The following is a 55650-nucleotide window of genomic DNA, read 5'->3' on the forward strand; positions in this document are numbered from 1 at the left end:
CCCACCACCCCCGCGCCCGCGTCCGCTGCTGGTCTGCCGGCCGTACGCAGCCACGCCGCGCTCTTGGCAGGCCGCGCCGCCGCCGGCCAAGGCCTGCCGCCCACGGCCAACCCGTACGCGACGGCCAGCCGCGCCGGCGGCGACCAGCTCACGCTGTCGCGGCTGTTCCTGTTCGGCTACTGGCAGGCCGCCGGCCTGCCCACCAGTGAGAGGTGAAACCTGTTGTTCGAAGTTCACGGATACGTCAATGGTGTCGCTTACGCCGTCACCGTCGGCCACCCGCGCCCCGAGGCGCTGGCCACGCACGGCGTCGTGTCCGGCTCCCCCGTCGCCGTCTCCCTCATCGAAGCGCGCGAAGGGCAGACGGTGACGCGGCCGCGCATGATGCCCGTCGTCGTGAACGCCGAAGACGCCGCGAGCGTCCTCGTCGCGTTGCGCGCCTGGACGGACGTGACGAAGGTCGTCGGCGACATCCCCGTGCCCGACGCCGAAGCGTCATCGCCGGCGTGAACCACGGCCGGCGGCCGCGACATGCCTGAACGCGGGACGGGCGCGCACGCAGCTGACACAATCACGGCATGGCCTCGCTGGACGACATCGACCGCGCCCGGGCAGAGTTCTGCTCGCCGGAGCTGAAAGAGCTCATGGACGCGCATGACCAGATGCTGAAGTTCGCCCACCGGTGCGCGGTGCTCGCGGCCGACGCGGACGCGGCCAAGCTGCCCGTGGCCGACGGCTACGTGGACGCGGTCGCCGAGCTCGACGCCGCGTTGGCAGCTCGCCCCGTCGTCATCTCTAACCTACGCAAGGCCGCCCAGCGGTTCAGCAGCATGTTCGATCCCACCGCCCCCAGCGAGGGCTTCGGCGAAAACGAGGACCCCCTTCTCTGGACCGTGGAAGTTCTTCGCGAAACGCTCACCGCGGTGGAAGAAGCCCGCGCAAAGAACAACCCGTCGGCGAACTGACCCATGGCCACGAGCGAGACATCCGGCCCGTTCAACAGCGACGCCGACACCTACTCCACGCCGGTCTTCCAAGAGTGGCGAGAGCTGATCAGATCAAGCCAGGTCAAGTCCGGTGACCCCGATGGCCTTGCCCACGAGGTGAAGCAACGCCACATGCTGGAGGCATGCAAGCAGGCTGGCGTCGAGCTGGGAGCTCTCGACCGATCCGTGATTGCGTGGCTGGCGAACTACGAGGCGACCACCTCGGCGGTCATCGTCGGCATCATCAGCCGCGCCCACGCTGCCGGCCGTGCTGCCAGCGCGAGCGACACAGCCTGACTCCGTAGCCAAGCCCCGCCCCTTGCTGACCAGCTCCGAGCCCGAGCACTGCACCAACCTTGCGCAGCGGAGGGGCGTTGAGCTGCTCATCCAAGGAAGGACATGCCGTCTCACACCCAGATCGTCACTGATAGATTCTCACCAGAATTAATGCCCCACGAATGTCACCCCGGCGGCACTATTTCGGTGTTTGTGCAGTTCACCGGCTTTCCAAGACCTTAACGGGAGAAAATGCTAGCTTCCGCGCCGTGACTGAACATGATCTCGCTTTTCAGATTGAGGCAGCCCGCCGTTACAGCACCGGCGCCTCTCTCAAATCCATCGCCACGCACTTCCGCGTCGGGACTGCCAAGGTTATCGCCGCGGTGACAGCGCAGGGCGCTACCATCCGTTCCGTCCCCGGGAGAGGGCAAAGTCGCGAGCGTATCGACCAGATGGCGCGCCTGTATGAGGCTGGCTACACCCTGGCCGAGGTCAGCGCCGTTGTGGGCCTCACGCGCGAAGGCGTCCGGCTCAAGCTGATCGAAGCCGGGGTGCAGATCCGATCTCGAGGCTCAGGAAAGCCGCGGATCAACAACGCCAAGCGGCAGGCCATTCTCGCCGTGTGGGCCAAGGGCGAGATGATCAAAGCGGAGATGATCCGAGAGGCTCGCACCTCCACCAAGACGTTCAACGCGGTACTGGCGGCTGCCGGGATCAACCCCAACGCTAAGAACGAGTCGGTTCGCGCCCACGCCCAACAACTCCGAGCGGCGGGCCAGTCCCTGTCGCAGATCGCCGCCCAGACCGGTAAGAGCGTGACAGCCGTCCGCAACATGACCAAGGACTGGCCCGCCTTCGACTGCCCTCGGGAGTTCACCCCCGAACAGGCGGTACGTCTTCACCGTGACGGCGCGACAATCGAACAGCTCCAACACTGGTTCCGCGTTAACCGCAGACGAATCCGAGAGGTGTTAGAAGAAGCCGGGGTGGATATGACGGTTCGAAAGCATCAGCGGGGGGCGAGCCCGGAGCGTGAGGCCCTGCGGGCGGATGTGACGCGCCGGTACGTCGAGGGCGAGTCGGTGCGGGAGCTGGCGCTTTCGACGGGCCGCTCGTACGGGACCGTGCATCGGCTGCTGCAGGAGGCGGGCGTTGAGCTGCGGCCGCGCGGCGGTCGGCCGAGGCCTGCCGCTGTCCACCAATCTGTTCGCTGTGGCCCGTGGCGGCGGCGATGAGGCGCTGACCGAGACAGGACGGCCCGGTAGCGAGCGCCGATCTCGGCTCCGGCTCGCTGGCAGTAGGTCGCCGCTGCTCATGGTGCGGCCGTCGGCGCCATCATCTCGCTCATCTCCGCCACCCCACGTGCGCGCGGATTCGGCGCTCGGCATGAAGAAGCGGCGCCCCTCGTGACGAGGGACGCCGCTCCAGGCTTTCGTCAGGTGATCAGGCTGATAGCCACCGTATGCGGCGGCTACTCGTTGAGGTCGATGATGTAGGCGCGGTCCGTCTCGTAGGCGTCCGCGACCGTGTCAGCGTCCACAGCCCACATGCTGTCGGTGAGCTCTCCGCCGCTCTCCTTGATGACCTTCAGCATGTCGGTGCGGATGGCGTTGCTGGTCTCGTCGTCGTTGCCCTCGATCACGGCAACGAACACGGTAACGGGCATGAGGGATTCCCTATCTCTTATCGGGCCATGAAGAGGATCTGCAGCGGACAGCACCAGGCTTCCCTCGTATCCCCTATACGCTTAAAATATAGTATAGGATAGTTATTTAAGCAAGGAGGGCTGCAGTGTCGCGGGTAGGCATGCGTGTGCCTCGGCGGCGATGCGCCACCTAGGCCGGCAAAGAAAATAACGGTCCTGTAGTAGAATGATGGGGTCCAGGGGTGAAGGTGTCGTTGGCGGGCTGATCGCACGGCCCAGCAGCAAGACCACCGGACCCGCCACTTCCCCCGATCCTGCGAGGATGAACAGCATGTCGAGCACCGACGCCATCTACAACGCGATCCGCGACCAGTGGATCATTGACCACCCGGGCGTAGACCCGGACGACGACCCCGACTTCCTCCGCGCCGTACGCACCGCCGAAGGGCAGGACCCCGAAACGGGCATCCCCCTCGACGAGTAACGGCGCAGGCGGCCCAGCTCTCCGACCAAGCCAGGAGCCGCACCAAGAGGGCGGCAACCCCCATGACCACGGGGTTGCCGCCCTCTTTCATGTCTCCTTGCCTTGACGCGACCTAAGCCGGCCAATTCGTCACCATCCCCCGGGCGAGCGGCCCACACCGCGACGGCCGCTCCGGACCAGCCGGGGGGACACGTTGGGCCTGATCCAGTGGGAGCGCTTCGGCGTCCGCTTCACCGCAGACGGCATCCTCGACGTCAAAGCGACCGCGACCCGGACACTGGCTCGGGCACCTGGCGGCGCCTGGCAGCCGCGCGACTGGCGAGGCCGCTGGATCTGGATGGGCGAACGCGTTCAGCTACGCGGCCGGAACCGATACGGCACCGTCGTCGGCGCCGACGAACGCCGCGGCGTCACCATCGACTGGGACGACGGACACACCAGTACCATCGCCCCTCACCTGCTGCGGGTCGATACGCCAGTACGACCCCGCACTCCTCGCGGCCGGCGAGCGCCGCACGGCGACGCCCTCTTCGAGCTCAGCCCGCCCCCCGCGACCACCAGCCCAGCGGCGGTCCGGAGCCCGGCAGCCCGCGCCCGGATCTCCGCCGGCGCCTGGGCGCCCGCACCAGACGGCACCGCGCCCGACCGGGCCGCCATTCGTTACCTGGCCAGCGGGAACACCCGCGCCTGGCTGACCGAAACGAACGGGCGCCCCGTCGCCTACCTCGACCAGGACGGCAACGTCCGTCGCTACGCCGACATCGCCCAGTGGGAAGCCGACGTCAACCGGCTGGGCCTGGCTGAAACTGATCCCCCGCGTGGGCCCGCCGACGGAGTCCCGGACCCCGACGCCCGCCCCGTCAGCGACGCAATCACGCACGTCACGTCTCCAGACGGTGTCGTGCACGCCTGGATGGTCCGCACGACGGGCGGAGTCGTCGGGTACGTCCGCGGACGCGACGGCCAGACACGGCGGTTCGCTGGCGCGGGCCGGTGGCGCCTCGCCGCGCAGTCCGAAGGCGTCAGCGTGACGGCGCGCCGCAGCACTCCGAGGCGGCGGCCCGCAGCCAGCCCGGCCTTCAAGCAGACGCCCATCCCGGACCTGTTCGGCCCCGCGCCCGTAGACGCCGCTGACAAACCCGACGTCGCTCCCACCCCTGACCTTCTGCCCGAGCCCGAGCCCGCCGCGCCGAGCATCAACGTCGCCGACCTCGTCCCCGGCCTGCCCGGCTACGACGAAGACGAAGCCATCGGCCAGCTCCGGAAGCTCATCGACGGTGCCTCGTTCGGCGGTCTCACCCTCCGGTTCGTCAGGGCCAACGTCACCGACGGGCGGGACGGCTCCGGCAAGATCAGCTGGCGAGCCGACATGTACGACGCCCGCGGCCGCCGCGTCGGCTCCACCGACCGCGTCTGGCATCGCGAAACCGACGGCACCCTGTGGGCGCACAACGACTTCATGTCGCTGCGCCGCGACGCCCGCGGCAACGGCTTTGCCGCCCCGTACAGCCTGTGGCTCGAACGCCACTACTGGAAGGCCGGATTCACCCACGTGTCCGTGGACGCCGGCCTCGACGACGGCGGCTACGTCTGGGCGTCCGCCGGCTTCGACTTCGCCGACGAGTGGGACGCGGCCCGCCGCCTGGAGAAGCTGCAGGAACTTGTCGCCGCAGGTGACGGCACCCGCGACGAGCTCACCGCCGCCCAGGTGCTCCTGGCCCGCGCCAGCCAGCACGCGTTCGGCGAGCCCGGGTTCCCATCCGCGCGAGAAATCTCCCAGGTGGGCCGCACCCCCGGGCAGAACTGGCGCGAACAGTCCTGGATCGGCTCACGCGCCATGCGCGGCTCAGCGTGGAACGGCATCAAGCGCAACCCGGTGCTCGCCACCAGCCACTCCACCGCGGCGAAGGACAGCGGCGAGCCCGAGCGCGCCACCACGCCGGCACCCTCCACGCCGGCACCCTCCGCGCCTGCCCGCCGCTCTGACCGACCATTGGCCGTCGCGAACGGGAACGCCACCGCGAGCACCCCGGCGGCGGCCAGCACGCCGGCGAGGACCGCGGCGACCCTCCGCCGCGGCGACCGCCTCCGCAGCGCCCGAGGCCCCCAGGAAATCACCGATGTCGAACACATCGACCTGCCGTTCACGCAGGAAGTCGTCGTCACCACCGCCGACGGGCAAGGCCACCTCTACCACCCGGACGCCGACGTCACCGCCGACGTCGCCCCCAAGCCGCCCCCCGCCGCCGACGACCTGGCCACCCTCATCCCCGAGACCGCCACGTTCGACGCCGCCCACATCCGCGAACGCCTCCGCACCCTCGTCGAAGGCCACCGGTTCGGCCCGTACACCGTCGAGGTCGTCGGTGCTAAACCCACGTTCAACGCCGACGACGGCACCGGAACCCTGTGGTGGCGAGCCGACATCCTCGACAGCGACGGCCGCACCGTCGGACACGCCATCCGCTCATGGAGACGCCATCCCGACGGCACCGTGACCGAGCACAACGACGCCCTGCACCTCGACCGCGACGCGCGCGGCAGCGGCTTCGCCTCAGCGTGGGGCGCCCACCTCGAACGCGCCTACTGGGCATCCGGCTTCGACCACTCCACCGTGCACGCAGCCATGGACGACGGCGGCTACGTGTGGGCGTCCGCGGGCTACAACTTCGACAACGCCACCGACGCCGAAGGCATCCTCGGCAAACTCCGGCTTCTCGTCGCCTCCGACACACCGCCGCTCGACGCCGCCACCCGCGCCGCCGCGAACAAGATCCTCGAACGCGCCACCCTCCACACCTTCGGGCAACCCGGTTACCCGTCCGCGCGGGAAATCTCCCAGCTCGGCCGCCGCCCAGGGCAGAGGCTGCGCGAACACGTCTGGCTCGGGTCAGCCGTCATGCGCGGATCCGCCTGGCACGGCATCAAACACAACCCAGACCGGCCTCACCGGATCACTCCCGTGGACCGCAGCCCCTACCGGGCGCGCGACCTTCAACCGGGCCAGCAGCTCACCGTCAGCGGGAACGTCAACACGATCGCCGCCGTAGCACCGAGCACCACGCGTCCAGGCATGATCGACGTGACGTTCACCAACGACCGCACCGTGCAGTTCTACCCAGAGTTCGACCTGGGCTCCATGCTGACGCGCCGCACCACCAGCGCGGCCGCCACCCCGACACCAGCGCCTACCAGGCGGCCACGCCGTCAAGGGCCGCCGATCACCACGCTGCGACCGGGCCAGCGCATCCGCAACGGCCGCTACGGGCCCATCGCCGACATCGCCGAAGTGCGCCCGAACGGGCGCGGCGCCACCGTGGTGTTCACCGACGGCTCCACCCGCGTGCTCCGCGGCCCGAACATCCCCATCTCGTTCGTCGTCCCCGACGACACCCCAGCCGCCGCTCCCCCGCCGACGCCGCCGCGACGACCGGCCGCCGCCGCGGCGGCCGATCCCGGCATCCCTGACCCGGACGCCCGCCCCGAACAGGCGACCCTGTACTACAGCAGCCCGGACGGCCCCGGCGAAGCCTGGATGAGCAACGACGGCCGCATCGCCACCTTCCACGTACGAGGCCGCGACGGCATCGTCCGCCGCTACACCAACACCATCGCCTGGGCAGCCGCCCGCGACGCTGCCGGCGCAACCGAAACCATGCCGGCACCCACGCCCGCCGCGCATTCAACCTCGCACCTTCCCGACCCGCCCCCCGGATGGCTCGCCAGCGACGTCATCCCCAGCCACGGCAACTACGACCCCGACGTCATCAAACAGCAGATGGACGCCCTCGTCGCCGACCGCTCCTTCAACGGGTTCACCGTGAAGGTCACCGACGTGCACGCCGACTACTGGCGCAGCTCCGGATCTCTCACGTTCAGCGCCGACATTTTCGACGCCAACGGCCAGCGCGTCGGCCGCACCCAACGCCGCTGGAAACGGGAGTCCGACGGCACCATGTGGGCCTACAACGCACTCCTCGCACTGGACGAGCACGCCCGAGGCGGAGGATTCGCCCCCGCATGGGGCGCCTACCTCGAGCAGCTCTACTGGGAATCCGGCTTCGACCACATCGAAGTGACCGCCTCCCTCGAAGACGGCGGATACGTGTGGGCGTCGGCCGGTTTCGACTTCAAGTCCCCATTCGACGCCCGCGACATGCTCAACCGGCTACGCCGCCTGCTCGAAGAGAACAACCCGCCGATCCCGGCCGCAGCCAGATCCGCCGCCGAAGCCCTGCAGGCCCGCGCTGAACGGCACCGGTTCGGCGAACCCGGCTACCCGTCAGCGCGTGAGTTGTCCCAGCTCGGCCGCCAGCCGGGCCAGAACATCCGCGAACACTCGTGGCTGGGCATGCTCCTCATGCGGGGACGGACATGGGGCGGCATCAAGCGCAGGCCCGAGCGGGCCGACGTGTAAGGGGAGCCACCTCTTCCCCCCTCTCCTGTTCTCCGGCGCGACGTAAGCCGCCCCACCAGCCACCATCCGCGGTCGTGATCAGAAGCAGACAGCTGTGGCCGCTCGGGCTCGCCATCGGCGTCCTGGCCGGACTCGCTGGAGCGATCGCCCTGTGGTGGACGCTCCTGCGGGCCGACGACCTCGACATCCCCGCGCCTCCGCCCCAGCCGCTGCTTCAAGCAGCCAGGAAGGGGCCTGCGATGACTTTGTACGCGGAGAACGGCGCACAACTGACCAAGGCGGCAGCTCAGGCCAAGACGGCCGCGGTGCCCGTCACTGACCCGCTGATCAGGGTGGCGGAGAACCTGTACGTCGGCCACAGGGCCGACGGGACCACCTTCCCCGGCAGCGGACGGAAGCTGAAGTTCGCCAAGGACACGATCATCCCGCGGTCGAAGCTCGACGCGTGCTTTCCTGCGGCGATCGTCACCACGATCAGCCCCGCGAACGGTCCGGCCGCAGGCGGCACCCAGGTCACCATCAAGGGCGCCAACTTCACACCCGGCAGCACCGTCACGTTCGGCGGCACCGCCGCCACCGGCGTCACCGTCGTGGACGAGAGCACGATCCGCTGCACCACCCCGGCAGAGGACGCGGGTGCCGCCGACGTCGCCGTCACCACGGACGCCGACACCGTCACCAAGACCGGCGCGTTCACCTACGCCTGACCCACGCAGCTCCCGATGCTGATCGAGTGGCGCCGGGCAGGCGTCCAGTTCACGGCAACCTCGCCTGGTGCCGGCACGAAGGCGTTCCGGCCCCTCCGGCAGCGGGCCACGGCTGGTACGCGTTCTCCTGGAGGAGCCTGGCAGGCGCGCGGGTGGCGGGGGCGCTGGATCCGCATGGGCGACCGCGTCCAGATCACCAGCCACGGCCGCCGCGGCACCGCGCAATCCTCCGACACCCGCGGCAACGTGACCGTCCGCTGGGACGACGGCGCGACGACAGCGGTGCCCGGGAGCATGCTGCAACGCCTCGCCGGACCCGCGACCGCCCCATTGCCGCCCGCACGCACCCGAGCCCCGCACACCGCATCAGCCGCGCCCGCCGCGGCGTCCGCTTCCGCGCCGATCGTTGACGCGCCGCACCTGGCCGATCTCATCCCCCGCCACGGCGGCCAGCCGCAGGAAGGCCACGCACGAGCGGCGGCCCGCGCCGGGCTCGCCCGCCTCCTCGAAGGGCGCACGTACGGCGACGGCTACACCGTCACCGTCGACGACGTCGCCACCGGCACCCACACCCCGGCCAGCGGAGGCGGCCACTACGTGCGCTTCACCGTCACCATCCGCGCCGCGGACGGCAGCACCGCGGGCAAGTCCACACGCAAACTCGTCCGCGAACCCGACGGCACCCTGTGGGCCGACCACGAATACCAGGTGCTCGACCTCGCCCATCGAGGCCGCGGCTTCGGCTCGTCGTGGAACCACCACCTCGAGCGGCTCTACCGGCAAGACGGATTCGACCGCATCGAACTGTTCGCCAGCGAAGACGACGGCGGCTACATGTGGGCTGCCGCCGGCTACGACTTCGCCAACGAGTGGAGCGCCGCCGCCGTCATCGACAACCTGAAGCGCGAACTGGCCGACCTGGAGTGGGCGCGCGACTCCTGGCCGGGCACATCCGGTGACCCAGCGCTGCAGCAGATCCTCGACGACATCGCCATGCTCGACGAGGTTCTCGCCGACGCGCGAGCGGGATACGGCCGGCCTGGCTTCCCGGCCGCGCACCGCATCTCCCAACTCGGTCGTCGCCCTGGGATGAAGTATCGTCGCGACGAATGGCTCGGCTCCCGAGTCATGGCCGGAACCGAATGGGAAGGAGTGCTTCCGCTGTGACCAACACTGACCAGGCGCGGGCGCTGTCGCGGCTGATGTTCCAGTGGCGGGAAGCACATCCGGACGGGCCCGACGACCCCAACGACGATCCCGCCTTTCTCCAGGCCACGCGGGAACTCCAGGGACTGGATCCGGACACGGGCCGGCGCGCGGGCCCGCAGAACGGTCCCGCGCTCACCTGATCAGCCCTCCAGCGCATGCTGGCGAACAGGTGGCGCCGTAGCTTGTGCTGCGACGGTGTCCAGCCCAGCCAGGAGCTCAACTGGGTTGCGAACCAGCCCAGGGTTACGCGCCATGAACGCCAGCTCCCTGGGCGTCAGGTCACGAACAGCGAGCACTCCGTCTACCTTCAAGATCATGATGGAGCCGAGCATAACGACGGCAGTCTGATGCGGCTCCAGCGCGGTGATCAGCGAGGCAACCGCCGCACTCTTCTTCTCGTCCACTTCAGCGATCGGCTGCTGCAAAAGACGCAGCCGTGCTGCGTGCTCCAACTCGGCGAGCAGCGCCTTGGCATCTTCCGAGCCTGCCCAGGCGCGCATCGACAGCCGTAGCCGCAAGATGCGACGTAAGCCCTCCTGTTTGCCACTCTGCCCGCCGTTGACCGACGGCGGAGGGGGCCCCGTTGAGCACACCGTGGATGGAGCGGCTCGAACACAAAGCTGTGACAGCCGCGCCCAGGTCCGCGCAGATTGCGACCGAAGGTGAAGGCGACGGCACCGTTGAAGCGCTCGTGGCCGTCACCGGCGTACTCGACGGTGTCGGCGACATCATCGTCCCCGGCGCTTTCGCTCGCACGCTGCGCGAACGCAAGCCCAAGGGCATCTTTTCGCATGACACCAAGATTTGGACGGCCCGCACCGAGGTTGTGGAGGAGTGGCTGCCGGGCGACCCGCGGCTGCCCTCGCACACAAAGGACGGCCAGCCGTGGCCGGCCGAGGCCGGCGCACTGTACGTGCGGTGCCGCTTCAACCTGAAATCGGACGACGGGCGCAACGCCTACGAAAACGTTCGGTTCTTCAGTGAAACGGACGAATGTGAGTGGTCGATCGGCTACCAGGTACCTCAGGGCAAGTCCCGGAAAGATCCGAAGACCGGCATCCGTCGCATCCTCGACCTGGACCTTTACGAATACTCCCCCGTCCTTTTCGGCGCCGCGAGCCAGTCGGCCACCCTGTCCGTGAAGGCCATGAGCCACGCCGGTGACAGCGACCGGAACCACGGCCAGGTCGAGCAGCTCCGCACATGGTACGTGCGCGGCGAGGGCGCCGCCCGCATCCGCTGGAACACGGCGGGCGCGTTCGACCGATGCGTGGTCATCGCCAGCGAGCACATGACACCCGACCAGGCCAAGGGCTACTGCGCCGAACGCCACCACGACGCCACCGGCCGCTGGCCCGGCGCCCACCACGAGAAGAAGGCGTCCCAGGGCGTGGGCGCTGAGTGGGCCGACCTGATTCCCGACAACCCCGCCAGCGCGGAAGACAGCGGGAACAGCGGCGGCGGTTCGCGTTCCATGGTGGCGCTGCTCCTGCCCGCCAGCGTGGCCGTGCAGCTCGCCCAACCGGGCGGCCTTGACCCCGCCAGCCTGCACGTGACGCTCGCCTACCTCGGCGAGGGCGTCGATGAGGAGACGCTCGCCACAGCCGAGCAGGCCGTCGCCGACGCCGCCGCCGACCTGCCGCCTCTGACCGGCCGAGTCGGCGGCATCGGCGTGTTCCCGCCCGGCGACGACGGGGTCCCCGTGTGGGCCACCGTGGACGTGCCCGGCCTCGAAACCGTCCGCGAACGCATCATCGATGCCCTCGACGCCGCCGGCGTGCCGTACTCGACCGAGCACGGTTTCACCCCGCATGTCACCCTCGCCTACATCCAGCCCGGCGAGCAGCCGCCCGCGCCGCTGCCGCCGGTCGACGTCACCTTCACCAGCGTGTCGATTGCCGTTGAAGACGATCATCGGCATTTTCCTCTCGCCGCCGCCCCAGCTACGACCGAGACGAAGGACGCGCGCCTGGACGCGCTCCGCGCAGCCGGACTGCCGATCCCGATTGCGTTCGAGGAAGCCCGCGACAAGGTCCGCGACGCCATCTACCTGTGGCTGGCCAGCCGCGGCGAACGCGGCTGGGTGTGCGTCGAGGCCACGTTCGCCGACATGGCCATCGTCACCGTACGGCCCGAACACCCGGCCGCCGGGCACCTGCCCGAGATCGCCTACCAGGTGCCGTACTCGCTGACCCCCGCCGGCGACATCTTCCTCGGCGACCCTGTCCCTGTCACGGTCACCTCGAACGGGGCCGCCGACCCGCTCGTCGCCGTGGCGGCCATCGAGGACGCCGCCTACACCATCAAGCACGCGGCCGACGCCTGGACCAGCGACACCGCCACCAGCTGGGAGGTCAAGGCAGGGCGAGTGCTCAGCGACGCGAACGCCAAGCGGCTCCGGCAGGCAATGGCCATCCTCGCCGAGGTCTTCACCAGCGCCGGCATCAGCCACGACCCCGTTCCCCACGAGAAGCCGAAGAAGCACGACCAGGAGCTGCCGCCGGAACCAGCCATCTACCCGGACTCAACCGCCCCGTCGGCGCTGCCGTCGCAGATGAAGCAGCTCACCGACCAGGAGTGGGCCGCCGCAGATGACCTCCTCGACTTCGCCTCGGCGCTCGCGTGACCGGCACGCTCACGCTGGTACCGGTGTCGTTCGCCCAGGCGCGCGAGTTCGTCGCCGCGCATCACCGCCATCACCGGCCGGCACAAGGCCACAAGTACTCCGTCGGTGTCGCAGCTGACGGAGTCCTCGTCGGCGTCGCCACCGTCGGCCGCCCGGTCAACCGGCACCTCGACGACGGCACCACCCTCGAAGTGACCCGCGTCGCCGTCCTTGAAGGCCAGCGCAACGCCTGCTCGATGCTGTACGGCGCCACTTGGCGGGCCGCCCGCGCCCTCGGCTGGAAACGCCTCGTCACCTACACCCAGCAGCCCGAACCTGGCACGTCGCTGCACGCCGCCGGCTGGCGCAAGGTCGCCGACCGGCCAGCGCGCGGCACCTGGTCCTGCAAGTCCAGACCCCGCACCAGCGACGTCGCCGCGGTGGCCCGCACTCTATGGGAGATTCCGTGACAACCGCCCCCACGACCGCGACCGCGAACGCCGCCCCGGCCGCGCCAATGACGGCCGTCAGCTTGTTCGCCGGCATCGGCGGCTTCGAACTCGCCCTGCAGGGCGCCGGAGTGAAAACGGTCGCGTCCGTGGAGATCGACGCCGCCGCCCGCGGCGTCCTCGCCAACCACTTCCCCGACAGCCAACTGTTCGACGACGTAAGGACCGTCACTGGTGAGCAGCTTCTCGCAGCAGGCTTTGATCCCGCCCACGGCATCATCACCGGAGGATTCCCCTGCCAGGACCTCTCCGTCGCCGGACTTCGTGCAGGCCTCGACGGCGGCCGATCCGGCTTCTTCTTCGAGATCGTCCGCCTCGCCCGCGAGCTCCAGCCCCGCTGGCTGCTCCTCGAAAACGTGCCTGGGCTCCTGTCATCGAACCGCGGTCGCGACATGGGGATCGTGGTCCAAGAGCTGGCCGAACTCGGGTACGGCGTGTCGTGGCGGGTTCTCGATGCGCAGTACTTCGGAGTTCCCCAGCGGCGCCGTCGCGTCTTCATTGTCGGATGTCTTGGAAACGTCGCCGGTGCCGAACAAGTACTTTTTGAGCCAGACAGCGGCGCTCGGCATCCTGCGCCGCGCCGAACGCCGCAACAAGAAGCTGCCGCCCGCGCTCGACGCAGCGCTCCGGCAGGTAGCCGGGCTTGGGGCGTCGCCGCGGGCACGCCTGACATTGCCGGGCCTCTAGCTGCCAACCCGGGCGGCCACCGCACCGACCTGGACGGATCTGGCGCGTACGTCACCACGAACGGGATCGTCACGCACACGCTGCGGTGCGGATACCTCATGTCGGCCGAAGACGGCACCGGCCGCGGCACCCCGATCGTCGCCTACGACCCCGACGGCGACCCCAACCGGGCCACCACGCAGTCTCAGCCGTCCCTGCCGGTCGATCCCGGCCAGGGTGAGACACCCGCGGCCGTCACCACGATGGGGCCGATCAGCCACGCCCTCACGTGCGAAGGGCACGACGCCAGCGAAGACGGCACCGGCCGCGGCACTCCGATCGTCGCCTACGACCTCGCGCAGATCACCAGCCCTGACAACCGGTCCAACCCTGCCCCCGGCGACCCATGCCCGCCGCTGTGCACGACCGGCCGCCCCGCCGTCACCGCCATCCCGGTGGCGCTCCGCGGCCGAGCGGGCGAAAGCACGCTCGAGCACGGCCAGCCGGGCGACCCGGCGTACGCCCTGCGCACGCCGGGCGGCGGCTCATCGATGCCCATGGTCGCCACCACCTCCAAGCAGGCGGCCCGTCAGGTCGACGCCGTGTCGGCCACCGTGACGGCGAAGTGGGCGAAAGGCACTGGCGGACCCGCTGGCGACGAAACGCAGAACCTGCTGCCCGCCTACGAGCTGAACGAGTACGGCCAGGTCGGCGACCTCACCACGGGCGGCGTGCGCAGGCTGACCCCGCGAGAGTGTGAACGGCTGCAGGGCTACCCCGACGACTGGACGATCCGCTCCGGCGAGAAGGAGCAGGCCGACTCGCCCCGCTACCGGCAGCTCGGCAACAGCCTCGCTGTCCCGGTCGTCCGCTGGGCGGTCGGCCGACTCGTCGTCGTCGACGCGCAGTTGCGCGCGATGGGAGCAAACACCTGATGGCCAGCCGCTGCCTCCGCACCTCCTTCAGCATCTCCCGCGCTCGCGGAGGAACCACCACGAATCCTCACCCCCTTCCATCAGAGAGGGAATGGCTCATGTCCACTACGTCCTCGGCAACCAGCCGCATGGGGCGGTTCCTGCAGAGACGGTCGCGCGTGGCCGCCGTCGTCATCACCATCACGGCGACGCTCCTGAGCAGCGTGGCCTGCTCCTCATCCACCCCGCCAGACGGCACACCGCCGGAGAGCCTCACCGTTCGCAAGGACATCGCGTACGCACCGGCGCAGCCGGCTGGCAGCCGCGGCCACCTGCTCGATCTGTACGTGCCCACGAAGGCTGGCAAGGGACTGCGGCCGCTGCTCATCGTGACCGGCGGCAGTGCATGGCGTGGCGACACCGGCAAGGAATTCGCCGCCGAGATCGCCCCGCACTTCACCGCGGCCGGCTACGTCGTGGCCGGCGTGTCCGTCCGATCGAGCTCACAGGCGCGCTTCCCCGCGCAGGTGCACGACGCCAAGGCGGCCGTCCGGTGGTTGCGCGCGCACGCTCCCCGATACGGCATCGACCCCACCCGGTTCGCCATCATGGGTGACTCCTCCGGCGGCTACGCGAGCACCATGGTCGCGGTCACCGGCGACGTACCCCACCTTGAAGGCACCGTGGGCGTCACTGGCGTGTCCAGCAAGGTACAGGCAGCCATCGACCTGTACAGCCCGACCGACTTCCCGATGATGAACGCGCAGATGCTTCCGGGCGCCTGCGAGGCGTTCAACCGGCAGATGGGTGTGACGGACTGCCACGACGACCTGGGCTCTCCCGAGTCGCAGCTGATCGGCTGCGCCATCCAAACCTGCCCGACCCGCGCCCGCGAAGCTAACCCGATCACGTACGTGTCGACCACCGATCCGCCCATCCTCATCGCCCATGGGCAGGCGGACACCCTCGTACCGCACGACCAGAGCAAACTGCTGTACCAGGCCGTGGAACGAACGTGCGCGACAGCCACGTGGTACTCGGTGCCCGACGTCGGGCACTCCACAACCATCCTGGCGCCCGACGTCGCCACGCCCGAGGTGCGCTCGACCGCCGGCTGCCAGGCTCAGCCCATCAGCCAGGAGGCAAGCCGGCCGACGCTCGCTGTGATCCAGTCCTTCATCGAGAGCAGCTGGGGTTAGATCAGCTGGTAGCAGCGTGAGCACTTGTTCATCGGTCGCGGCGCCGCAGGATGCGCGAGGATAGGACGGATCGCCCGTTCAGCGTGAAGGAGCCGCGCCCGTGTCCCGTATGCGAGAGATCGCAGAGGCCCGCAAACGGCTCGCCCCGCGCTATGGCGAGGAGGTCACGAAGCGTCTGGCTGAGAAGTTCGGCTATGAGATACCCGCCGTCGAAGCTGTGACGAACGTGGCGGACGCGGCCCGGAATGCGGATACCTCCGACGATGACGGCCGATGGCCAGCGCCGACGCCCGAAGACGTCGATGATGCGCTGCTTTCGATCAAGGCCGCCCGGGTGCTGCTGCTTGAGGACGAGCTGACCCTGATCGAGGCCGCGCGGGCAAACAACAGGTCGTGGAATCAGATCGGGAAGCTGCTCGGGATACCCGTGGCCGCCGCCAAGACACGCCCAGAGGCACTTCGGCAGGAAATCAACAAGCTCAGCGCGCCATGGTGAGCTGCTCGTTGAGGTCGGCGCTGTAGTACGTGGCCGGCAGGCGAAGCGACCATGCCGCACCGCGTCTTGGCCGCGGCGCGTGCACAGCCCGGCGCCGCGGCCTACGCGTCACTCGCCGTAGTACGCCTTCAGCGCCTCATGCACCGGCTCCAGATTCTTCCCGGACGTCTTGCGCGGCATCTGCCAGCGGAATGAGCCGCCCGAGCGATCCTTCCACTGAAGTACGCCGCCCATCCCGGGCAGGTCGAACGACTCGATCACCACGTCCTTGTCGCCCTTGTCGGTCCGCTGGACGCCTTCCGGAACGCGCCCGATCCACGGCACCTGGACGGCGTTGCCGGAGGAGGTGTCGAACACGCGGCCGCCGGCACGGACCGCCCACTGGCCGCCGGCGACGGGCGGCGACAGCCTGTCCGCCTTGTCGAGCACCTGCACGGTGAACGCCACCGCGGTGAAGTACTTCGTGACGGGCTTCGGCGAATCGTCGGCGCGGGTGCGGTGATAGTAGACGCCCGTCGGCGTGACCCGCAGACGGCCGCCCCTCTCCCCCTTGATGACGACGCTCTGGCCGAACTTCAGCAGCTTCGGCGCGAGCGCCTCACCGGCGGCGGACGACGGAGCGGCCTGCGCGGCCCCGCCAGTGACGGCAACCGCTGTAGACGCGACAGCGGCGATAAGTAAAGCGGAAAAGCGTCGTTTCAACGCCAACCTCCCTCTGGGAACGATCCACCTCCGAGCCCGGATCACGATAGCCGGAAGATCGCGCCCCCAACAGATGATCACTGCAACTCCTCTGCCACCGCCGCACCATGCGGGCGCTAACGACCGCTCGTGAACTGCGGAAATCGTCAACGGGCTGACCTGGCCGACACGACATAAGCGCGCCAACCCCGTACATGCCAGCCCAGATCTGAGGGCTGTCCCGGTGCTGACCGGGCGGACGGATCGCATCCGCAAGCAGTCAGCACACGGGGGAGACGGCAGATGACTGCCACCGCGTCCAAGGCGCACCTGAAGAACCTGAACCAGCGGCTCCAGACCAAGGCCGCCGACATCGAGCGCATCCGCTCCAGCTTCAAGGACGAGTCCGGCAAGGGCCACATGGTCCTCAGCAAGGAGCAGCACGCCGACTACCTGGCCGCCATCGACGAGGCGACCGAACTGAAGGCGCTCATCGTGGCCGAGCAGAAGGCCCTCGGCATCGTCGAGTTCCTGGAGCAGCCTGCCAGCACGCCCATCGCCGGGCAGCTCGCCGCCCAGCAGGGCCGCGGCACTCACCGGTCGCTGTCGCAGGCGTGGATGGAGTCGGACGCGTTCCTTCAGATGAAGGAGAGCGGCTTCCGTGAGATCCGCGGCATCGCCACGTTCGACCAGGGCCTGTTCTCCTTCGAGACCAAGGACACCTTCAGCCTGTCGGCTGGCACCGTTACCCACCCGGGGTTCGGCATGGCCGAGAAGGTCGGCCTCACCGAGCGGCAGAGGCGGCCCTCGCGCGTCCGCGACCTCTTCCCGGCCGAGTCCACGCAGGCCAACGTGCTGTACGGCGTCAGGCAGACGGGCTTCCTCAACCGGGCGGGATACATCCCGGAGCGGACCGCCGCCAACGGTGGTCCGGCGACTGGCGGCCCCACCGATGTCTGGGGCAGGGCTCCGAAGTCCGAGTGGACTTACGAGTCCTACACGGCGCCGATCGCCGAGATCGGGCATCACGAGGTCATCCACAAGAACACGCTGGCGGACGAGAGCAGGCTTCGCGGCATCGTCGAACGTGATCTCGTAGACGGAGTCAAGCTGCGCGAGGACGAGGAGATCCTTTTCGGCACCGGCGCCGGCGAGACGATCCTCGGCATCACCAACACGCCGGGCGTCCAGCTGTTCACCGGCCAGCCGTCGGACAAGCGGACCGCGCAGGTTCGCCGCGCGATGACGCTGTCGATCTTGAGCTACTACGACCCGAACGGCTGCATCCTCCATCCCTTGGATTTCGAGGGGATCGAGCTTGAAGAGGACAACCAGGGGGCCTTCCGAGTCGCCGTCAGTGTCGCGATCGGCGCTGAGAAGCGAGTGTGGCGGCTGAACGTCATCGACACGGCGGCCATGCACGCCGGCAAGTTCCTTCTCGGCTCCTTCGGGATGGGTGCCAAGTTGTACGACAGGGAGACCGTGGTCGTGCAGGCCTCGACGGAAACGGGCAACTCCTTCCTCGAGGGGACCGTGGTGATCAAGGCGAGTGAGCGGGTTGGCCTGGTGGTGGACAGGCCCGAATCGTTCGTGTACGGCAGCTTCACCCCGTACGTCGCCCCGTAATCACGCGCGGGCATCCGTATGACTGCCCGGCAGGGGTTGTGACCCCTGTCGGGCAGTCGCATCGAGGCGGTCGGCCCGCAGGCCGAACTCACCGCGCGACGTTAGCTCCAGCGATCGGCAAGGTGCATCGCATGGCCACATCTGCCGCATCGCCCACCTCTGGCGACGTCACGACCCAGCCCGCTGAGCAGTCGCCGCACCGAGGGCACCGGCCCGGCTGTCGCTGCATCAAGAAGACACCCGCCGTCGCGGCGCCGCAGCCGGAACGCTGGGTTTACCTGGCGACCATCGCGAAGGTCGTCGATGGCGACACCGTGGACGCGGTCGTTGACGTCGGGTTCGGCATCAGCCACAAGATCCGGGTGCGGCTGGCCGGCGTCTACGCGCCCGAGCTGGGCACGCCGGAGGGCGCGGCCGCGCGCGACTTCACCGCGCAGTGGGTGGCCGAGCATGGCCCCACCTTCTGGGTGCGCACATTCCGGGACCGGCGGGAGCGCTACGGCCGGTATCTGGCGACGGTGACGCCGGAGGCGGAAGGCGATGGGTTGGGGGCCGCGCTGGTGGCCGCTGGACATGCCAGCACCGCCTCGTGACCGAGACGAGGCCACCCCGATCACTACGTCGCGAATGATAGCGATTGCCCGGTTTGTTCCTGCCGACTGCTGCGAGCGGAAGGGCTCAGAGGCTCTCTGAAGCGTTGAAGGGCCTCTGAGGTCCATATGGTCGGCCGGTCGCCGTTCGCTCGCGTACGCGCATCTGACGGCGCTGCCATCTGAGCGGAAAGTCGCGATCAAGACCAAGCTGTGCGGAACGGCTCATCTTGGCAGTGACCGGGGGAATCTGTCAGGAGAGCGCGAGATCGCGTCTCTTGGCCGGTCGAACCTGGCAGTGCCCAGCTCAAAGGGATCGTTAAATCCTCCGCTGCCCTTGCAGGGGCCGAACACTGCCATGTTGATCCGGCCTGTCGCGCAGGAGGCCGAACGGAGGATCTTGTCAGTTCCCAGCTCAGAGCGTCAGCCTCCTGCCATGTTCATCCGTTCCCCACACAAGCATCCGCAACTGAGGCGTTCGCGTCCTTTGGGTTGAGTGTGGGCGTATGCCCGTCTCGCGTCGCATACCCCCAATCGGCGGCTGCGTCGATGAGCGCCTCCGGCAAGGCGGCCGGGATCGGGCGCGCCGGCTGGATGCGCCCGCTCCGAATCATGTCGGACCAGTCGCCCAGGCCCAGCTGCAGCGGCCCGTGCTCGTGGCGGCCGTACTCCAGCATGCCGGGCTCGAATTCAACGCCGATGTGGCCGCACACGCGCTCCACCTCCGCGACAGGATCAGCGACGAGGTCCTCATAGCGGACGGTCACTCCTGGCAGTGCCCGGCGTGCCTCGGACAGAGCTGCGGTGAACTGGCGCAGGTGGGCAGCGGCCTCGCTGGGTCTGTGACCGAACGCCTCACTCCATGACGCGACGATCGCGGCGGGGTGACGCAGCAGGAACACGAATCGCGCGTCCGGCCAGCAGACGGCCAGCCGCTTCCACATGAGCACGTGATCCGGGTGTTTCACCACCAGGACCGAGCAGCCCGACCGCCCCAGCTCCTCATGAAGGAGCCGATCCCACAGCAGATGTTCCGCGGTCGTCTGGTCATGGCCGAGCAGCGCGAGCGCCGCAGTTGGGACACCGGCCGGGACATGAACGGCGATGTCGCCGAGCGGTAGCTCATGCGGAGCGTGCACGCGGGAGTGGCTGTCCAGGATGAGCCGCAGCAGCGTCGATCCAGATCGCGGAGCTGACAGGACGAACACCGGGCGCGGCAGCAGCCGCGCACCGGGCCACGACGCGACGGAAGCAGCACTTCTGCGTACCATCCCCGACTCGCTGATCAGTTCGGTAGTCACGGGGGGAGGCTACTCATGTCGCTCGCAATAGCAACGTCGCCCGCCATCAAGGCCACTCTTGGCACAATCACCCTGGACGCGTTCAACGCGCCGGCGAACTCGCTGCTGGTTCTCACATGGGCGGGTCCGTGGACACAGTTCACGCCCACCGGCGGCGACCTGACGTGGCAGTCCCGAAAAATTTCCACGAACCGGTACGCGCAAATCTGGACTGCCCCGGTTCCTACGGCCAAGAACGGCCTGGTCATCGTGCTCAGCGGCGCGGAGTTCGAGGTGATGGGCGGCGCCAAGGTCTGGCTCGTGACGGGCGCCGACAACGCCTCGCCCGTGGGCGCGACCGGCACGAGCACGAGCACCGCCAACACGCTCAACGCAACGGCGTACACCACCACTCGATCCGGCAGCCTCTGCTTCTTCGCCGCGTACGAGAACACCCTCAACTACCCCTCCCCCACCCTGCCGACGACCACCGACGTCGGCGAGGCGTACTCGCTTCGTGCCGTTTACGCGACGAACGGCGGCGGCGTCGTCGGCCGGAAAGCGACGCCGGCCGCCGCCGCTGGCCAGACGGTCCAGTTCAACGCCGACGCTGCCGGGACGGCGTCGGCCTCGTGGGAGTGGGCGGCCGCGGAGATCCTTCCGCTCGTTGACGCGGGCGCACCGGCGCCGCCCACCGGGTTGCGCGTGACACAGGTGACCGGCACGTCCTTCACCGTCGCGTGGGACGCCGCGTCGGACCCGTCCGGCATCGCCGGTTACGGCATCTACCTCGACGGCGTGCAGGTGGCTGGCCCATAGGCCACGGCCGGCCAGCAGGTGGTGCGCGCCCGCTCCCTGGCCGACGGCTAATCCTCCAGCGCGTCAGGTGAGGCCACAACGAGATCGGGGGACTCAGGGGTGGCGAACAGGGTCGCGCAGACCTACAGCGGCGGCAGCACCAGCGGCACGCACGTGATCACGTTCACGGCGCCCACGCCAGGTGCCCGGCTGATCCTTCTGATCAGCTCGTGGAGCACGCTCGGCTCGATCCCGGCCGGCTGGACGCAGGACTTCAGCGCCAACGGCTACAACTACGTCTACGTGCTGTCGAAGATCGCCACGGGAACGGAAACGTCCGTCTCCCTGGCCATGGGCGATTCACGCCTGCACGCGGTCCTTCACGAGCGAGACGACTGCCCCCGCAAGCTGTTCAACGTCGCCAACACCACCCCGACGGCGTCGATGTCAGCCGCCGCGACGGTGCCGGCGGGTGCAGCTGGCCGCGTCTTCTCCGTGGTGAACGCGCCCAACGGCACCGCCGGATCGACCACCTGGAATAACGGGCTGGCCCAGCACTACACGGCAGCTGGCACGTCGTCGTACTCGGCGTTCGCGCACGGTGCCATGCCTTCGTCCGGGGCGAAATCCTTCACCCTCAGTGGCCTGGTGGCCGGCACGAACCAGTCGGTCTTCGCGATCGTCGGCTACGGCACCACGGACAGCCAGCCGCCCTCCGCCCCAGGCAACCTGCGGGCGACATCCGTCACCGGCACGCAGATCAGCGTGGAGTGGGACGCCGCCACCGACGACACCGCCGTGGCCGGTTATGGCCTCTACCTCAACGGCGAAAAGGTCGGAGCCGACCAGAGCAGCCTCGCCTACACCTTCACCGGGCTCACCGCGGGGCAGACGTACACGTTGGGCGTGGACGCGTCCGACACCTCAGGCAACAGGTCCGCCCAGACGCAGCTCACCGTGATGGCCGAGGTGGACATCACGCCGCCGACCACACCCGCCAACCTCCGGCTCATCGAGGCCACGCTCACGTCCCTGCAGGTGGCATGGGACGCCTCCACCGACAACGTCGGCGTTGCCGCATACGGCATCTACCTGGACGGGCTGCGACAGGGCACCGATCAGGCCGAACTCGAGCACACCATCATCCGACTCGCCCGCGGCACCTCGTACACGATCAGCGTGGACGCCGCAGACGCAGCCGGGAACCGATCACCGGCCGCGTCCCTCACGGTGTCCACCCTCGCGGGCGCCGACCCTTCCGCGCCCCTGGATCTGACCGCATCCCCGGGCAAGGAGCAGATCACCGTCGGATGGCGGGCATCCGACCCGGGCGAGTTGCCGGTAGCCCGATACGAAGTGCTGCTCGACGGCCGCCTCGTCGCCACCACGACAGCACTCGGCCTGGTTCTGGAAGACCTCGACGCCGGCACCACCTACGAGATCGCCGTCCGAGCCGTTGATACCGGGTCCGCGCGCGGCCCTGCCGCAACCGTCACGGTCACGGTGCCCACGGCGGAGTGGGTGGCGCTGGCCAGCCCCGTCTATCGCCTGGGCGACTGGGCGGGTAACGCGCTCGACGCCACCGGCGTCGAGTGGGTCGTGGAAGAGGAGGACGGCTGGGCGACCGGCGCAGAAGCGATCACGCTGGCCCGGGACTCCGACACCTCCGACGGCGGCTTCTCCGGGCCGGGCAAGTACGGCGGCCGCACCATTGCCCTGTCCGGCGTCGCCAGAGCGCCAAGCAGGATGGCGATGCTGGCAGCGCAGGAACGGCTGGTGCAGGCGCTGTACCCGCACGAAACCGGGGTGCTGCGAGTCGCCGAGGCGCACATCACGAGACAGGCGAACGTCCGCCTGGCCAACCAGATGGAGATCACCGACACGGGCGGCCGCACGTTCGAATGGGGGCTGATCCTCCGAGCACCCGATCCCCGCCGGTACGCGTCCCGGCCGGTGCATGTCGAGGTCGAGTTCGCGCCGGCGCAGACCAGCGGCAGCGCCACCGTCACGCTCGCGGGCGACTACCCAGGCATCCCGGCCAAACTGCGGCTGATCGGGCCCGTCGCCAACCCGGTGATCCGGCTGGACCCGCTCGGGTTAGAGATCAAAGCCAAGCCCGGAACGACGCTGCTCGACGAACGGTACGCGCTGACCATCGACCTGGCCACGCGCGAGGTGTGGGCGATCGTGCCGCCTGAAGTGTGGCCAGAGCCGCGCCTGGCCCGGTCCGTGCTGGCCCGCTTCCCCGCTCGATTCGCGCTGCAGCCAGGCCCGAACACGATCACGCTGTCGGGCGCGCTGGTGCCGGGCCAGGAGACCAAGGGGCCACGGCTGGTGATCGAGGTCGCGGACGCATGGATATGACCGGGGGCCTGTGAATGGCGCAAGTAGTTGAAGGCTTCGAGACCGGCACGCCGCTGGTGCCGAGGACAGGCACGTGGGTACGGGCCACTGACCAGAAACGCACCGGCACCTACTCCCTGAAAACTCCTACCGTCGCAGACAGCGGATCAGCCGAATGCGTGATGACCGTCCCAGCGGGCGCGCAGACGGTGACGTTCTACGCGAGGATCTCCACCGAGCAGGGCTCGTCCGGCGCGAACTGGGATCCGTTCATCTTCCGAGTCGGTTCGACAGAGATGTACCGGAACTGGGGCGAAGTCGGCTGGACTCAGGTCGGCCCCTACAGCGTCGTCGGCGCAACCACGATCACGTTCCGCTACCAGCGCGACTCCAGCGGAGGCGGCACCTCCAACGCGATCTGGATCGACGATGTGGTCTTCGAGGTGATTCCGCCGGATTCGGAACCGCCTGCCGCTCCCCCGAACCTGCGGGTGACGTCCATGTCGCCGCTCGACGTGGCGCTGGCGTGGGACGCGGCCACGGACAACACCGGCGTGGCCGGTTACGGCATCTACAAGGACAACATCAAGCAGGGCAACGACCAGGCCACGCTGACGCGCACGCTGACCGGGCTGGCCGCAGGCACCAGTTACACGCTGGCCGTGGACGCGGCCGACGCTGCCGGGAACCGGTCCGCGAAAACGTCGATCACGCAGACGACCCCCACCCCGCCGGTGGCCGGCGGCGAGGCGCTGACGCGCACCTTCCTCGGCCTGACCGCCGGCCGGACCTACGTCGTCGAGATCGACGCCATAGACGGCGTCGGGAACCGATCGGCGAAGACGTCCCTGCAGGTGTCCACCGACAACATGCCGCCCACCGTGCCGCCCGCCCTACGGGCCACGGCCGTTTCGGGCACACAGATCTCCGTTGCATGGAATCCCTCGATGGACGACATCACCGGGGTCGCCGGTTACGGCATCTACCTCGACGGCGTCCAAGCCGCCCAGCACAGCGGCCTCGGGTGGACCTTCCAGGCGCTGACTCCTGGACAGACGTACACGATCGAGGTCGATGCCGTGGACGGCGCCGGGAACCGATCAGCCAAGGCAGCCCTGACGCTGCAGGCGCAGATCGACACCGAACCGCCGACCGTACCAGCGAACCTCCGCGTCACGGCGGCGTCGCCGTACACACTGGCGATCGCGTGGTACGCCTCCACCGACCCGGGCGGTCTGGCCGGGTACGGCGTCCATCTCAACGGCGAGAGGGTCGGCCCGGACCAGCTCGGCGTCACCTACACCTTCTCCGATCTGACGCCGGAAGCGACGTACCAGATCACCGTGGACGCTGCGGACGTCACCGGGAACCGATCGTCGATGGCGCAGCTGACTCACGTTGCGCCGGCCGACCTGCCGCCGGCTCCGCCGACGAACCTGCGCGTGGCCGCGGTGTCCTACACGTCGTTCGCAGTCGCGTGGGAGGCCGCCACCGACGATGTGCAGGTTGCCGGCTACGACGTATCCGTCAACGGCACCACGGTCGTCACCAGCGGCGCCGCGCTCGAGTACGCGATGTCCGAGCTGCCGGACGACACCGCGTACACGGTGCGGGTGTGGGCCGTGGACCACATCAGCCAGCGCAGCCTGACACCGGCCGAGCTGACCGTGACGACCCTGAACGACCACGACCCCACCGTGCCCGCCTTCACCGCCACCGCGGACGAAGACTCGATCACCGTGGCGTGGGACACCGCGTCGGACGACTTCGCCGTCGTGGGCTACGAGGTCACGGTGGACGGCGCAGTCGTGCACACCACACCAGGGGTCGACTACAGCGTCGACGGCGTGATTACCCGCCAGCACACCATTCACGGGCTGACAGCCGGTCGGACCTACGGCGTGCAGGTCCTGGCCGTGGACACGATCGGGCAGCGGTCGGCCGACAACACGCTCCACGTGCGGACCACGCCGCTGCCGTACGTGCCGATCGAAACGCCGGTGTACCGGCTCGGGGACACCTGGGCAGGGAACGCCCGTGACAGCTTCGGCGTCGACTGGATCGTCACCGAAGCCGAAGGCTGGTCGTCGTCGCCACCTGTCTCCCCCACTGGAGCAGATCTGGGAGGCATGGACGGAGCGTGGGCCGGAGCCGGACGGTACGGGCCTCGCGCGATCGTTCTGTCCGGGGTGGCGATAGCCCCCAGCAGAATGGCGATGCTCGCCGCCAAGCAGCGGCTGGCCAGCGTGATCCACCCGCGGCAGCAGGCGCAGTTGCGCGTCATCGATGCCCGCATGGCCCGCCAGGCGCGAGTCCGGCTCGCCGACCGCATCGAAACCACCGACCAGACGGCGCACGTGTTCCAGTGGCGAATCCCCCTGATGACCGCAGACCCACGCCGCTACGCGACGACACCAGTGCGCGCGGCCGCCGTCGTGACGTCGCTGCCCGGGCAGGCATCGATGGTCGTCACGCTCGACGGCACGTACAGCAGCATCCCAGCGAGGTTGCGGCTGTTCGGCCCGATCCTGGACTGGACGATCACGCACGAGGAAACCGGCACCGTCATGCGGTCCGCGCCGGGCAAGTTCGTCCCGGCCGACACCCGCTACAGCTTCACGATCGACCTCGGCGTCCGGCAGGTGTGGGGGCACGTGCCGCCCGAGGTGTGGCCCGAACCACGACCTGGCCGGTCAGCGCTGACCGGCCGACCCGCCTGGTGGATGCTCATCCCCGGAACGAACACGATCACGCTGGCCGGCGAACCTCTCCCCGGCCAGCCAGGCACGCCACGGCTCGCGCTCGAAGCGTACGACGCCTGGTTATAGCCCTCCTCGGTTGCAGCCGCCACGGACGACGTTAGCCGCCTAGCTCGCCATGCTCCCCCTGCTCAAAGATCGGGGGGCGGGCAATGGGGCTGGTCAGACCCAAAGTGATTTACACGACGTCGACCTCCTCGACGTCGCACACGCTGAACTTCGGCTCGGTGGGTTACCTCAATCGCATCGTCTTGCTGGTCAACTCGTACGCGGGCGTCAGCGGCGTTTCGGGCGGCTACACCCTGCACGACATGACCGCGCACACGCTTGGTTGCCGGCTGTACTCGAAGATCAACTACGGTAGCGACAGCTCGGTCACGGTCACCACGACCGATAGCACCAACCGCATCTTCATCTGGATGTGGGAACTCGACGACGCGGAAGTCTTCTACGAGTCGGGCACGGGCCTGACCTCGTCGTCGGCGAGCATGAGCGCGTTCGACCTCCCCGACGGCTGCACCGCGATCCTCGGCGTGTCCGCGTACGTGCAAGGCAACAGCGACAACTCCTCGACGAACTGGCCCAGCGGCTTCACCGCCCAGCAGTACGCGATCAACGACTGGGCCGACGGAAGCACCGCTAAGCGCGTGTGGGCGTCGGCGGCCGTGAACGAGTTCGTTTCAGACTCGCTGTCGTTCTCCCAGCAGCTCGTAACCGGCCTGGGATCGAACTTCCCGAACTACGCGTGGGTCGGCGGCGTGTGGGGTCCGCAGAAGGACGAAGAACCCCCCAGCGTGCCCGGCAACCTGCGCCTCAGCGGCATGACGCCCACCAGCGTAACGCTCACCTGGGACGCCGCCAGCGACAACAGCGGCGTGGCCGGCTACGGCGTGTACAAGGACGGCGAGAAAGTCGCTGACCAGTCCGGCCGCAGCCGGACGTTCAGCGGGCTCACGCCGGGCGTGCCGAGCACGTACGAGGTGGACGCCTACGACTACAACGGCAACCGAAGCGAGAAGTCCGGCTCGCTAACGATTGCGCCGATCAACGACACCACGCCGCCGCAGGCACCCGTCGTCCGGGTGACCGGTCTGGGCGCCGGCACGATCAGCGTGGCCTGGGACGAGCCCGCGGACGACAGCGCCGTCACCGCGTACGGCGTCTTCTTGAACGGCGTCCGGCAGGGCGCCGACCAGACGGGCCGCACCAGGACCTTCACCGGGCTGGTGCCGGGAAACCTGTACACGATCGGCGTCACCGCCGTTGACCTGCTAGGGAACAGGTCCACACAGGGCACGAAGACGGTCAAGGCGCAAGCGGACGTGACCGCGCCCACGCTGCCCGGCAACGTGCGCGTCCTGTCCACGTCGCAGACCGCCGTCACCATGGCGTGGGACGCCTCAGAAGACGACAACGTGGGCGTCGCCGGCTACGGCCTGTGGCTGGGCACGCGGCTCGTCGCCACCGTGCCATCGACCGTTTTCACGTTCGTCGGCCTCAGCCCAGGGATCACGTACCCGCTGTCGGTCGATGCCGTCGATGAGCTTGGCAACCGGTCCGAGCGGGTAACGGTCCCCGCCACCACGCTGGAGGACACCTCGGGGGCGGCACCACCGTATGAGTGCGTCTTCTACGACTGGTCGACCCACGAGCCCATCGACTCGCTGCCGCTGCAGAACCTGTCGTTCGAGTTGACCCTGGGCGGAGGCGGTGAACTGTCGGCGGAGATTCCGCTGTACGACGAGGCGTACAACGTCGGCCGGGTCGAGGCAGCAACACGCCCAGAGCGGACGATTGTCGTCGTCTACCGGGGAGAGCGGCCCGTGTGGATCGGCCGCGTCTGCGACCCGCAAGACTACGAATCGGAGACGGGCATCCTCCGCATCACGGCCGAGGAGGTCGTGGTCATCTACGGCCGCCGGTTCGTGAGCTTCACCGGCGCCAGGACCGCGACGAAGGCAGACACGGAGATCGACTGGCTGCTCGACCTGGTGTCGGCACCGGCCGACAAGCGGTGGCTGCGCACCGCTGGCGTCGAAGGCACGATCGCTGTTGACCGCGAATACCGCGCCGAGGACTACGCCCCGGTGCTGGACACCGTTACCGACATCGCCGCCGCGCCAGGCGGCTTCGAGTTCTGGTGCCGACCCGACTGGGACCAGGTCAACGACCGCCCGCAGGTCGAGCTGAGGCGCGTGTCCCGCGACAACCCTCCCAACTCCGGCCTCGTCCTGGAATACCCGGGCAACGTGAGGAGGTTCCGCCGGACAACCCGCCGGGGCCTGGCCACCGTCGTCCACGGCAAACTTTCCCTCCCCGACGGCGGGGTCCTGCTGGCGAAAGTCGTGCAGGACGAGCTGCACGCCAATGGGTGGCCGCGCATGGAGGACGCCTACACCTACGACGGGCTGACGACTCAGGCGGCGCTGCAAGCGGAGACGCAGCGGGCCGCAGACGCCAGCCGCGGAGCTCGGCAAGTGTTCGAGTTCCAATTGGCCATCTCACCCGATGTCCGCTGGTGGGAGTGGGAACTGGGCAGCGAGGCGCAGGTAGTGATCACCGACCACATGTATCCGGAGCGCCCGGACGGCAGCGCCGGCCTGGACCGCATGATGAAGATCGTGTCGCTGAGCGTGGAACCCTCGACGGACGAGGGCGAGCTGGTGACCGTCACCACCGCTGAACTGACCACCAGCGTGGACGAGTAGAAGGGAGGGGCCAGATGGCGCGAATCAACGCGGGTGACCTGACGCAGAAGACGCTGGTGGAGTATGTCCTGGACCTGCGGGCGCGGGTCAAGGCACTGGAACTGCAGGTCGGCATGCGAGCGGTGACATTCTCTCCGCTGCTCACGGCCGTGTCAGGTACAGCCTTTGAGACCGTGGCCTTCACCGTGTTTCCCCGCTCGGGTTCCAGTCTTGCCGTGGACGTGAACGCCAGCGCCGCCCTGGAAGTGCAGGCGACCGTGGACGGCATCCCGATCGGCCCTGCGGCCACGACCTCCGCGGCAGGCGCTGTCACCCTGCAGGGGTTCTTGCCGGACACCTGGGCTTTCGGCGACCGCAAACGAGTGGAGATCAAGGCGCGCCGACCGTCGGGGACCGGGAGCGTCACCGTGACCGTCCTTGGAGGCTGGCACCGGTAGCCCAAGCCCCTCGGCTCCACATCCCTGCAGCGCAGGTGCGGCCGATCCTCCTCACCGAGGAGGATCGGGTCCCGTTCTTAGGAGGACGGCGGCGGGATGACCCTCTTGCCAGCGTTGAAGGCGGAGGCGTTGGGCTGCGTATCCACATCGACAATGACCACGTCGACCAGGCTCGCGACGGCCGTCGTCTTCTCATCGCAACCTCGAATGAAACCGATGGGAGTCAACCCGCTGGCTTCACCCTGGTCGTCTTCAGTGGCAGACATGCCACAACGGTACGCCGGCGGCGCTGAAGCGGCACCCCGCTTGGAGATGTAGAAGGACCTGCCTTCCTCCGGCGTGACGACACCGAGGGAACTCGCCAGAGTTACCGCAGGTGACAGCCCCGCAAGACGTAAGCCTCGTTGTCGTGTACGGTCCGCCGCCGTGACGTCCCCCACGATCAAGAACACCAGGTCCCGCAAACGCCGGCCAGCCGTACGGGCTCCGCGCAAGTGGAGCGCCGCTGCTGCCGTGAAGCTCAGGGAGGGCGGCTGGACGTATGCCGCGATCAGCCGCCAGTACAACGTCTCCCTCACCACCGTACGGAACGCTATCGACCCGCCGCCTTCCCCCCGCGCTGACCGGCCACCGTTCGACGTGGAGGCCGCAGCCGCCCGCTACCGCTCCGGAATGACCATCCGGGAGATTGCCCGGGAAACCGGCTACTCCCGGCAGCACGTGCACACCGCGTTGACCAACGCGGGCGTGGAGATGCGGCCGCTGTCGGCACCGCGCGCCTCGCGCATCACGTCGGCCAAGCGGGCCGCCATCGTCGCCCTGTGGCAAGAGGGCACATCCCTGCACCAGATCGCCGTCCAAGTCGGCAGCACAGGGGAAACGATCCGCAAGGTGCTCGCCGGTGCAGGCATCGACGTGACCAGCCGGATTCACCGCATTGACCACAATCGCGCCCGGGAACTCCGCCTCGCCGGGTGGACGCTCGCCCGGATCGGCGCTGAGCTGGGCACGTCGCCGCAGTACGTGTGGAACATCACCCGCGATGTGCAGGGCGTGCCAGACCGGCGTGGACGCGCTCGGATCGTTCCGGAGATCGCCGTCAAGATGTACCGGACCGGCGCGACGATGGCGCAGATCGGGCAGCGGTTCGGCACTGGCCGGTACGCGGTGCGAGCGGTGCTTGAGGAGCACGGGGTCGTCATACGCCACGGCGGCCAGCAGCGGCGCGAGCTCGACCTCGACCGTGCCCGGCAGTTGCTGGCCGACGGGGCGTCGCTCAGGCACGTTGGGCGGGTTCTGGGATGCAGCGCCTCAACGTTGAGCATCCGCCTGCGGGAAGCCGAGCGGGGCATTCAGCCTGGGCAGCGCGGGGGCGGGGTCAGCTTGGCCAAGCGGCGGGCGATCGCACGCGCGTGGAAGGCCGGTCGATCCATCACGTGGATTCGCGCGCACGTTCATGTCTCGTATACGACGGCGGTCAGGGTCGTGCGCGAGCTCGGTGATGATCCTGCGCGGGCGCGGCAGCAGGGGCAGCGTGGTCCACGGCCGGAATCTCGTCGGCTGAATCACCGGCGGATGACGCAGTTGCACGCGCGCGGCTGGTCGGCTGCGCGTATCGCGCAAGATCTCCAGGCGTCGCCGCAGCACGTTGCGCGGGTGCTGCGGAGGGCCAAGGAGCACCTTGCGGAGCGCAGTGAGGTGGTGTCCAGATCTGCCTGAGGGACCAGGGCTGGAAGGTGGAGGCGATCCTGCAATGAGGCGGGGGAGGAGCGGCTCCCGTTCCTCCCCCGCCTCATTGCGTCACTCGTCCCCGAGGCGTTCGTCCTCGTCGTCTTCGTCTTCGAAGGTGATTTCGCCGCCGAACAGCGTCACGGTCGTCACGGCGCCGAGATCGTCGCCTTTCATGACGAGTTCGCCGCTGAGCCCATGCCCGGGGTAGGCGTCCATGATGGCGCGCAGTTCTTTTTCGATGTTGCCCATGTCGCGCGCGAGTTCAGGGGCAGCGGGCACGAGGGAGACGGCGACGGTTTCGCCAAGGCTGTCGTCGAGGTCGAACAGCAGGTTGACGGGGTGGTCGAAGACGATCGCGCTGTGGTCGTAGTTGGTGGGCAGGTGCGGACTGTCGGTAGGGATCATCGAGAGCGGGACGGGGATGTCGAAGGCGAACTCGCCTTCGTAGGTGTAGCTGATGCCCATGGGTTCCGCTCCTGTGTGAGGGAGGGGCGGATAAGCCGCCCCGTTGTCCTGAGAAAATAGTACAGGATAGTTAATTGGATGTCGAGTTGTCGGCCTCCTCATGATCGGAGCAACCAGGCCACCAGCTTCGGCAGTCGGTGGCCGCTCCATGGCTGACGCGCCGCCCCTCACCCTTCGAGCACTTCGGATAGGAGTGCCCGCGCCTGCTCATCGTCTGTCGGAAGACGCAGGTCCCGCATCGGCGTCCTCTGGCCTGGCGGTCCTCGTGAGGTGCGGCCTCGGGGTGCAGCCGCAGCGGGCGGCCAAGAGCGAGCGACAGCGGGTGCTGACCCGCCGCCAGCAGCTCGCGCTGCCGGCGGGTCAGCGAGCGTCCCGCCGACTCGCGCGGCGGCGTGATGGGCTCGGGGCCCTCGAAGAGCGCAAGGTCTGGCGTCGGCTCGCCGCCTCCCGCCTCGGCTGTCATCGGACGCCGCCGGTCTGGCCGGAGTCCCAGCCGCGCGCGGCCGCCTCCTGGCGGAGTTTCGCGGCGATTGGAAGGCCGAGCGTCTTGTCGAGGTAGTAGCGGTGCCGGCGCGCCTCGTCGGCGAGCGCCTCCCGGTCGGACTCGACAGCGGCGGAGGCACGGCGCAGAGCGTTCTCCCACAGGAGGAACGCTGCTCGCACCTCGGCGCGTACGGCGTCGGCGATGGCCGCTTCCCCGCCGGGGGCGAGGGTGGGCCGCTTCTTGCGTGCGTTCGGGTTCATCTTGTGCACGGGCGGGGCGATGGGTTCGGCGATGGCTGCCATGGGGTTGTCTCCTTGCGAATGCGTGAAAAGGCGAACGGCCCGCAGAGCGGGCCGCTGATGTCGGTAACGTCTGGGCTACCTTCTGAGCGGGTACGGTTTCCGGGGCGTGGTGTCGATCGCGCCGAGGTCGCGGAGCATCTCGGCCACATCGGCGAGCGTGGCCGGCCGCTTGGCTTTGATCGCGTCCATGAACTCGGGAAACCGCTCGGCGGGATTACAGTCGCCGTCGAGAAACCTCCACGTCGCCGTGGACGTTGGCGGGGTTGCTGCGGTCGCTTCTCTCCTGGACGCTGAACTGCCAGTCGCTGCCGTGGTTGCTGTCGGAGGAGATGATGATGTCGTGCACGGGCACCACGCTCGCGTAGCGCGCCTCGCTGGAGATGACGAAGGTGAGCGTATGGCCCGGCTTCAAGTCCATGGGAGTCCTTCCTGACACGTCACTCTCGACCCCTTTGTTACGTTATAAAGAATACAGCATAGTTAATTATGTGGCGAGCTGTCACCTCTACACCCCGCACGGAGGAACGGGGTTTGCGGGACTTTCGGGACGGGCTCTACGCGCGCGGGCGCGCAGCGGGCCCTCACCGTGCCCGGGAGGTGCCCGCTGATCTGACCTGTCAGAAATCGCCCTCCGCCACTTGGAAGACGGGCAGGCCAAGGTCTCGCCACATCCTCACAACTTGGCCTCTGTCGTCGAACACGTACTCGATGTCGAACACGTCACGCACATGCTCGTCGAACAGTTCCAGCTTCACCACGGCGTCGCGGCGGCGGTCCCCTTCACGGCGCATGAACGGGCCGATGAACGGCACACGCAGATGCTGCTTCAGCCACAGCGTCGTCGTTTCCTCGCACGCGGTCGTGCGAGCTGACATGACGATCACCTCGTAGCCGTCGGCGGCGGCCGACCGTACGGCGTTGATCACTGGTGTGTTCGGCTGGTCCTCCCCCACGCGCGACTCGTCGTACGGTGACCGGTTTCCCATCAGTGCCAGGGTGCCGTCCACGTCCGCGATGATGGCGCGCCGGCCGGTGCCCGGCTTCGTGTACGGAACGAGCGTCATGGCCGGCGCCTCCACCACCGGGACGGCCAGCGGCAGCGTCCGCCCGGCGAGGAAGCGCCGATGCATGGATTGGATGACGTCGGCGCCGACGCTGCGTGGGCGGGCCGCGTCCCGCTCGATGCACACCTGCAACGGCACATGGGTGAAATCGTGCACCTCGATCGTGGCGCGCGAGCGGGCCGCCAGGCGGGCCAGGTCGCGAACCACCCGTGCGGGCAGGTTCGTGTCGTCGCATGCCACGTCGATGCCGCGCCGCAGCAGTTCGGCGATGAGGCTGTCGCGGGCAGCCACCACCAGTCGCTCGGTCACGTCCCCGGCGAAGACGCTGTTGTGCAGCATGGCCCGCAGGTCGTCGCGGTTCACGCGGGCGCGCCCGCCCACGTTCTCCTCGGCCCAGGCCTTCGCCCAGGTGCTTTTGCCCGAGCCGGGCAGGCCGCGCGTTATGTACAGAGTCGGCATGTCATACCTTCCAGAATGCGATGCGGACGCGGCGCAGCCACTGCTCAGCAGCCTCGCGGCAGGGCTGATCGGGTAGCGGGGACCTGATGGATGCGAAGGCGTCACCGGCGTCGGCGAGCAGCTTCTTGGCCAGGTCGAGACGGCCGTCGGCGACCTGCTCGCCGAACGCCGTGTGCCGCTCGGGGTCGTGTAGGACGACGTCCAGGCGGCCGGTCTTGTACAGGTCGCGGCCTTGTTCGAGGAGCCGTGACATGTGACGAGCCAGCTTGGCTACGCGCGCGCGCCGTGCCTGGGGGACGTCGTCGTCGCTGCGGTCGGCCAGGCGGCGGAGCTGTCCGCCCGCGTACCCGTAGTAGGCGTTGCGGACGCGCGGGGCCGACAGCAGCTTCTGTCGGATGCCGATCAGCTCCTCCCCCAAGCTCGTGCGTACCTCGTACAGGTGCGACGGCAGCCACAGCAGCTCGGTGACCGTGGGGTTGCACGACATCAGCAGCCGCGTCGCCTTGGCAGCCTCGTGCAGCGTGCAGTCCGGCTTGGTCGTGACGACGGACTCGTCAGGGCGATCCAGTCCCGTCAGGTCGATCGTCGGCGCGGCGAACACGCCGAGCCGGTCGATGTCGGAACCCGCGTGTGCGAGCCCGTACGCGGTGGAGCCGACGACGCCGGCCAGCAGGATCTCGCTCATGCCACGTCCTCACTGATCGTCAGCCACGGCTTGTCGGCGTCGGGATAGACGGCTTTCCACGCGTACGCGGCGATGTCCGCGCCGTCGATCACGTTGAATACGGCGCCGGAGTGCTCGTGGGCGAGCACCTCGCGCACCATCGCCTTGCGGTCGCCGTCGTAGACGTAGCTGGCCAGGTTGGCGAAGGCGGTCACGTTGGCGACGATCGCCGCGGCGTGCGCGTTGAGCGCGTCGATGACGGACCGCAGCCAGGTGTGGAACTCGTCCGGGACCCCCTCGATCAGGGTCGCCAGCCAGTCGTCGCCGACGGCGACGATCTGCTCGGCCCGCGCCGGGTCCAACGCGAGCAGCGACGCCCACTCCTTGCGGTGGGTGACCAGGTGCCGGCAGGCGTTGACGGCGAGGTACTCCCACGCCGTACGAGCCGTCACCCCTGTGAGGATGCGGTGAAGCGCCTTGTAGTCGTCCTGCTTGATCTTCACCAGGGTCGGCCGGTCGGCGTCCTGCCACACCTGGACAACGAACCCTTCGGCGTCCGCACGGTCAGGCGCGGTGAGCGCCTGGCGCAGAGTCGCGTACTCGAATACCGGCACCTTCGGCCCCGGCCAGTCGAGGTCCTCGGCCTGGATATGCGCGCCCGTGAGGGTGTCGATGCCGCCGAGCAGCACCAGGTCGTCCATGCCGTGGTAGTTGATGACGATCCGCCCGGCCGGGTAGATGATCTCGAACAGGTACGTGACGGCAGGGTCGACGGCGACGCGGCCGGCGTACCGCTCGCGCCACACGCGGGTGGCGTGCAGCGCCTGCGGCGAGGTGAACGAGCCGCGGGTGGCGATCGCGTACCCGCCCTCCTCGGCGTCCGGGTACAGCACGCCCAAGCTTCCGTCCATCTTGTCGGTGACAGTTGCCGGAGCGTCCAAGTCGAGGTCGCCGTTGAGCGGGTCGCCCATGTTGAAGAACTTCGGGAAAGGCCTGGCGACAACGACGCCGGCGTCGTCGGCGATGAGCCCGCGGCAGGTGCGGGTGACAGGCGTCCATAGCCGGTCGTACTGCACGTCGACCGTGTAGTTGTAGATGTGCAGAGGTAAGCGGGGGTGGCGCTGGCGGCGTACGTGGCGATTGTGAAGGGCGCGCTCCAACTCGGTCATGTCGATCAGGTCGGACAGGTGGAGCTGGGCCACGGTGGCGGCGGGCATGACGGGCCTTTCCGGGAAGGGGTGACGAGGGGCGCACGCACCCGGCGTGCGCCTGGAGGAAGAAGCGGCTGAGCGGTCAGCGGGACGCGGCGGCGCGATCGCTGACGTGGACGACGGGAGCGTCCGCGACGGTCTGCACGACGACGTCCACGTTCACGCGGGTTCTTCCGCCGGTCAGCGCCACGTCGTATCGGCCTGCGCAGATGAGCACGGCGCGGCCGTGCGCGGTGACTCTGCCGTACACGGCCGCGTCATGGGTCGGCTCATGCGCCGCGCCCGGGGCCAGGTCGCGTACGGTTGCGGTGCAGTCGGTGCAGTACAGGCCGACGCCGCCGTGCGCGTACAGGTCCGTCTGCCAGGCATGGCCGGCAGGACGGGCTCCGCACTCTGCCCGCTGGGCCAGGCGCTCCGCGTCGGTGGCCTTGCGGTACGCCATGAACGCGGCCGTCCAGGAGCCAGGGCTGCCAGGAGGGCACATCACGCTGTGGGTGCGGCAGCGCTGCGTGGAGCAGGCGAGGCCGTCGCACTGGATGTGCTGGAACGTGTCCATGCATGACGGGACGCCGCCGAGCAGCGTGAGGCCCTGCTGGCGCGCGTAGGCGGTGCCGCGCTCGTACACCTCAAGCTGGCTCGTGCCCGGCACGAGGAGGAATGTGTGGTCCTCGTCCTCGAACAGGACGGGGTTCGTCGGGGGCGCGAACAGTCCCGGCATGCCGGGCAGAGGCGTGGGCAGCGTGTCGCCCCATGTGGTGGAGGTCAAGGCAGGGGGTCCTTCGGTGACGGCGGCGGCACGCGCACGGGGTGCCGCCGTGCGGGTGTGCGGGGTCAGGGAGTTTCGACGATGAGGCGGGTCAGGTACGCGGCGGCTTCGGCGCGGAAGCGCGGTCCCAGCGGCTGGTGGCCCCACCAGTCGAGGCGGATGTCCTTGTGGTCGAGGTAGGCGAGCAGGTCGGCGGCGGTCGCCTCCCAATGGATGCCGCTGAAGACCTGCTCGTGCAGTTCGGCGAAGTCAGCGGGCGTCTTGCACGCCTGGAGCGCGTCGCAGCGGGAGCACGACGCCCAGCCGAAGATGAGCAGCCCGAAACGGCCGTCGTGGTGGCGAACCAGGCTGAAGCGGTCGCCGCTGCGGTTGTCGCCGTCTTCGGCCTGGTGCAGCACGGTGATCGGCATGGTGGACAGCAGCGACTCGTACGTCCACTTGGTCACTTCGAGGATGTCGCGCGGCGGGGTGGGGTGGGCGTGCGTCATCGCTGTCTCCAGGAGTTGGAAGTTGGCAGGAGTAACCGGGAAACTCTCCGAGTCACGCAAATAACAGTACAGGACAGTTAATAGAGAGGCGAATCGTCGTTCCCTCTCGGCGACGGCATCGTCGACCTGGCACTGATCGACGCCCTCGCACGCCCGCTCCCCCGCCGGGACTGTCGCACTGCGCGGCGGTCGCGCCGCCGTCATGCGTCCGCCTCCGCGAACAGCACGGGAGCAACGGCAGGAAACGGCCTGTTCGACCACACCACCTCTGTCCGGCTGTGGTAGCCGGTGCTCTGCCCAGTCGCCGCAGCGATCTCCGTGCGGTGCCAGCCCTCGTACAGCTCCCCGTACAGAGGCGAGTCGTACCCGGAAAGAACGACCGTGGCCCGGCACTGGCGGACATGCTCGGCGAGCTCCCGATGCTCGGCCTCGCCGGACATCTCGACCTTGTAGTTCCTGGCCCGCGTACTGCCCAAGTACGGAGGATCGAGGTACAGCAGCACCCCCTCGTGCCGCCCGTACAAGTCGATCAGGTCCAACGCCGGCCTGCACTCCAAGCTGACGGCCGCCAGCCGTTCGGCGACGGCCGCCATCCGGCTGACGTACCCAGCGAGATAGCCCGGCATCGACGAACTCGACCCGGCAGGATCGCAGTAGTAGCGCCAGCCAGTCTTGCGGAGCGTGCCCGCGCGGCCCTGCGTGAGCAGCACCCAGACGCGGCGCGCCCGCTCCAGCTCGTCGGCCTGGCCGTCGAGGTCGTAGGCGCTGGCGTGTTCGGCGCGGCCGTGCGGGGTGAGCGCGCACACCCGGGCGAGCTCGGTGGGCCGGTCGCGCAGGACGCGCCAGAACGTCATCAGGTCCTGGTCGATGTCGTTGACGGTTTCCATCCGCGAGGGCGGTTTGGCCAGGAGCACCGACAAGCTGCCAGCGAAGGGTTCGACGTAGTGATCGTGCGCATGCAGCAGCTGCACGATCTTGCGGGCGATCATGACTTTGGCGCCGTAGTAGGCGAACGGCGGCTTCACCCGCGGCCTGCCGGAGGACAGGCGCATGCGGTAGCTGATCCGCCCGATGCGGAGTGGGGACTGTGAGGGGCCAAGTGCACGCCGCGACGTAAGCACAAGATTGTGCTTAGGTCTGGCGGCACAAGGCGGACACATCCCGGGGGAAGGTGGGCACGGTGCCTCCACGCAGACGTAACACCAGCCAGGCAGGCGCTGGCGAACAGCCGGACGTCACCTCTGACGCGTCTGTTCCCGAACCGGAGACACCAGCAGGCGATGAACCTGAGCAGGTGTCCACGGGCCCGTCGGCAACCGTGCAGCCGCCCGCGGCACCTCTCACGCCGCCCGCTCCCCCGGCCCAGACTCAGGCTGACGTCGAGGCCGCCGACGCCGATGGCGAACCCGGTCCGCCTGCGCTCGAAGCCGACTTCGTCGACCTGCTGTGGGCGGACGCCGAAGCTGGCGAAGAGCTTCCCCAGGCCGACCCGGACGGCCTTTTCAACGATCCGGGCGACCAGTTCGGGTTCGTGCTCGTCGCGCGGCCGCTGGTGGCGCGACGGCTGCTGCCCGGGACCACCGACAGGACCAGCGACCATCTCATGGCTCAGAAGGGCCGGCGCATGAACAAGAACGCCGCCTGGAGGCTCCAGGAGACTCTTCGAGCGGTCCGGGCTCGGAGGCAAGCCACCTGACTTCGCGGGCCGCCGAGCTTCCAGGGCTCGGCTGGAGCTGATGATCGGCATGGGGGGCGAACATCAACTCCGGCCAGGGAGACAGCGGCCCGCGATCCAGTCCTGGGCGTGCGATGAGCGCCTGCAGCGGACATGTGCCGCGCGCTTGGTGGGGACCCTGCGCGGCCACGCCCCGCGGGAACAACGCGCATCGCACGCCCAGGACCAACCCTGATGCACCCCTATCCACCCCGTCGGGAGGGCGCCATGGCGGACACCATTACCGCAATCGTCAACGCTGACGAGGTCGCCGTCCGCGCCGGCCTGCCCCTCCCCCTCGATGCGACGGCCCGCGCCGTCATCGAGGAGGCGATCGAGGACGCTTACGCTGAAGCGGCCGCCCACTTGCGACGGCCGCCGCTGCCGGAGACGTTCACGCAGAAGGGCGTCCGAGCGGACGGGCGGGGCGGCTGGCTGCTGAACTACGACCCGGTCGTGGAAGTTCTGAAGGTCGAGCCGGAGACGATCGCGAGCGATCCGGCGTGGGAGTATTCGCCGCCGCGGTACACGATCACCTACCGGGCCGGGCTCGATCCGGCTACCGATCCCCGCTACGGCAGGGTCCTGGCCCGGTATCTGAAGTGGGCAGCCGCGAACAGTCCACTCGTGCGCCGCCTGGCGCAGACGGTGCCGGGCTCCCGGCTGATCGCCTCGGTGAACATCGAAGGGCAGGGCGTGTCGTACGAGAACGCGGCGACCGGCCAGGACGCTGCGGGGGCGCCGCCGACGCTCGCCTCACTGGACGAGTGGGTGCGTCCCATCGTCTACCAGGCGCCCGACCTGGGCCCGCACCCGATCGAGACGGGCATGGCGTGGCAGTTCTAGCTGCTGACGTCAGCCTCGGCGCACGCCGGCGTACGCCACCTGTCGAGGACGCGTACGGCACGCCGGTCGCCGGCGAGCTCGGCCCGATGATCGGGCCCATGCCTGGCCGCGTTGTCACCTGGCCGGCGGCAGATGCCAACCCCGACACCGGGCCGGGCACGTGGGTGCTGGCCGTGGATGCCTTGCTGTGGCCGCTGGCTTCAGGTGACGCAGTGATCGAGGACGGCCGCTCGACTCGCGCATGGACCGTGACCGGCGCAGCGCTGCACCGTTCACAGTTTGATCCGTTCCTTGACTACGTTCGGGTCGAGTGCACCCGAGACGAGGAACCTGCATAAGAAGGCTAAGACGGCGGCCAACTGGTTTCGCCAGCGAAACGAGCGGTCCGGGAGCCACCTGACGTGCCATACGGGCAGGCGCCGGTTTCGTCAGAGAAACGAACGGTGTCTCGCCCAAGGGACGAGACACCGCGAAGGAACGGGGGAAGCCCCGTCATTCCCAGAACTCGACGATGGCATCCGCGACCGCGTCGAACTCCTTCATCGGCTTCTGGTCCCGCGCGTTGCTGAGCCAGAAGTGAAGCGGTTCCTGGTACTTATACGACTCCCCCACCGTCACCGCCTCAGAGATCGTTGGCAGCAGCATGGAACCGTAGTAACTCTCGATGCTCTTGGCCTGCTCGATGTAGTACTGGCCGCGATTGGTGCTCACCCCGTTCATGAGCACGTAGCGTAGATCGGCGGCGCCGCCGTCGAAGTCGTACGTCTCCTGCGCGTGAGCGATGTTACTGATCAGCGTGGTGAGGGTGTCGTCGTCCTTCTGATCGGGCTTCAAAGCGCCGATGACGAAGTCCGATCCGCCGAGCAGAGTGGTCTCCCACGTGTCGTAGGAACCGCGGAAGTCGATGATGAGGATGTCCAGGAGCCCCTTGGGCAGGCTGGAGACGGCTCGCCGCAGCCACTTGTCGTTGGCTTTCGGGTACCTGCCATCCTTGATGTCATGGGAGGCGTAGGCGATTTCCCGGGAGCCGAGAGCAAGCCACAGGTTCGGGATCACCTCGAAGGCGTCGTCGTCGTCGCCCTCCTCCTGCACACGTGTCCGCGCTGGCACAAGCGCTTCCTCCAGCGACTTTTCGCCGTGCAGGACGTGGTACAGGTTGTTCATCTTCGCCAGACGCGCATAAACGGCCTCGGCGCGCGCGGCGTACTTCTTCTTGTCGACGACGCCGTACCCGAGGTAGCAGGACGCGTTCATGGAGGAGTCGCCGTCGGCGATTCCAACCTTCTTACCTTTGAGCGCGCAGGCCACAGCCAGGTTTACTGCGTCGGTGGTTTTCCGTGTGCCGCCGCCTTCGTTGGCTATCCCAACTACTACGGGGCCATCTGGGTAGAGACGTGGGCGGTCGGGTCTGTTCATGTCGTTGCCTCTGCGGGGGTGGGGAGTTTCGCCGGCGAAACGCTGAGGAAGTCGTTCTCCTCGGCGGTGGGCTCGTAGCCAGCATCGACAAGGCGGCGAAGGTAATCGGCTTCGCGCGGCGTCCAGTCGGTCGCCAACTGCGTACGCAGGCACAGTTCGGCCGCTGCGAACGCGGCCGCGTCGGCCAGCCGTACGAGATCGGCGGAGTTGCGTCCGGCGAGCTCGTCAAGGTCGGCAACGTCCGCGGGAGACAGCGCTGCGGCAGTGGCCGCAATCTGCCGTTGCTCCTGCCTTGCCGTTGTCAGGACAACAGCCGCCAGCCGGACCGTGATGTCGTCTGGGTTGCTGTAGTCGCGGTCGGCCAGTGTTCGCTGCAGAGCGGCAACACGAGCGGCCGCCTCGCCTGTGCGGCGGCGAGGTTTCGCCGGCGAAACCTGAGGGTCACTGGCCGGGGTGCGATCCTTGGTCGCATCAGGCTGTGAGTTCGGGGAAGGGTTTGGCGGGACGGCGTCGCCAAGATCCCCGGCAGCGTCGTCGCCAGCCGGTCCACCCTCCTGCTTACTCCCCTCCTTGCGCTGCGGCTCCGAAGGTTTCGCTGGCGAAACCGGTTCTTCTGAAGATGCGCTTCCGCTCGGCTCCTCGCCGCCCGTCGCCGGCACTGGGCCGTCGGCCGGTCCTGCTGGTGGCTCGGCTTCAGGTGGCGTGGGTGACGTCGTGATGCCCATCATCGCTTTGACGGCCTGGCGGGCCGTGAGCGATTCGCTCTCCATGAGCTTGTAAGCCTGTTCGATCAGTGAATGATCTTTCAGGCTGGTGAGCAGATGATAGGCGCCTTCAGCGGGGAGTTTGCCGCTTCGAACGGCTTCGCGTGCGGGCCCGTCGGGGAACCGGTCGTACAGCGCGATCAGCTTGGCGACGCGGCTTTTGCCGCCGCTCATCCCGCCGCGTCTGGCGATTTCCTCATAGCTGAGGCCGTCCTCGTGATGGGCGCGCCAGCACAGCAGCCCTTCCTGGATCGGGTTCAGGTTGCGACGACGGCCGTTCTCGGACATGAAGATGAAGTCGCCCTGCTCGAGCAGGGAGTTCCGAAGGACGACGGCCATCTCTTCGGCACCCTTGGCGAGATGCGCACGCCAGCGGCCCTCTCCGGCCAACAGCACGAATTCTGCTTCCGGGTACTCCGTCTGCAGTTCAGAGGTGTACTGCGGATACTTGTCGAGATACGTGCCCAGCGTGCACAGCACGGGGTCATGGATGGTGCCGACGTTCTCCAGATTGTCGGCGAAGGCTTCGAACTCCTGGCCCATCCAGTCGTCGTCATCGCGTGGGTTGCGAGGGTTCGGGGCGATCTTCTTGATGTCGATGCGGAAGCGTGAGCCTTCTGGGCGCAACCCGCGCACAGGGATGCCCATGGAACCTCCGGCGCCTCCTGAGGCTCGCTCGTACGTGGGCTGTGTGGCCTCAGTCGATGGGGATGTGTCAGCGCCTGCTGCTGCGTTTCCCTTCTCGTCGGAAGCGCCTTGCGCCGTCTCTCTGCGACCGGCTTTACCGCGCGGCATGGCCCACCTCCCCGCGGAGGACGTGGGCGCAGGTTTCGCCAGCGAAACGGGTGAATGGCGAACGGGTGGTGCCCGTGTTTGCGGGCGGGTGGGGCATGTGGTGTGCCTTTCCTTCAGGATGGTTTGTAGACACGATGATGGCAGGAGTTGGCCCCGGCGAGGCGCCCAACGGGCCGTCTGGCGCGGATCGTTTCGCCGGCGAAACCTATCCCCAGTCCATTGCGTGCAGGATCGTTCGTGGTCAAGGGGACCCGAACGTGCCGGGTCGCGTTTCGCTGGCGAAACGACGCTGCCTATGAGCCGAAGCGCGCGTGGTGCTGGCCGCGAGCCAGTTTGGCCATTTCGGGAAGCAGCTCTTCAGCTTTGGCACGGAACTCTTCGTAGTCTTGCTCGAGGTCCTCGACGATGCCGAGCATCGTGTGCGCCATCCAGCGCAGCGTCGGATAGCTGTCCGGAGAGAGCGGCCACACCATCTCCCGATGTGCCCGGGCGAGGTCGATGATCTGCTTGGCGAGATCATCATCGAGCAGTTCGTCATGCTTCCGGCGGAGCGCGATGAGCTCGCCTGCGGTGTCGTACAGCTTGAGAGCGTTACGGTCGTACCAGCGGGCTTCCCGGTTCGCGGCTGACGTATCCGGGGTGGCGGCCAGCCGGTGAGCACGCTCGACGCGCTCGTTGCGGGGCAGGCCGTTCGCGGCGGCCCGAGCGCGGAGGATGCGGTGGTCGACGGCCTGGGCGGAGCGCAGGCCCAGCGGTTCGGCGAGTCGGATGAGCGGGATCTTCAGAGCGCGGCCCAGTTCGAGAAGCTCGTGCTCCAGCCGGTTGATCACTGCAGGCACGTGGGGGATGTCCTGACTGCGGATGTATCCGAGCACCAAGAGCGCGTCGAGCACGTCCGCGTCGGTGATTAGGTGACGCCGGTGGTGGCGCTGCTGCAGGAGATGGTTGAGGACAGGGAGCGGGTTTTCGGTGGGGTCGTCGTGGAGAAGATGCTCCGCTCCTGCATCTCCTGCGTTCTGACGGCGCTCGATGATTGCTTCAATGGCCTCCTGACCTGCGGCTTTGCTGACTTTGATCTCTGTCTTCTCGGGCACTTCCATACTGTATTGAAAGATCATTGCGATTGGAAGTGCTGGACATCAAATTAACTCTCCTGTATCCTTATATACGTAATGAGGGGGTAATCCCCGGCGAATGAGAGGCGACCAGGATGCACACGATCCAGTTCGGCACCCGTACCGCTGACGGCACCATCACCGAGCACCACATCCGGAGCGTTCCGTCCTGGCTGCACGCGCAGCAGGACGCCCACCACAAGCGGCAGGCTGCCGTGGCCGTCTTCCGCGTGGCCGTCGTGGACGAGTTCTCACGCAACCACGTCAGCGAAGCCGTGACCGATTGGGCGGACCTGCCCGAGAACGCCGCCATCCAGTTCGGCATCGACAACGACGGCAGCGTCCGTGAGATGCGCTTCGACGATCTGACACCGCTATTGGGCCTGCACTCCCAGACGGGCGAGGGCGACCCGCACGGCCACGCCCACGGCGGCGGCCGCATCGTCTACCGCACGGTCGCGATCCACCCGCAGTACGACCGAATCGACGACATCCTCACCGACTGGACGCCCCTCTACCCCCGCCACTGACCTCCCGGGAGGGCGGCGCAATCCCGCGCCGCCCTATCCGCCCCCGACCACCTGCGGCCGGGGCAGCGTTCGGCGCCGGCTGGCGTGGAGGTTTCGCCAGCGAAACGCCCTCTGGACTTCAGCCAGGATGGGCGGCGATCAGGGCATTGCCAATCCAGCGCAGACGGCCGTCCGCTTCAGGAACGGGCCCTCCCCCGCTCGAGGTCACCTCTGTGATAATCGGCTCGCCGGGCTCCAAGGGAATCTCAGGTAAGGCGGCCAGCACGGCCAGCGCGAGATGGATGATGCGCTTCAGACGCTCCTCACCTACCGGACGCTCCAGGCTGTCCAGCGCCTCCAAGCGCAAGGGAACGCCAACGCGATGCGTTCGCAGGTCCTCGGTTCCACCGACAGCTGGGCGAACACGCAGCCGCGGATACGGAGGACGATGGGCGGCACCGACCCGGCCCGGACCGCCGAGCTTCGCCGTGAGCTCAGGATCGGCGGACAGATGCGCGATAGCGGCCGGGATCGGATCGGCGTCAGCGATGTGGCTCACGCAGTGCCTTCCCTGTCGTGATTACTCACCATTCGACTTCCGCCCAGGCTTGACCGAGGCAGCGGGCTCGGGCGCGAGCGCGGGGGCTTCGGGCGACTTGGCGGGAGCCCGGCGAAGCGCCGAGCCAGGAACGTCAAGCATGTACGTCTGCGGCTTCTGCGGGTTCGCGCCGGCGACAGCCCCACCCGCGACCAAGCGCATGGCCTGTCCGTAGCTGAGCTTGAGTTCCTCCCCGACAGCGTAGGTGCGGATGGGCAGGCCCACAGCCTCGGCGTCGATCGAACGCAGCGGGTGCGCCAGGTTGAAGATCACGAGCTGGTCGGTAGACATGCGCGAGGCCTCCTGCAAGATCTGTCGTAGGTCGGCGCCCATGGTGACCTGCAGATGAGCTAACGTCGCGTCCGCGCTTGAGCGGCGACCCGGTACGCGGCGGCGGCAAGCCACCCACCCCCTTGATCGGCGTACTCGGACTCGGCCACGCGAGGGAAGACCACCCTCACCTTGGCCTGCGCTCGCAGCCCGGATACGCGTACCGGCTCGGCGTGCACGCCGGCGGCGATCGCTTTCGGCAGGTCCACCGCCTGGCACTGGCAGCCGAGCTGCTGATCGTCGGGCAGGCCAGGGTCCCGCGGCCGCATGGCCAGGTCCCAGCCGTCGATGGTCTTCCAACCGCCGGCCGGATTGAGCGCCTTGCCGCCGGGGCCGCGTCCCTTGCGCACGTAGACCTGCCGCTTGAGGCGAAACGGCAGGTTCGACGGCACGGCCTGGCCGTGAGCATCAGCGTGCGCCGGACGGTTGTCGCCCGGCGTCGTCATCCACACCTTCGCGGCCGGTGCGGCGTCACGGGCCGCGTCGGCGAGGTCGTCAGTGACACGTTCGGCGGCGCGGCGGGCTGGACCGGCTGCGATGGCAGCCGCCAGGTTCGAACGCACTCGGGTGCGGGTCATGGGCGCAATGTAGAGGCCGAGTGAGCTTGGGTCGCGGCGGGCAGGAGCCGCCTGAGGCGACGTTAGCTGTGATTCCCTGCACGCTCCGGGCCCGTGAGTACGTCCACGTCTGCGCCGCAGGATCCCATTGACACGGCACTGGTCGTCCGCCTGTATACGGTTGATCAGCTGACGGTGCGGCAGATCGCCGCTCGCGTCGGGCGGTCCCATACGGCTGTGCATCGTGCGTTGATTCGTACGGGGACGCCGCGGCGGGGGCGCGGTTCCGCGGACCGGCGCATCTCGGCCCAGGTGTGCGAGCGCGTCCTGGCGAGCTACCTGAACGGCGACCCGATGGCTGACATCTGCGCAGCCCAGCAGGTTTCGGCGCAGTCGGTCCGCAACATCGTCGCCGACGCCGGCTATGAGCTACGGGCCATCGGCGGGCGCCGCCAGCTCGACCTCGAACAGGTGGATGAGCTTGCCGGGCAAGGCTGGCCTCCCGCCGCGGTCGCGATGCTGACCGGCTTCTCGGAGGGGCACGTTCGCCGGCAGATGCGCCAGCTGGGGTACGTCAGGCCCGCGCTGCCGGAAGGGCCGGTGCTCGCTGGCCTGCTGGCTGAGCACGGGTCGGTGCGGGCGGTGGCGCGCGAGGTGGGTTGCAGCGCCAGGCGGATCAAGGGGGCGCTGGAGCGTGCCGGGGTTGACGTCCCGACTCGCCAGGGCCGACGTTCACACATTGAACTCGTGGACAGCTGATCGGAGAAGTTGAGTCGCGTTCCGCGCGGGCCCGGGATGGTTTCGCTGGCGAAACCATCCCGGAGGATCTGCAACCCTGAGGGGCCGCCCCAGGCTTGGGTTCGTCCCCTCAGCGTTGCCGGTCGGTCAGTTCCAGTCTCGGAAGGCGATGCCGCGGTACAAGACGGTGGCGTCCATGATGAGATCTTCGGCGGGACTCCGTTCGCGTTCGCCGTGGGAGTTGGGATGGCTGCCGGAGCTGCCGCCGTTGTCGATCACCATTTCCAGTGCTTCGACGCGCGCCTGATAGTCGAGCACGATGTCTACGGCGTCGCGGCTTTCGGCGAGCCACTTGTAGATGGTGGCGGCGTTGGCCTTGGTTTCGTGGAGGGATGCTGCGGCTTGCGTGGCCTTCTTGTTGGCGAAGGCGGCCCGCAGGGCTGTGCCGGCCAATGCCTCGTCGCTGAGCGCGGGGAAGGTGACCTCGTCGTTGAGTGGGCGGGCGAGGTCGAGTTGAAGGACCTGCATCGGGAGTCTCCTCGCTGTGCTGGGGGATGGGCGACGAGGCGGCAGCGGGGCGGCTGCCGCTCCGGCGCGTTCTTGTCGCGTTATGGGCGACGCCGAGTGGGGCGCGGCCGGCGGGTGGTGGAGGCGGTCGGCTGCGGGATGGAGACGTAGCCGGTGAGGGATCGAGCGTTGACGATGAGCCGGTTGTCGCCTACCGCGTCGGCCAGGCCGGGGGCGGCGGTGACGAGGATGTCGCCCGACGTCGACGTGGCGGTGATGGTGCCGCCCTCGGTGGCGTCGACGCTGATGCGGCCGCTGACGGACTGGATCTCGGCCACGCCGCCGAAGTCGGCGATGTGGACGGGTCCTGAGACGGACGACACCTGTACGTTCTCGGTGCGGCCGAGGCGAACGCGGCCGGAGACGGTGCGCCACACGACACGGTCGGCGACGTCGGCGGTGATGACGCCACCCGTGGAGGAGCCGGTGAGGGATTGACAGGCGTCCACATGCAGACTGCCGGAGGTGCTGGTGTAGTTGATCGCGACGACCTCGCCCCTGACGGTCAACCCCGCATCCTTCGACGTCATGTTCAGGGCGCTGCTTGCGGGGATGCGAATCTCCGCCTGGATGACCCCGCTCATGCCGCCGGTCAGGATGGTCGCTCCGACAGTGGTGCCGCGCATGGACACGCGGCCGTCGTCGATGTCGACTTCCCCGTAGAAGTCACCGCCGACGATCACAGCTCCGGCACCGAGGTTGGTCACCGTTTGGATCGTGGTTCGACTGCCGCCCCGGCTGACGGAGGTGACGGAGACTTCAGCGGCGCCCGGCAGGTCAGGCACGTTGACGGTAACGTCGCTGGCGTGCTGGGTCATGCTGGCGGCGTTGATGGCGTCGGCTGCGGCCGTTCCGGGGGCCGCGCGGGTGGTCAGGGTGACCTCGACGGCGGGCACGTCTGCGACCTGCACCACGGTGGGGATGTGCTTCATCGGGAAGGTGAGCCGAACCGGGCCGGCAGGGGCGGCGACCAGGGTGCGGGTGGCGGGCGTGAACATCGCGTTCCTAACTTTTCTGTGCGCGACCGTAGAAGCCGCTCGAGGGGTCGGTGGTGTGGCTGCGGTGGATGCGTCCGCCGGCGGCGTCCCACGGATTGGAGGGGTCGCCGTCGCTGAGGACGAGGGGGTCGTCTGGCCTTTCCTCGTGGCCGCAGGCGCCGCACACGTGGCGCAGTCCTGCGTGGTCGCGCTCCTGCTGGTCTCTGCTGATCCACCCCATGATTACCTCATTTTAGTACAGGATAGTTAATTTACTGAAGGTCGAGTGGGCGTTTCGCTGGCGAAACCATCTAGGGGATGGGCCGCGTTGCCACGCTCAGCCGAGCCAGTACAACGCCGCCACGTTGATCGCCAGGTGGAGGGTGTTGTCCACCACGATGAGGAGCCCCTGGGCGAGGCCTGCGGACACATCCCGCGGGAAGCCGCAGTTGTCCTTCGCCTCCGCCCAAGTGGGCCGGCTGCCAGCCGCGCCGAGCTGGTTCTTGGCCCAGATGACGTACTTGGCGGCGCGTGTGCGGTCGAGCACGATATGCGTTCCGCCGATCACGGTCAGGGCCGGGAGGGAGGTGGTGAGGAGCAGGTGGGGGAGCGTGTAGAAGAAGCCGTGGACGATGGCCGGCCACCAGCGCGTGGTCTTCTCGGTGGCCATCCAGTGGGACTGGAGAACGTAGTCGCCGGCGAGGTGAGCGAGGAGGACGTACAGCGGGTCGGGCATGCGAGGGGCTCCTGTCGTGGGGGCGATGGGCTGATGCTCGCGGGTACGGCGACGGATCGCCGACGGATCGGGCGAAGGACGACGGATGGGGGTCGGCGGGTCGGCGGATGATGTGTCGGGGGCTGGCCCGGGGCGGAGGCGAGCGGCCGTCTCCGCCCCAGGGGCTGCTATACGAGCGCTGGCGAGCGCTCGTCAGCGTCGTTGTCGCTGTCGTCGTCGGCGGCTGATGCGGCGCTGGCAGCGTCCTCGCCGGCGGGTGACGCAGCGCTGGCAGCGTCGTTGTCGTCGCTGACGCGGGCGCTGGGAATGGCGCTCGCAGCGGCCGTCGCCAGCGCCCGTTCGGAGTCGAGGCGCTCTGCGAGCTCCTCGGCGGTCTCCTCCGGAACGTCGGCAGCGCCGCTGTCGAGCGCTGCCGCCGCCGGTTCCTTGATCCACGCAGCGCGCCAGTTCCGCGCTGTGGAGGGCTTCGCCCCAGATACCTGCATCAGATCAGCGGTCTGCGGCAGCGGCCCGCCAGCGGTCACGGCCTCGTCCCACAGAGCGCGGGCTCGCATCTGCATGCCGAGCCTGCCACCAGGGAAACCATCGTTCCCAGCGCCGTTCCCAGCGCCGTTCCCAGCGTCGCTGGCAGCGTTGCCGTTGTCGCCCTGGCCGCCGTTCCCAGCGCCGCTCTTGTCCGCCCCGCCCGGAGGCGCGGGAGGAGAAGGAAGCGCTGCGGCGCCCTGGCCGCCGCCGCTGCCAGCACCGTTTCGCAGCGGATCATTCGGCGCTGGCAGCGCGTTAGCGCCCGCTGCCAGCGGGTCATCACCTGTGCTGGCAGCGCCGCTATCCCCCGCTGGCAGCCGGTCGCCATCGCCGCTGGCAGCGCCGGTGCCTTCCGCCGGCAGCGCGACGTCCGTCCGAGGAGGAGGCGCTGCCAGCGCTTCCGGCGGCGGAGCCACCATGAGATTGGCGAGGAACTTTTCCGCTTCACGGGGGGTGGTGTAGTCGAGGGTGGCGAGCGTGCGCGACTGCGTGAGCAATTGCATGGCACGGACGATGTCGACCATCACGTACGGGTCGGTCGCGCCGGCGCGGGTAAGCGCCTTCTGCGCCCGCTTGTCGGCGTCGTTCACCTTTCCGGCCCGGCGGCCCGCCCCCCACTTGCCTTCGCGTTCGGCCTGCCGGTCGATCGTCTTGGCGAGCATGTGGAGGCGCTTGGCCGCCTCGTTCACGCGGACGAGCCGCGTCGCCTGCGCTGCGGTGAGAAGTTCATCAGTGCCGAGCTTGAGCAGGACCTGCACTCGCTCGATCGGGTGCAGCCACCGGGACAGGTCGAGCTTGCGGTCAGGGCGGGCGTACTTGTCACGACGCTGCTCAGCCAGCACGAACTCGAACAGGACGGCGCCGACGACCGGCAGGATCGCGTACGCAAGAGCGGCGCCGGGCTTGTCGGGCGCGTGCGTCGCGTTGAAGTATGCCGATGCCAGGATGAGGCCCCACACGGCCAGGCGCGGCCCGGTGGCGGTCTCGCCTCGGCTGATCCGTCGTGCCTGCAACACCGCGCACAGGCCGGCAGCGCCGTCCAGGGCGAAGAAGAGCAGGTAGGGCCATGGGCCGGTCAGGTCCATGTTGTCGCGGCCGAAGCCGGTCAGGCCGTTGGCGGACAGGCCCGCGATGACGACGAGGAAGTACACCAGCAGCACGCCTGGGATGACGCGAACAACCGCCGTACGCGCCGCCTCCCACCTGCCGGTCGTCCGCGCCCGATCAGCCGGGGGAGGAGGCGCGGCCTTAGGCTTGGCAACGACCTTGTCCGGTGCGGCCATCGGCTCGACATGCGGGACGAACCGGTGCCGCCAGAACGACCACGTGAGCGTCACGTCGCGCGGGCCTTCGCCCGCGGCCCACATCTGGTGCATCCGTGCCCGTGCCCGGCGTTCGCCGCGCCGGTTCCACCACCACACCAGCAGGCCCAACACCAGCACCGCCGCCAGGACGGCGCCGGCCAGCGGCTCCCACGACTGCAAGCGGGTCAAGAGGTCATTCACGGCAAAGTCCTTCATCAGGTCGTACGGCGAGAGGGTGAGGCAGGGGAGTGGTCGGCGGATCGGGCGGAGAGGTCATCGCGGAGCTGTACGGCGGCGCACCAGGCAGGGGCCGGAGATCCGCCTGACCCGCCGGAACGCAGCATTTGCGCAGGTAGTGGCTCATTCGCATGCGTCGGTGCCATCCGTCGGGCTGGCGGATGGCACCTGCCGGCCAGGCGGATGCCCGGCAGGTGCGGCGACGGGTGCATCTCATGCGGCACGGCGCACCTCCACCGCGCCGCCGGAGACGATCCGGTCGACGGCCGCAAGCACGTCCGCCGTGGCGGGGCCGCGTACCTCGTCCCCGTTGATCGTCTGCCGGCCGACTGGGCACCCCCAGTCGGCGAGCATGCCGCCGAGCGCCTTCGGCGACATCTTCAGTTCGAGCTGCGCGATGATCGCCGTGGTGGACAGACGGGGGAGGTGCTCCCCGGCGGCCTCGGCGGCGAGTTCGGCGATGGCCGCGAGCACCGCCGGCACACGCTCCCGCGGATCGGCGATGACCGGGGCGGGTGCGCCGGGCCGCTGCTGGCCGGGCAGCATGCCGGCCTGCTCGCGCAACTCCAGGGCGCGCTTGACGACCTGGCGGGCATCGCGCACGTCGGCGAAGTCCGATCGGACCGTCAGGATGTCACCGCCCAGGTCTACGTCTTCGGCGCCGCGCAGGAACCCCCACCCCTGGTGATGCCCGTCGAACTCGGCGGCGTTGTATCCCGCGACGTGCGTGTTGGTGCCGAGGCCCGCTTCGGACGCCTGCCACGTCATGACGCGCAACACGAACCGGGTGCCGAGCTGGTCGCGCAGCGACGATGGGATGGTGTCGGCGTCGGCCTTCTGCGTGGCGATGACGAGGATGAAGCCGAGCGCGGGGCCGACCTTCGCAAGCTCGATGAGCTGCTCGAGGATGAGCTTGCCCCAGACAGGATCTTCCAGGTACCGCTGGACCTCGTCGATGATGATCAGCTTCAGGGTGAGGCCGTAGGAGGGGTCGTCGAGCATCTCCGGCGTGATCTTGCCGTCGGGGCAGATGTCGTCATCGAGCTCGTCGATCCACTCGTACAGGGCGCCCATCTCGGCGACGAGAGCGCACAGCGCGGTGTAGAGCTCCTCGACGGTGCGTCCCCGTACACCGCGGCCGAACCCGTGCGCGATCGACTTGAAAGGGCTGAAGTCCTTGCCGCCCTTGCCGTCCCACAGGTACAGGCGGACGCGGACGTCCAGCGCGGCCGCCATGGCCAGCAGCCGCAGCACGACGCTTTTGCCCATGCGCGGCATGGACGACACCAGCACTGACGTGAAGATCAGCGGCAGTGCGACGCGGCGGCCTCTGATGCTGGTGCCGAACGGGACTGCATGGAACAGGTCCCAGGCGTCGGCGCCGATGAGCGGCGATCGGTGCTTGGGACGGTCGAAGGGGTCGCTGTCGGCCAGCCACAGCGACACGTGCCGGCCGGTGCCGGGAACCCGTTCGACGTCCAGCCACCGCTCGTCGATGTCGAGGGCGGAGGCCAGGGCCGCCTTCGCGGCGATGACCTGCTTGTGAGTCCTGCCCGCGGGAAGGCGCACGACGACGATCAGCGCGGTGCCGTCGTGGTGCGGCAACCGAGCCGCGTCCAGGTGCACCTCCTGGCCCGCCTTGATGATGCTCGCGGCGATGAACGCCTCAGTGAGCTGCTCGCTGGACACGCTCGCGTCGACCGCGGGCGCTCCGGCCGCGCCGACGGCGCTGCGGCCGGCGTCGGCAGCGTGGCCGAGCGCGCGCAGTTGCTCAGGGGTGCGCCGCCCGGCGATGGCGGCGACCGCGACCCAGATGGTGCCTGCGCCGGCGAGGATCGGCCAGGCGTTGAGGGCGAACAGGAGAACGCTGCCGGCGACGACGGCGCCTGCCACCTTCGCGGAGGCGGTGCGCCGCTGGGTCCGCAGGGCGTCCAGCGCGGCCATCATGTTGGTGTCGTAGCGGCCTGCTTCGAATGCCCGGTTCTGCTCATTGACCGCGTTGGCCCACATCCACCACTGGTTCCCGAGGACGCCGGTGCCGCGGAGGGCGGCGCCGAGCAGCCGACCGGGTACCCGGGCGGCGACGCGTACGGCGTACAGGCCTGCCAGCTTGGGGTCGCGAATGATCAGGGGAGGAGTGAGCGGCGCAGTCCATGGGGCTGGGATGCCGCTGGTGGCGCGTGTGAGGTCGCTGCGCTTGATCACCTGGCCGTTGAGGACGATGTCGTCGCCCGCGGGGTGCGCTGGCTGCGTGTCAGCGGACGGGTGATCCACCGGAGGCTCCTTTCTGGGCATGCAGGTGCAGGTGCTGGTCGTGCGGCAGGGGTGAGCGTTACAGGTGTGAGCTGGGTCGCGTTGGCCGGTGCGTGTGCGATGGGTCGCGCTCGCCGGCGGCCAGGCGTTCCGCTTGCGCGGCCGTGAGGTTGGCGCGGGTGCGCCGGTCCTCGCGACGGACCTTCAGGGCGAGCGTGATGGTGTACGCGACCACCCAGCAGAGGCCGCCGACGCCGCCCGCGACGCCGGTGATCGTCACCAGGACGGGCAGCTTCAGGTCGGGCAGTTCGGCCGCCAGCGTGGAGAGGAAGAGGCATGTGGCGGCGGCGGAGGCGACTGCGGCGGACAGAAGAATGATTTTGCCGGGGGTGGCGCGGAGATGTACCAGCGCCTGGGACAGGCGGTTGGTGAGGAAGGCGAGAGCGCCTTTCAGGGCTGTGATCATGGCTAGTTCCACTTGCGGTTCGTCAGCTGCTGGGAGGACTGCTCACGACGCTTGATCGCCTCGGGGTCGGAGATGCGGTCGAGATGCGGGTGGGCCTTGCGGGCGCGCTCCTGGAGCCGCGCCCACTGCTGATCGCTGATGGTGTTCGGGGGCTGGTCGTGTGACATGGGGTGATTCCTTGCAGCGGCTGGGACGGACAGGGGTTGCGTCAGACGTGGCGAGCGGCGTGGGTGACGCGGTGCGGAGCGTGACGGTCTCGAAGGAGCGGTCACTTCGGTTGCAGGCCGAGGACGGTGGCGAGGTCGCCTGCCGGCAGGACGGGCAGGCCGAGAAGCAGGGCGGCGACCAGGACGAGCACGGTGACGCTGACGCTTGCGGCGATCACGTTCATGGCGAGGATGAGGAGCGGGTGCCAATCCCGGCAACGGCCACGGCCTTCGCAGGTCCAGCAAGTGAGGGTGAACGGTCCTTGGCCGGGGCGGGTGCTGTACAGATGCTCGCGGGCGCCGTGGCATGTCGGGCACGTCAGGGCCGGGGGCAGGCGGATCATGCGTCGTTCTCCGTGGCGAGGGTCAGAGGAAGGCGGGTCGGGTGGCGGAGGCGGAGGAGGCAGGCTTGGGCATTAAGGAGCTGAACTGCCAGGCGAGGTCGATCAGGGGCTGGCGCAGCTGGGCAGGGGTGGGAAGCGTGGCTCCCAGGATGGTCAGCAGCCGCCATGCGATGGTGAGGAGCAGCGCGGTGGCAGCGGTGCAGGAGAGGACAACGAGGACGGCGGTCACGCGGGCGAGGCGGCCGAGAAGGAGCAGGAGCGCTCCTCCGAGTCCGTAGCCGAGCCCGGCGAGCGCCGCGATCTTGCCGGCAGCCGGGAGCTTGCGGAAGGTGGCCACGACCTCGGTTGCGCTCGCGTCGTCGGGCGTAGCGGGCCGGCTGGTCAGCACGGTCACCATGACGGCGGTCCAGGCGATCAGCACCAGGTTCATCGCTCCTCCTTCAAGTGCCCCTTGGCGAACTTTCATATGAAAGCTAACTTACATATGAGAGCGGTGCAAGAGGGGAAAGTTGACCGAGATGGCCCTGACCGATTCCGCTGGCCTGGCCAGGGCTGCCACCCTGGTTGTCGCACATGAGCAACATCGACAGGCGAGATGGGTAGACATGATGACGACAGCGGGACAGCCGGAGTACACCAGCATCGCTGCGGCGCTACGCCGGGACATCGACGCTGGCGTCTACGGCCCGCAAGACCCGCTGCCGAGCCAGAATCAGATCGTCCAGCTGTACGGGGTAAGCCCCGTTACCGCGCGAGAGGCGCTGAGGGAACTCGTGCGCCTGGGCGCTGCCTACGCCAGGCACGGCAAGGGCTACTTCCCACGCCTCTACCAGCGGGCGCACGTCGATGTGGAAGCTTTGATCGAGACTCGCGAGCACGCGGACGCAGCCGTGGGAACCTTGTCGGCTCCACCGCTGGTCTCCGAGCTCATGCCTGGCATCACGACGGTGCTCGTCCGCCGCGTCCCCGCCGGTCTCACCTCGTACTACGATCCGTCGCTCGCCGACGTGCTCCCCGAGGTGCGTGCGCAAACCCCTTTGACGCGGCCGACGGATCTTGAGCTGCTGCAAGAGCGCGGTGTCCCGTTGCGGCGGGCCAGGACCCTGCTCATCGGCCGCATGCCGACAGAGGGCGAAGCGGGCCGGTTCGAGTTGCTCCCGGTCACACCGGTGCTCGAGGCGGCCACGACGTTCACCGGGGTGGACGGCGGGGTCCGGCTGATCCGCGTGAGCGTGATTCCCGCCGACCGCTCTGCGGTGAGGATCGACTGGAGGTGAGTCTTCCCGCAGCAGCGAGGCTGCGGGAAGAGTATGCCCATGCTGTGGTCCTGGCCCGCGGTGCCGGCCAGGTGGGTGCCGGTCCGGCACTCTGGTCAGGGACGGCGGCTCTGGTAAGCCCATCGCGCTGTCAGGATCAGTAGGGCGATGCCTGTCATCGTGAACGCCGGTGTCGGCCGGATCGCTGTTGACACGAGCATGACGTGCAGGGCGATCCAGATGATCTGTGCGAGGAGGGCTCTCCGATCGAGATCTTCGTTCATGGGGGAGTCCTTCGGGAGATGCGCGGCCGGGGAGGTGTTACCTTGCGGCCGGAGACGATCAGTGGATGCGGCCCGGGAGGATCAGCAGCCAGCGGACCACCAGCAGGGCCCAGTTGATCGCGGTGGCGGAGTACTGGCTTC

General features: G+C 68.6%; 61 protein-coding genes (1 of these 61 only partly in view). 28 read left to right on the top strand and 33 right to left on the bottom strand.

Annotation, left to right across the window (positions count from 1 at the left end; translation table 11 throughout):
* The 5 genes from ETD86_RS55030 to ETD86_RS60045 all read left to right on the top strand — a co-directional run.
* Positions 1–216 (top strand): hypothetical protein (locus ETD86_RS55030; protein WP_170223048.1); only part of this gene is annotated, 216 nt, incomplete at its 5' end.
* Positions 217–222: 6 nt separating this feature from the next.
* Positions 223–510 (top strand): hypothetical protein, encoded by a 288-nt coding sequence (locus ETD86_RS12790; RefSeq protein WP_138666354.1) that lies wholly within the window; start codon positions 223–225, stop codon positions 508–510.
* 68 nt (positions 511–578) lie between these two features.
* Positions 579–965 carry a hypothetical protein gene (locus tag ETD86_RS12795; protein WP_138666355.1) on the top strand — a complete coding sequence of 129 codons (387 nt, stop codon included), beginning with the start codon at positions 579–581 and terminating at the stop codon, positions 963–965.
* Positions 966–968: 3 nt separating this feature from the next.
* Positions 969–1283 (top strand): hypothetical protein, encoded by a 315-nt coding sequence (locus tag ETD86_RS12800; protein ID WP_138666356.1) that lies wholly within the window; start codon positions 969–971, stop codon positions 1281–1283.
* A 248-nt stretch (positions 1284–1531) separates the two neighbouring features.
* Positions 1532–2500: a helix-turn-helix domain-containing protein gene (locus ETD86_RS60045; RefSeq protein WP_425465629.1), complete on the top strand. Its 969-nt coding sequence runs from the start codon at positions 1532–1534 to the stop codon at positions 2498–2500.
* A 236-nt stretch (positions 2501–2736) separates the two neighbouring features.
* Here ETD86_RS60045 and ETD86_RS12810 read toward each other — a convergent pair whose 3' ends face one another.
* Complete coding sequence (locus ETD86_RS12810) at positions 2737–2931, bottom strand: hypothetical protein (RefSeq protein WP_138666357.1); 195 nt, start codon at positions 2929–2931, stop codon at positions 2737–2739.
* Between the two features lie 310 nt (positions 2932–3241).
* On the opposite strand from ETD86_RS12810, the gene ETD86_RS55035 reads away from it, so the two are divergent.
* From ETD86_RS55035 to ETD86_RS12830, 5 genes are all read left to right on the top strand, one after another.
* Entirely contained in the window at positions 3242–3394 is a 153-nt protein-coding gene (locus ETD86_RS55035) for a hypothetical protein (RefSeq protein WP_170223049.1), read from the top strand.
* Positions 3395–3587: 193 nt separating this feature from the next.
* On the top strand, positions 3588–7811 hold the full coding sequence (locus ETD86_RS12815; protein WP_138666358.1) for a hypothetical protein: 4224 nt from the start codon (positions 3588–3590) through the stop codon (positions 7809–7811).
* 74 nt (positions 7812–7885) lie between these two features.
* Positions 7886–8518 carry an IPT/TIG domain-containing protein gene (locus ETD86_RS12820; RefSeq protein WP_170223050.1) on the top strand — a complete coding sequence of 211 codons (633 nt, stop codon included), beginning with the start codon at positions 7886–7888 and terminating at the stop codon, positions 8516–8518.
* A gap of 15 nt (positions 8519–8533) precedes the next feature.
* Positions 8534–9685 carry a hypothetical protein gene (locus ETD86_RS12825; RefSeq protein ID WP_138666360.1) on the top strand — a complete coding sequence of 384 codons (1152 nt, stop codon included), beginning with the start codon at positions 8534–8536 and terminating at the stop codon, positions 9683–9685.
* A complete protein-coding gene (locus tag ETD86_RS12830) occupies positions 9682–9867 on the top strand; it encodes a hypothetical protein (protein WP_138666361.1) in 186 nt (61 codons plus the stop codon). The genes ETD86_RS12825 and ETD86_RS12830 overlap by 4 nt, the downstream gene beginning before the upstream one ends.
* Here ETD86_RS12830 and ETD86_RS12835 read toward each other — a convergent pair whose 3' ends face one another.
* Positions 9868–10245 (bottom strand): hypothetical protein, encoded by a 378-nt coding sequence (locus ETD86_RS12835; RefSeq protein WP_138666362.1) that lies wholly within the window; start codon positions 10243–10245, stop codon positions 9868–9870.
* A gap of 65 nt (positions 10246–10310) precedes the next feature.
* Here ETD86_RS12835 and ETD86_RS55040 point away from each other — a divergent pair, with 65 nt between their 5' ends.
* The 5 genes from ETD86_RS55040 to ETD86_RS12865 all read left to right on the top strand — a co-directional run bounded on the left by ETD86_RS55040 (position 10311) and on the right by ETD86_RS12865 (position 16116).
* On the top strand, positions 10311–12353 hold the full coding sequence (locus tag ETD86_RS55040) for a 2'-5' RNA ligase family protein (protein ID WP_170223052.1): 2043 nt from the start codon (positions 10311–10313) through the stop codon (positions 12351–12353).
* Positions 12350–12802, top strand: coding sequence for an XF1762 family protein (locus ETD86_RS12845; RefSeq protein ID WP_138666363.1), 453 nt, complete (start codon positions 12350–12352; stop codon positions 12800–12802). Before ETD86_RS55040 ends, ETD86_RS12845 begins: the two co-directional genes overlap by 4 nt.
* Positions 12799–14442 (top strand): DNA cytosine methyltransferase, encoded by a 1644-nt coding sequence (locus ETD86_RS56885; protein WP_211370007.1) that lies wholly within the window; start codon positions 12799–12801, stop codon positions 14440–14442. Before ETD86_RS12845 ends, ETD86_RS56885 begins: the two co-directional genes overlap by 4 nt.
* 98 nt (positions 14443–14540) lie before the next feature.
* Positions 14541–15620 (top strand): alpha/beta hydrolase, encoded by a 1080-nt coding sequence (locus tag ETD86_RS12860; protein ID WP_211370008.1) that lies wholly within the window; start codon positions 14541–14543, stop codon positions 15618–15620.
* A 100-nt stretch (positions 15621–15720) separates the two neighbouring features.
* Complete coding sequence (locus tag ETD86_RS12865; RefSeq protein WP_138666364.1) at positions 15721–16116, top strand: hypothetical protein; 396 nt, start codon at positions 15721–15723, stop codon at positions 16114–16116.
* Between the two features lie 108 nt (positions 16117–16224).
* Here ETD86_RS12865 and ETD86_RS12870 read toward each other — a convergent pair whose 3' ends face one another.
* Positions 16225–16818 (bottom strand): hypothetical protein, encoded by a 594-nt coding sequence (locus tag ETD86_RS12870; RefSeq protein ID WP_138666365.1) that lies wholly within the window; start codon positions 16816–16818, stop codon positions 16225–16227.
* 282 nt (positions 16819–17100) lie between these two features.
* Between ETD86_RS12870 and ETD86_RS12875 the strand changes: the two genes are divergently transcribed.
* Both ETD86_RS12875 and ETD86_RS12880 read left to right on the top strand, forming a co-directional pair.
* Positions 17101–18423: a phage major capsid protein gene (locus ETD86_RS12875; RefSeq protein WP_138666366.1), complete on the top strand. Its 1323-nt coding sequence runs from the start codon at positions 17101–17103 to the stop codon at positions 18421–18423.
* A gap of 131 nt (positions 18424–18554) precedes the next feature.
* Positions 18555–19016, top strand: a complete 462-nt coding sequence (locus tag ETD86_RS12880) for a thermonuclease family protein (RefSeq protein ID WP_138666367.1) — start codon at positions 18555–18557, stop codon at positions 19014–19016.
* 437 nt (positions 19017–19453) lie between these two features.
* Here ETD86_RS12880 and ETD86_RS12885 read toward each other — a convergent pair whose 3' ends face one another.
* On the bottom strand, positions 19454–20314 hold the full coding sequence (locus ETD86_RS12885; protein ID WP_211370009.1) for a sulfotransferase family protein: 861 nt from the start codon (positions 20312–20314) through the stop codon (positions 19454–19456).
* A 15-nt stretch (positions 20315–20329) separates the two neighbouring features.
* On the opposite strand from ETD86_RS12885, the gene ETD86_RS12890 reads away from it, so the two are divergent.
* The 5 genes from ETD86_RS12890 to ETD86_RS12910 all read left to right on the top strand — a co-directional run bounded on the left by ETD86_RS12890 (position 20330) and on the right by ETD86_RS12910 (position 29338).
* Positions 20330–21112: a fibronectin type III domain-containing protein gene (locus ETD86_RS12890; RefSeq protein WP_138666368.1), complete on the top strand. Its 783-nt coding sequence runs from the start codon at positions 20330–20332 to the stop codon at positions 21110–21112.
* Positions 21113–21211: 99 nt separating this feature from the next.
* The gene (locus ETD86_RS12895) at positions 21212–23455 is read left to right on the top strand and encodes a fibronectin type III domain-containing protein (RefSeq protein ID WP_138666369.1); all 2244 of its coding nucleotides are present in this window, start codon (positions 21212–21214) and stop codon (positions 23453–23455) included.
* A gap of 161 nt (positions 23456–23616) precedes the next feature.
* Positions 23617–26262, top strand: coding sequence for a fibronectin type III domain-containing protein (locus ETD86_RS12900; protein WP_170223053.1), 2646 nt, complete (start codon positions 23617–23619; stop codon positions 26260–26262).
* 83 nt (positions 26263–26345) lie between these two features.
* Positions 26346–28901 carry a fibronectin type III domain-containing protein gene (locus tag ETD86_RS12905; RefSeq protein WP_138666371.1) on the top strand — a complete coding sequence of 852 codons (2556 nt, stop codon included), beginning with the start codon at positions 26346–26348 and terminating at the stop codon, positions 28899–28901.
* 14 nt (positions 28902–28915) lie between these two features.
* A complete protein-coding gene (locus ETD86_RS12910; RefSeq protein WP_138666372.1) occupies positions 28916–29338 on the top strand; it encodes a hypothetical protein in 423 nt (140 codons plus the stop codon).
* Positions 29339–29415: 77 nt separating this feature from the next.
* On the opposite strand, the gene ETD86_RS12915 is transcribed toward ETD86_RS12910, so the two are convergent.
* Complete coding sequence (locus ETD86_RS12915; protein WP_138666373.1) at positions 29416–29604, bottom strand: hypothetical protein; 189 nt, start codon at positions 29602–29604, stop codon at positions 29416–29418.
* A gap of 247 nt (positions 29605–29851) precedes the next feature.
* Between ETD86_RS12915 and ETD86_RS12920 the strand changes: the two genes are divergently transcribed.
* A complete protein-coding gene (locus tag ETD86_RS12920; protein WP_138666374.1) occupies positions 29852–31057 on the top strand; it encodes a helix-turn-helix domain-containing protein in 1206 nt (401 codons plus the stop codon).
* An 81-nt stretch (positions 31058–31138) separates the two neighbouring features.
* On the opposite strand, the gene ETD86_RS12925 is transcribed toward ETD86_RS12920, so the two are convergent.
* The 10 genes from ETD86_RS12925 to ETD86_RS12965 form a co-directional block, all read right to left on the bottom strand.
* On the bottom strand, positions 31139–31534 hold the full coding sequence (locus ETD86_RS12925; protein WP_138666375.1) for a hypothetical protein: 396 nt from the start codon (positions 31532–31534) through the stop codon (positions 31139–31141).
* A 70-nt stretch (positions 31535–31604) separates the two neighbouring features.
* Positions 31605–31997: a hypothetical protein gene (locus tag ETD86_RS55045; RefSeq protein ID WP_170223054.1), complete on the bottom strand. Its 393-nt coding sequence runs from the start codon at positions 31995–31997 to the stop codon at positions 31605–31607.
* Positions 31994–32320 (bottom strand): hypothetical protein, encoded by a 327-nt coding sequence (locus tag ETD86_RS12930; RefSeq protein WP_138666376.1) that lies wholly within the window; start codon positions 32318–32320, stop codon positions 31994–31996. The genes ETD86_RS55045 and ETD86_RS12930 overlap by 4 nt, the downstream gene beginning before the upstream one ends.
* 214 nt (positions 32321–32534) lie before the next feature.
* The gene (locus tag ETD86_RS12935) at positions 32535–32738 is read right to left on the bottom strand and encodes a hypothetical protein (protein ID WP_138666377.1); all 204 of its coding nucleotides are present in this window, start codon (positions 32736–32738) and stop codon (positions 32535–32537) included.
* Between the two features lie 199 nt (positions 32739–32937).
* Positions 32938–33843 (bottom strand): phosphatase domain-containing protein, encoded by a 906-nt coding sequence (locus tag ETD86_RS12940; RefSeq protein ID WP_138666378.1) that lies wholly within the window; start codon positions 33841–33843, stop codon positions 32938–32940.
* A gap of 1 nt (position 33844) precedes the next feature.
* A complete protein-coding gene (locus ETD86_RS12945; RefSeq protein WP_138666379.1) occupies positions 33845–34528 on the bottom strand; it encodes a nucleotidyltransferase domain-containing protein in 684 nt (227 codons plus the stop codon).
* The gene (locus ETD86_RS12950; RefSeq protein ID WP_138666380.1) at positions 34525–35724 is read right to left on the bottom strand and encodes an RNA ligase; all 1200 of its coding nucleotides are present in this window, start codon (positions 35722–35724) and stop codon (positions 34525–34527) included. Before ETD86_RS12950 ends, ETD86_RS12945 begins: the two co-directional genes overlap by 4 nt.
* Before the next feature lie 76 nt (positions 35725–35800).
* Complete coding sequence (locus tag ETD86_RS12955; protein ID WP_138666381.1) at positions 35801–36484, bottom strand: hypothetical protein; 684 nt, start codon at positions 36482–36484, stop codon at positions 35801–35803.
* Positions 36485–36549: 65 nt separating this feature from the next.
* Positions 36550–36972, bottom strand: a complete 423-nt coding sequence (locus ETD86_RS12960) for a hypothetical protein (protein WP_138666382.1) — start codon at positions 36970–36972, stop codon at positions 36550–36552.
* 200 nt (positions 36973–37172) lie between these two features.
* Positions 37173–38024, bottom strand: coding sequence for a DNA adenine methylase (locus ETD86_RS12965; protein ID WP_138666383.1), 852 nt, complete (start codon positions 38022–38024; stop codon positions 37173–37175).
* Between the two features lie 242 nt (positions 38025–38266).
* Here ETD86_RS12965 and ETD86_RS12970 point away from each other — a divergent pair, with 242 nt between their 5' ends.
* Both ETD86_RS12970 and ETD86_RS12975 read left to right on the top strand, forming a co-directional pair.
* Positions 38267–38668: a hypothetical protein gene (locus ETD86_RS12970; RefSeq protein ID WP_138666384.1), complete on the top strand. Its 402-nt coding sequence runs from the start codon at positions 38267–38269 to the stop codon at positions 38666–38668.
* A gap of 246 nt (positions 38669–38914) precedes the next feature.
* The gene (locus ETD86_RS12975; protein ID WP_138666385.1) at positions 38915–39532 is read left to right on the top strand and encodes a hypothetical protein; all 618 of its coding nucleotides are present in this window, start codon (positions 38915–38917) and stop codon (positions 39530–39532) included.
* Positions 39533–40024: 492 nt separating this feature from the next.
* Here ETD86_RS12975 and ETD86_RS12980 read toward each other — a convergent pair whose 3' ends face one another.
* The 3 genes from ETD86_RS12980 to ETD86_RS12990 all read right to left on the bottom strand — a co-directional run bounded on the left by ETD86_RS12980 (position 40025) and on the right by ETD86_RS12990 (position 43601).
* Positions 40025–40948: a ParA family protein gene (locus ETD86_RS12980; RefSeq protein ID WP_138666386.1), complete on the bottom strand. Its 924-nt coding sequence runs from the start codon at positions 40946–40948 to the stop codon at positions 40025–40027.
* Entirely contained in the window at positions 40945–42360 is a 1416-nt protein-coding gene (locus ETD86_RS12985; protein WP_138666387.1) for a ParB/RepB/Spo0J family partition protein, read from the bottom strand. The genes ETD86_RS12980 and ETD86_RS12985 overlap by 4 nt, the downstream gene beginning before the upstream one ends.
* 440 nt (positions 42361–42800) lie before the next feature.
* Entirely contained in the window at positions 42801–43601 is an 801-nt protein-coding gene (locus ETD86_RS12990) for a hypothetical protein (protein WP_138666388.1), read from the bottom strand.
* Between the two features lie 116 nt (positions 43602–43717).
* Between ETD86_RS12990 and ETD86_RS12995 the strand changes: the two genes are divergently transcribed.
* On the top strand, positions 43718–44152 hold the full coding sequence (locus ETD86_RS12995; RefSeq protein ID WP_138666389.1) for a hypothetical protein: 435 nt from the start codon (positions 43718–43720) through the stop codon (positions 44150–44152).
* Between the two features lie 118 nt (positions 44153–44270).
* Here ETD86_RS12995 and ETD86_RS13000 read toward each other — a convergent pair whose 3' ends face one another.
* Genes ETD86_RS13000 through ETD86_RS13010 form a run of 3 tightly spaced genes read right to left on the bottom strand, consistent with a single transcriptional unit; the run spans position 44271 to position 45637 of the window.
* Positions 44271–44690 carry a hypothetical protein gene (locus ETD86_RS13000; RefSeq protein ID WP_138666390.1) on the bottom strand — a complete coding sequence of 140 codons (420 nt, stop codon included), beginning with the start codon at positions 44688–44690 and terminating at the stop codon, positions 44271–44273.
* 21 nt (positions 44691–44711) lie between these two features.
* On the bottom strand, positions 44712–45020 hold the full coding sequence (locus tag ETD86_RS13005) for a hypothetical protein (RefSeq protein WP_138666391.1): 309 nt from the start codon (positions 45018–45020) through the stop codon (positions 44712–44714).
* A 59-nt stretch (positions 45021–45079) separates the two neighbouring features.
* Positions 45080–45637, bottom strand: a complete 558-nt coding sequence (locus ETD86_RS13010; protein WP_138666392.1) for a hypothetical protein — start codon at positions 45635–45637, stop codon at positions 45080–45082.
* Positions 45638–45730: 93 nt separating this feature from the next.
* Between ETD86_RS13010 and ETD86_RS13015 the strand changes: the two genes are divergently transcribed.
* On the top strand, positions 45731–46375 hold the full coding sequence (locus ETD86_RS13015; protein WP_138666393.1) for a helix-turn-helix domain-containing protein: 645 nt from the start codon (positions 45731–45733) through the stop codon (positions 46373–46375).
* Between the two features lie 126 nt (positions 46376–46501).
* Here ETD86_RS13015 and ETD86_RS13020 read toward each other — a convergent pair whose 3' ends face one another.
* From ETD86_RS13020 to ETD86_RS13055, 10 genes are all read right to left on the bottom strand, one after another.
* Complete coding sequence (locus ETD86_RS13020) at positions 46502–46882, bottom strand: hypothetical protein (RefSeq protein WP_138666394.1); 381 nt, start codon at positions 46880–46882, stop codon at positions 46502–46504.
* Positions 46883–46962: 80 nt separating this feature from the next.
* Positions 46963–47919, bottom strand: coding sequence for a DUF4097 family beta strand repeat-containing protein (locus ETD86_RS13025; RefSeq protein WP_138666395.1), 957 nt, complete (start codon positions 47917–47919; stop codon positions 46963–46965).
* Positions 47920–47926: 7 nt separating this feature from the next.
* Entirely contained in the window at positions 47927–48139 is a 213-nt protein-coding gene (locus ETD86_RS13030) for a hypothetical protein (RefSeq protein ID WP_138666396.1), read from the bottom strand.
* A 96-nt stretch (positions 48140–48235) separates the two neighbouring features.
* Positions 48236–48634 (bottom strand): DUF3307 domain-containing protein, encoded by a 399-nt coding sequence (locus ETD86_RS13035; protein WP_138666397.1) that lies wholly within the window; start codon positions 48632–48634, stop codon positions 48236–48238.
* Between the two features lie 167 nt (positions 48635–48801).
* Positions 48802–50679 carry a DUF2637 domain-containing protein gene (locus tag ETD86_RS13040; protein WP_138666398.1) on the bottom strand — a complete coding sequence of 626 codons (1878 nt, stop codon included), beginning with the start codon at positions 50677–50679 and terminating at the stop codon, positions 48802–48804.
* 234 nt (positions 50680–50913) lie between these two features.
* On the bottom strand, positions 50914–52974 hold the full coding sequence (locus ETD86_RS13045; protein WP_138666399.1) for an ATP-binding protein: 2061 nt from the start codon (positions 52972–52974) through the stop codon (positions 50914–50916).
* Positions 52975–53032: 58 nt separating this feature from the next.
* Complete coding sequence (locus ETD86_RS13050; protein WP_138666400.1) at positions 53033–53419, bottom strand: hypothetical protein; 387 nt, start codon at positions 53417–53419, stop codon at positions 53033–53035.
* Positions 53420–53421: 2 nt separating this feature from the next.
* A complete protein-coding gene (locus tag ETD86_RS55050; protein ID WP_170223055.1) occupies positions 53422–53586 on the bottom strand; it encodes a hypothetical protein in 165 nt (54 codons plus the stop codon).
* A 101-nt stretch (positions 53587–53687) separates the two neighbouring features.
* Positions 53688–53810 (bottom strand): hypothetical protein, encoded by a 123-nt coding sequence (locus tag ETD86_RS59075; RefSeq protein WP_281286902.1) that lies wholly within the window; start codon positions 53808–53810, stop codon positions 53688–53690.
* A 181-nt stretch (positions 53811–53991) separates the two neighbouring features.
* The gene (locus ETD86_RS13055) at positions 53992–54399 is read right to left on the bottom strand and encodes a hypothetical protein (RefSeq protein WP_138666401.1); all 408 of its coding nucleotides are present in this window, start codon (positions 54397–54399) and stop codon (positions 53992–53994) included.
* Positions 54400–54574: 175 nt separating this feature from the next.
* On the opposite strand from ETD86_RS13055, the gene ETD86_RS13060 reads away from it, so the two are divergent.
* Positions 54575–55246, top strand: coding sequence for a GntR family transcriptional regulator (locus ETD86_RS13060; RefSeq protein ID WP_170223056.1), 672 nt, complete (start codon positions 54575–54577; stop codon positions 55244–55246).
* 95 nt (positions 55247–55341) lie between these two features.
* On the opposite strand, the gene ETD86_RS55055 is transcribed toward ETD86_RS13060, so the two are convergent.
* Entirely contained in the window at positions 55342–55509 is a 168-nt protein-coding gene (locus ETD86_RS55055; RefSeq protein WP_170223057.1) for a hypothetical protein, read from the bottom strand.
* 58 nt (positions 55510–55567) lie between these two features.
* Positions 55568–55650, bottom strand: partial view of a hypothetical protein gene (locus tag ETD86_RS55060; protein ID WP_170223058.1) — the 3' portion only. Its footprint extends 88 nt past the window's final position; the window shows 83 of its 171 coding nt (coding positions 89–171); its start codon lies beyond the right edge, outside the window; the stop codon is at positions 55568–55570.

The organism is Nonomuraea turkmeniaca, from assembly GCF_005889735.1.
In the GTDB taxonomy this organism is placed as follows: Bacteria; Actinomycetota; Actinomycetes; order Streptosporangiales; family Streptosporangiaceae; genus Nonomuraea; species Nonomuraea turkmeniaca.

Bases quoted from the DNA above. Each gene is read 5' to 3' on its own strand.
- ETD86_RS12860 (WP_211370008.1), top strand. From the start codon at position 14,541: ATGTCCACTACGTCCTCGGCAACCAGCCGCATGGGGCGGTTCCTGCAG.
- ETD86_RS55035 (WP_170223049.1), top strand. From the start codon at position 3,242: ATGTCGAGCACCGACGCCATCTACAACGCGATCCGCGACCAGTGGATC.
- ETD86_RS13035 (WP_138666397.1), bottom strand. From the start codon at position 48,634: ATGCCCGACCCGCTGTACGTCCTCCTCGCTCACCTCGCCGGCGACTAC.
- ETD86_RS12905 (WP_138666371.1), top strand. From the start codon at position 26,346: ATGGGGCTGGTCAGACCCAAAGTGATTTACACGACGTCGACCTCCTCG.
- ETD86_RS12995 (WP_138666389.1), top strand. From the start codon at position 43,718: ATGCACACGATCCAGTTCGGCACCCGTACCGCTGACGGCACCATCACC.
- ETD86_RS12800 (WP_138666356.1), top strand. From the start codon at position 969: ATGGCCACGAGCGAGACATCCGGCCCGTTCAACAGCGACGCCGACACC.
- ETD86_RS13030 (WP_138666396.1), bottom strand. From the start codon at position 48,139: ATGGGGTGGATCAGCAGAGACCAGCAGGAGCGCGACCACGCAGGACTG.
- ETD86_RS13020 (WP_138666394.1), bottom strand. From the start codon at position 46,882: ATGCAGGTCCTTCAACTCGACCTCGCCCGCCCACTCAACGACGAGGTC.
- ETD86_RS13040 (WP_138666398.1), bottom strand. From the start codon at position 50,679: ATGAAGGACTTTGCCGTGAATGACCTCTTGACCCGCTTGCAGTCGTGG.
- ETD86_RS12810 (WP_138666357.1), bottom strand. From the start codon at position 2,931: ATGCCCGTTACCGTGTTCGTTGCCGTGATCGAGGGCAACGACGACGAG.
- ETD86_RS12935 (WP_138666377.1), bottom strand. From the start codon at position 32,738: ATGGACTTGAAGCCGGGCCATACGCTCACCTTCGTCATCTCCAGCGAG.
- ETD86_RS12925 (WP_138666375.1), bottom strand. From the start codon at position 31,534: ATGGGCATCAGCTACACCTACGAAGGCGAGTTCGCCTTCGACATCCCC.
- ETD86_RS12945 (WP_138666379.1), bottom strand. From the start codon at position 34,528: ATGAGCGAGATCCTGCTGGCCGGCGTCGTCGGCTCCACCGCGTACGGG.
- ETD86_RS12930 (WP_138666376.1), bottom strand. From the start codon at position 32,320: ATGGCAGCCATCGCCGAACCCATCGCCCCGCCCGTGCACAAGATGAAC.
- ETD86_RS55045 (WP_170223054.1), bottom strand. From the start codon at position 31,997: ATGACAGCCGAGGCGGGAGGCGGCGAGCCGACGCCAGACCTTGCGCTC.
- ETD86_RS12965 (WP_138666383.1), bottom strand. From the start codon at position 38,024: ATGCGCCTGTCCTCCGGCAGGCCGCGGGTGAAGCCGCCGTTCGCCTAC.
- ETD86_RS55055 (WP_170223057.1), bottom strand. From the start codon at position 55,509: ATGAACGAAGATCTCGATCGGAGAGCCCTCCTCGCACAGATCATCTGG.
- ETD86_RS59075 (WP_281286902.1), bottom strand. From the start codon at position 53,810: ATGAACGTGATCGCCGCAAGCGTCAGCGTCACCGTGCTCGTCCTGGTC.
- ETD86_RS12940 (WP_138666378.1), bottom strand. From the start codon at position 33,843: ATGCCGACTCTGTACATAACGCGCGGCCTGCCCGGCTCGGGCAAAAGC.
- ETD86_RS12795 (WP_138666355.1), top strand. From the start codon at position 579: ATGGCCTCGCTGGACGACATCGACCGCGCCCGGGCAGAGTTCTGCTCG.
- ETD86_RS12880 (WP_138666367.1), top strand. From the start codon at position 18,555: ATGGCCACATCTGCCGCATCGCCCACCTCTGGCGACGTCACGACCCAG.
- ETD86_RS12980 (WP_138666386.1), bottom strand. From the start codon at position 40,948: ATGAACAGACCCGACCGCCCACGTCTCTACCCAGATGGCCCCGTAGTA.
- ETD86_RS12985 (WP_138666387.1), bottom strand. From the start codon at position 42,360: ATGGGCATCCCTGTGCGCGGGTTGCGCCCAGAAGGCTCACGCTTCCGC.
- ETD86_RS12915 (WP_138666373.1), bottom strand. From the start codon at position 29,604: ATGTCTGCCACTGAAGACGACCAGGGTGAAGCCAGCGGGTTGACTCCC.
- ETD86_RS12825 (WP_138666360.1), top strand. From the start codon at position 8,534: ATGCTGATCGAGTGGCGCCGGGCAGGCGTCCAGTTCACGGCAACCTCG.
- ETD86_RS13055 (WP_138666401.1), bottom strand. From the start codon at position 54,399: ATGAACCTGGTGCTGATCGCCTGGACCGCCGTCATGGTGACCGTGCTG.
- ETD86_RS12975 (WP_138666385.1), top strand. From the start codon at position 38,915: ATGGCGGACACCATTACCGCAATCGTCAACGCTGACGAGGTCGCCGTC.
- ETD86_RS12900 (WP_170223053.1), top strand. From the start codon at position 23,617: ATGACCGTCCCAGCGGGCGCGCAGACGGTGACGTTCTACGCGAGGATC.
- ETD86_RS13010 (WP_138666392.1), bottom strand. From the start codon at position 45,637: ATGACCCGCACCCGAGTGCGTTCGAACCTGGCGGCTGCCATCGCAGCC.
- ETD86_RS55050 (WP_170223055.1), bottom strand. From the start codon at position 53,586: ATGTCACACGACCAGCCCCCGAACACCATCAGCGATCAGCAGTGGGCG.
- ETD86_RS13050 (WP_138666400.1), bottom strand. From the start codon at position 53,419: ATGATCACAGCCCTGAAAGGCGCTCTCGCCTTCCTCACCAACCGCCTG.
- ETD86_RS13025 (WP_138666395.1), bottom strand. From the start codon at position 47,919: ATGTTCACGCCCGCCACCCGCACCCTGGTCGCCGCCCCTGCCGGCCCG.
- ETD86_RS13060 (WP_170223056.1), top strand. From the start codon at position 54,575: ATGATGACGACAGCGGGACAGCCGGAGTACACCAGCATCGCTGCGGCG.
- ETD86_RS12875 (WP_138666366.1), top strand. From the start codon at position 17,101: ATGACTGCCACCGCGTCCAAGGCGCACCTGAAGAACCTGAACCAGCGG.
- ETD86_RS12890 (WP_138666368.1), top strand. From the start codon at position 20,330: ATGTCGCTCGCAATAGCAACGTCGCCCGCCATCAAGGCCACTCTTGGC.
- ETD86_RS12960 (WP_138666382.1), bottom strand. From the start codon at position 36,972: ATGACGCACGCCCACCCCACCCCGCCGCGCGACATCCTCGAAGTGACC.
- ETD86_RS12910 (WP_138666372.1), top strand. From the start codon at position 28,916: ATGGCGCGAATCAACGCGGGTGACCTGACGCAGAAGACGCTGGTGGAG.
- ETD86_RS13005 (WP_138666391.1), bottom strand. From the start codon at position 45,020: ATGTCTACCGACCAGCTCGTGATCTTCAACCTGGCGCACCCGCTGCGT.
- ETD86_RS12950 (WP_138666380.1), bottom strand. From the start codon at position 35,724: ATGCCCGCCGCCACCGTGGCCCAGCTCCACCTGTCCGACCTGATCGAC.